At 70.0% G+C, this 57475-nt stretch carries 46 protein-coding genes and 2 pseudogenes (2 of these 48 only partly in view); 25 read left to right on the top strand and 23 right to left on the bottom strand.

What is annotated here, in order from left to right:
* On the top strand, nt 1-483 hold the 3' portion of the coding sequence (locus ACSDQ9_RS09060; RefSeq protein ID WP_435146205.1) for an NAD(P)-dependent oxidoreductase. The gene continues 141 nt to the left of window position 1, outside the view; only the last 483 of its 624 coding nucleotides appear in the window; its start codon lies off the left edge, out of view; its stop codon occupies nt 481-483.
* 112 nt (nt 484-595) lie between these two features.
* On the opposite strand, the gene ACSDQ9_RS09055 is transcribed toward ACSDQ9_RS09060, so the two are convergent.
* Nucleotides 596-2119, bottom strand: coding sequence for an alpha-L-fucosidase (locus ACSDQ9_RS09055; RefSeq protein ID WP_435146203.1), 1524 nt, complete (start codon nt 2117-2119; stop codon nt 596-598).
* A gap of 237 nt (nt 2120-2356) precedes the next feature.
* On the bottom strand, nt 2357-2929 hold the full coding sequence (locus ACSDQ9_RS09050) for a DinB family protein (RefSeq protein WP_435146201.1): 573 nt from the start codon (nt 2927-2929) through the stop codon (nt 2357-2359).
* A gap of 240 nt (nt 2930-3169) precedes the next feature.
* Here ACSDQ9_RS09050 and ACSDQ9_RS09045 point away from each other — a divergent pair, with 240 nt between their 5' ends.
* The 5 genes from ACSDQ9_RS09045 to ACSDQ9_RS09025 are packed head-to-tail and all read left to right on the top strand — an operon-like array spanning nt 3170 to nt 9605.
* Nucleotides 3170-3589, top strand: coding sequence for a DUF5318 family protein (locus tag ACSDQ9_RS09045; protein WP_435146199.1), 420 nt, complete (start codon nt 3170-3172; stop codon nt 3587-3589).
* Nucleotides 3582-5867, top strand: coding sequence for a transglycosylase domain-containing protein (locus tag ACSDQ9_RS09040; protein WP_435146197.1), 2286 nt, complete (start codon nt 3582-3584; stop codon nt 5865-5867). The genes ACSDQ9_RS09045 and ACSDQ9_RS09040 overlap by 8 nt, the downstream gene beginning before the upstream one ends.
* Nucleotides 5864-7213: a hypothetical protein gene (locus ACSDQ9_RS09035; protein WP_435146196.1), complete on the top strand. Its 1350-nt coding sequence runs from the start codon at nt 5864-5866 to the stop codon at nt 7211-7213. Before ACSDQ9_RS09040 ends, ACSDQ9_RS09035 begins: the two co-directional genes overlap by 4 nt.
* A complete protein-coding gene (locus tag ACSDQ9_RS09030) occupies nt 7213-8502 on the top strand; it encodes a mannosyltransferase family protein (protein WP_435146194.1) in 1290 nt (429 codons plus the stop codon). Before ACSDQ9_RS09035 ends, ACSDQ9_RS09030 begins: the two co-directional genes overlap by 1 nt.
* A 2-nt stretch (nt 8503-8504) precedes the next feature.
* A complete protein-coding gene (locus ACSDQ9_RS09025; protein ID WP_435146192.1) occupies nt 8505-9605 on the top strand; it encodes an SLC13 family permease in 1101 nt (366 codons plus the stop codon).
* 16 nt (nt 9606-9621) lie between these two features.
* Here the strand turns inward: ACSDQ9_RS09025 and ACSDQ9_RS09020 are convergent, their stop codons facing one another.
* Nucleotides 9622-11604: an acyltransferase family protein gene (locus ACSDQ9_RS09020; RefSeq protein ID WP_435146190.1), complete on the bottom strand. Its 1983-nt coding sequence runs from the start codon at nt 11602-11604 to the stop codon at nt 9622-9624.
* A gap of 141 nt (nt 11605-11745) precedes the next feature.
* Between ACSDQ9_RS09020 and ACSDQ9_RS09015 the strand changes: the two genes are divergently transcribed.
* Nucleotides 11746-12801, top strand: a complete 1056-nt coding sequence (locus ACSDQ9_RS09015) for a glycosyltransferase (RefSeq protein WP_435146188.1) — start codon at nt 11746-11748, stop codon at nt 12799-12801.
* Nucleotides 12802-12851: 50 nt separating this feature from the next.
* Here the strand turns inward: ACSDQ9_RS09015 and ACSDQ9_RS09010 are convergent, their stop codons facing one another.
* Nucleotides 12852-14006, bottom strand: coding sequence for a glycosyltransferase family 4 protein (locus ACSDQ9_RS09010; protein WP_435146186.1), 1155 nt, complete (start codon nt 14004-14006; stop codon nt 12852-12854).
* Nucleotides 14007-14050: 44 nt separating this feature from the next.
* Between ACSDQ9_RS09010 and ACSDQ9_RS09005 the strand changes: the two genes are divergently transcribed.
* A complete protein-coding gene (locus ACSDQ9_RS09005) occupies nt 14051-15445 on the top strand; it encodes an O-antigen ligase family protein (RefSeq protein ID WP_435146184.1) in 1395 nt (464 codons plus the stop codon).
* A gap of 269 nt (nt 15446-15714) precedes the next feature.
* Here ACSDQ9_RS09005 and ACSDQ9_RS09000 read toward each other — a convergent pair.
* Nucleotides 15715-16593 (bottom strand): annotated as a pseudogene (locus ACSDQ9_RS09000) (lipopolysaccharide biosynthesis protein); the annotation flags it as partial.
* Nucleotides 16594-16820: 227 nt separating this feature from the next.
* Between ACSDQ9_RS09000 and ACSDQ9_RS08995 the strand changes: the two are divergent.
* On the top strand, nt 16821-18083 hold the full coding sequence (locus ACSDQ9_RS08995) for a glycosyltransferase (RefSeq protein ID WP_435146183.1): 1263 nt from the start codon (nt 16821-16823) through the stop codon (nt 18081-18083).
* Nucleotides 18080-19462, top strand: a complete 1383-nt coding sequence (locus ACSDQ9_RS08990) for an O-antigen ligase family protein (protein ID WP_435146182.1) — start codon at nt 18080-18082, stop codon at nt 19460-19462. The genes ACSDQ9_RS08995 and ACSDQ9_RS08990 overlap by 4 nt, the downstream gene beginning before the upstream one ends.
* Here the strand turns inward: ACSDQ9_RS08990 and ACSDQ9_RS08985 are convergent.
* Complete coding sequence (locus ACSDQ9_RS08985) at nt 19428-20198, bottom strand: Wzz/FepE/Etk N-terminal domain-containing protein (RefSeq protein ID WP_435146180.1); 771 nt, start codon at nt 20196-20198, stop codon at nt 19428-19430. The genes ACSDQ9_RS08990 and ACSDQ9_RS08985 overlap by 35 nt on opposite strands.
* 102 nt (nt 20199-20300) lie before the next feature.
* On the opposite strand from ACSDQ9_RS08985, the gene ACSDQ9_RS08980 reads away from it, so the two are divergent.
* The 5 genes from ACSDQ9_RS08980 to ACSDQ9_RS08960 all read left to right on the top strand — a co-directional run bounded on the left by ACSDQ9_RS08980 (nt 20301) and on the right by ACSDQ9_RS08960 (nt 26924).
* On the top strand, nt 20301-21719 hold the full coding sequence (locus ACSDQ9_RS08980) for an O-antigen ligase family protein (RefSeq protein WP_435146179.1): 1419 nt from the start codon (nt 20301-20303) through the stop codon (nt 21717-21719).
* A gap of 63 nt (nt 21720-21782) precedes the next feature.
* A complete protein-coding gene (locus tag ACSDQ9_RS08975; protein ID WP_435146177.1) occupies nt 21783-22388 on the top strand; it encodes an acyltransferase in 606 nt (201 codons plus the stop codon).
* Entirely contained in the window at nt 22388-23479 is a 1092-nt protein-coding gene (locus ACSDQ9_RS08970) for a DegT/DnrJ/EryC1/StrS family aminotransferase (RefSeq protein ID WP_435146175.1), read from the top strand. The genes ACSDQ9_RS08975 and ACSDQ9_RS08970 overlap by 1 nt, the downstream gene beginning before the upstream one ends.
* A 1-nt stretch (nt 23480) precedes the next feature.
* Entirely contained in the window at nt 23481-24482 is a 1002-nt protein-coding gene (locus ACSDQ9_RS08965) for a Gfo/Idh/MocA family oxidoreductase (RefSeq protein WP_435146354.1), read from the top strand.
* A 657-nt stretch (nt 24483-25139) separates the two neighbouring features.
* Complete coding sequence (locus ACSDQ9_RS08960) at nt 25140-26924, top strand: glycoside hydrolase family 2 protein (protein WP_435146173.1); 1785 nt, start codon at nt 25140-25142, stop codon at nt 26922-26924.
* Here the strand turns inward: ACSDQ9_RS08960 and ACSDQ9_RS08955 are convergent.
* A complete protein-coding gene (locus ACSDQ9_RS08955; RefSeq protein ID WP_435146171.1) occupies nt 26921-28084 on the bottom strand; it encodes a cation:proton antiporter in 1164 nt (387 codons plus the stop codon). The two genes, ACSDQ9_RS08960 and ACSDQ9_RS08955, sit on opposite strands and share 4 nt — an antisense overlap.
* An 85-nt stretch (nt 28085-28169) precedes the next feature.
* Between ACSDQ9_RS08955 and ACSDQ9_RS08950 the strand changes: the two genes are divergently transcribed.
* On the top strand, nt 28170-29477 hold the full coding sequence (locus ACSDQ9_RS08950) for a nucleotide sugar dehydrogenase (RefSeq protein ID WP_435146169.1): 1308 nt from the start codon (nt 28170-28172) through the stop codon (nt 29475-29477).
* A gap of 66 nt (nt 29478-29543) precedes the next feature.
* Here ACSDQ9_RS08950 and ACSDQ9_RS08945 read toward each other — a convergent pair whose 3' ends face one another.
* From ACSDQ9_RS08945 to ACSDQ9_RS08935, 3 genes are all read right to left on the bottom strand, one after another.
* Nucleotides 29544-30476, bottom strand: a complete 933-nt coding sequence (locus tag ACSDQ9_RS08945; RefSeq protein ID WP_435146167.1) for a hypothetical protein — start codon at nt 30474-30476, stop codon at nt 29544-29546.
* Between the two features lie 408 nt (nt 30477-30884).
* On the bottom strand, nt 30885-31739 hold the full coding sequence (locus tag ACSDQ9_RS08940; protein ID WP_435146165.1) for a fumarylacetoacetate hydrolase family protein: 855 nt from the start codon (nt 31737-31739) through the stop codon (nt 30885-30887).
* Nucleotides 31740-31875: 136 nt separating this feature from the next.
* The gene (locus ACSDQ9_RS08935; RefSeq protein ID WP_435146163.1) at nt 31876-33132 is read right to left on the bottom strand and encodes a GNAT family N-acetyltransferase; all 1257 of its coding nucleotides are present in this window, start codon (nt 33130-33132) and stop codon (nt 31876-31878) included.
* A gap of 146 nt (nt 33133-33278) precedes the next feature.
* Here ACSDQ9_RS08935 and ACSDQ9_RS08930 point away from each other — a divergent pair, with 146 nt between their 5' ends.
* The 4 genes from ACSDQ9_RS08930 (at nt 33279) to ACSDQ9_RS08915 (ending at nt 38664) form a co-directional block, all read left to right on the top strand.
* Complete coding sequence (locus tag ACSDQ9_RS08930; RefSeq protein ID WP_435146161.1) at nt 33279-35513, top strand: outer membrane protein assembly factor BamB family protein; 2235 nt, start codon at nt 33279-33281, stop codon at nt 35511-35513.
* Nucleotides 35514-35573: 60 nt separating this feature from the next.
* Nucleotides 35574-36419, top strand: coding sequence for a glycosyl hydrolase family 18 protein (locus ACSDQ9_RS08925; RefSeq protein WP_435146160.1), 846 nt, complete (start codon nt 35574-35576; stop codon nt 36417-36419).
* 63 nt (nt 36420-36482) lie between these two features.
* On the top strand, nt 36483-37541 hold the full coding sequence (wecB, locus tag ACSDQ9_RS08920; protein ID WP_435146158.1) for a non-hydrolyzing UDP-N-acetylglucosamine 2-epimerase: 1059 nt from the start codon (nt 36483-36485) through the stop codon (nt 37539-37541).
* A 22-nt stretch (nt 37542-37563) separates the two neighbouring features.
* Entirely contained in the window at nt 37564-38664 is a 1101-nt protein-coding gene (locus ACSDQ9_RS08915) for a glycosyltransferase family 4 protein (RefSeq protein WP_435146157.1), read from the top strand.
* 51 nt (nt 38665-38715) lie between these two features.
* Here ACSDQ9_RS08915 and ACSDQ9_RS08910 read toward each other — a convergent pair whose 3' ends face one another.
* The 5 genes from ACSDQ9_RS08910 to ACSDQ9_RS08890 all read right to left on the bottom strand — a co-directional run bounded on the left by ACSDQ9_RS08910 (nt 38716) and on the right by ACSDQ9_RS08890 (nt 44412).
* Entirely contained in the window at nt 38716-40065 is a 1350-nt protein-coding gene (locus tag ACSDQ9_RS08910; protein WP_435146352.1) for a sugar transferase, read from the bottom strand.
* Nucleotides 40066-40400: 335 nt separating this feature from the next.
* Nucleotides 40401-40892: a hypothetical protein gene (locus ACSDQ9_RS08905; RefSeq protein ID WP_435146155.1), complete on the bottom strand. Its 492-nt coding sequence runs from the start codon at nt 40890-40892 to the stop codon at nt 40401-40403.
* Between the two features lie 108 nt (nt 40893-41000).
* Entirely contained in the window at nt 41001-42188 is a 1188-nt protein-coding gene (locus ACSDQ9_RS08900; protein WP_435146153.1) for a glycosyltransferase family 4 protein, read from the bottom strand.
* Nucleotides 42185-43261 (bottom strand): alanine racemase, encoded by a 1077-nt coding sequence (locus tag ACSDQ9_RS08895; RefSeq protein WP_435146151.1) that lies wholly within the window; start codon nt 43259-43261, stop codon nt 42185-42187. The genes ACSDQ9_RS08900 and ACSDQ9_RS08895 overlap by 4 nt, the downstream gene beginning before the upstream one ends.
* Nucleotides 43258-44412, bottom strand: a complete 1155-nt coding sequence (locus ACSDQ9_RS08890) for a lipid II:glycine glycyltransferase FemX (RefSeq protein WP_435146350.1) — start codon at nt 44410-44412, stop codon at nt 43258-43260. The genes ACSDQ9_RS08895 and ACSDQ9_RS08890 overlap by 4 nt, the downstream gene beginning before the upstream one ends.
* A gap of 142 nt (nt 44413-44554) precedes the next feature.
* Between ACSDQ9_RS08890 and ACSDQ9_RS08885 the strand changes: the two genes are divergently transcribed.
* From ACSDQ9_RS08885 to ACSDQ9_RS08875, 3 genes and pseudogenes are all read left to right on the top strand, one after another.
* On the top strand, nt 44555-45349 hold the full coding sequence (locus ACSDQ9_RS08885; protein WP_435146150.1) for an endonuclease/exonuclease/phosphatase family protein: 795 nt from the start codon (nt 44555-44557) through the stop codon (nt 45347-45349).
* 115 nt (nt 45350-45464) lie between these two features.
* Nucleotides 45465-45734: pseudogene (locus ACSDQ9_RS08880) on the top strand (hypothetical protein); the annotation flags it as partial.
* Nucleotides 45735-45782: 48 nt separating this feature from the next.
* Complete coding sequence (locus ACSDQ9_RS08875; RefSeq protein ID WP_435146358.1) at nt 45783-46547, top strand: hypothetical protein; 765 nt, start codon at nt 45783-45785, stop codon at nt 46545-46547.
* Between the two features lie 190 nt (nt 46548-46737).
* Here the strand turns inward: ACSDQ9_RS08875 and ACSDQ9_RS08870 are convergent, their stop codons facing one another.
* From ACSDQ9_RS08870 to pta, 8 genes are all read right to left on the bottom strand, one after another.
* Nucleotides 46738-47202 carry a GyrI-like domain-containing protein gene (locus ACSDQ9_RS08870; protein ID WP_435146148.1) on the bottom strand — a complete coding sequence of 155 codons (465 nt, stop codon included), beginning with the start codon at nt 47200-47202 and terminating at the stop codon, nt 46738-46740.
* 62 nt (nt 47203-47264) lie between these two features.
* Nucleotides 47265-49028: an FAD-binding oxidoreductase gene (locus ACSDQ9_RS08865; RefSeq protein WP_435146146.1), complete on the bottom strand. Its 1764-nt coding sequence runs from the start codon at nt 49026-49028 to the stop codon at nt 47265-47267.
* A gap of 9 nt (nt 49029-49037) precedes the next feature.
* The gene (locus tag ACSDQ9_RS08860; RefSeq protein WP_435146348.1) at nt 49038-49820 is read right to left on the bottom strand and encodes a lysophospholipid acyltransferase family protein; all 783 of its coding nucleotides are present in this window, start codon (nt 49818-49820) and stop codon (nt 49038-49040) included.
* A 47-nt stretch (nt 49821-49867) separates the two neighbouring features.
* Nucleotides 49868-50647 carry an SDR family NAD(P)-dependent oxidoreductase gene (locus tag ACSDQ9_RS08855; RefSeq protein ID WP_435146144.1) on the bottom strand — a complete coding sequence of 260 codons (780 nt, stop codon included), beginning with the start codon at nt 50645-50647 and terminating at the stop codon, nt 49868-49870.
* Between the two features lie 173 nt (nt 50648-50820).
* Nucleotides 50821-52077, bottom strand: a complete 1257-nt coding sequence (locus tag ACSDQ9_RS08850) for an RNA polymerase sigma factor (RefSeq protein WP_435146142.1) — start codon at nt 52075-52077, stop codon at nt 50821-50823.
* Nucleotides 52078-52133: 56 nt separating this feature from the next.
* On the bottom strand, nt 52134-52487 hold the full coding sequence (locus tag ACSDQ9_RS08845) for a YciI family protein (protein ID WP_435146141.1): 354 nt from the start codon (nt 52485-52487) through the stop codon (nt 52134-52136).
* 121 nt (nt 52488-52608) lie between these two features.
* On the bottom strand, nt 52609-53808 hold the full coding sequence (locus tag ACSDQ9_RS08840) for an acetate/propionate family kinase (protein WP_435146139.1): 1200 nt from the start codon (nt 53806-53808) through the stop codon (nt 52609-52611).
* A 54-nt stretch (nt 53809-53862) separates the two neighbouring features.
* Complete coding sequence (gene pta / locus ACSDQ9_RS08835; protein WP_435146137.1) at nt 53863-55941, bottom strand: phosphate acetyltransferase; 2079 nt, start codon at nt 55939-55941, stop codon at nt 53863-53865.
* A gap of 77 nt (nt 55942-56018) precedes the next feature.
* On the opposite strand from pta, the gene ACSDQ9_RS08830 reads away from it, so the two are divergent.
* On the top strand, nt 56019-56819 hold the full coding sequence (locus ACSDQ9_RS08830; RefSeq protein WP_435146135.1) for a deoxyribonuclease IV: 801 nt from the start codon (nt 56019-56021) through the stop codon (nt 56817-56819).
* A 99-nt stretch (nt 56820-56918) separates the two neighbouring features.
* Nucleotides 56919-57475, top strand: partial view of an AMP-dependent synthetase/ligase gene (locus ACSDQ9_RS08825; protein WP_435146133.1) — the beginning only. It continues 1273 nt past the right edge of the window; 557 of the gene's 1830 nt are visible here — the first part of the coding sequence; the start codon lies at nt 56919-56921; the stop codon falls past the right edge of the window.

Raw genomic sequence — 57475 nt, 5'->3', positions numbered from 1 at the left:
ACCGCCGAGAAGGTGGTCGACGACCACGACGTCGTGCTGGTGAGCCTGTCGCCGCGCGGTGACATGGAGGGGCGTGTGCGTCCCGCCGTCGCCCAGCTGGCCGAGCTTGCCGCCGACGGTGAGACCCGCCTGGGCGTGGTCGGAGGAGCCGGATCGCTCTACGTCGCCGAGGGTGGCCCGCGTCTGGTCGACACCCCCGAGTTCCCCGACGCCTACAAGGCCGAGTCGCTCGAGATGGCCGACGTGCTCGATGACCTGCGCGCCAACGACACCAAGCTCGACTGGTTCTACATCAGCCCCGCAGCCGGCTTCGGCGGCTTCGCTCCCGGCGAGAAGACCGGCCAGTTCCGCCTCGGTGGCGACGTGCTGCTCTCGGACGAGAAGGGTGAGTCCTTCATCTCCGGCGCCGACCTGGCGATCGCCATCCTCGACGAGGTCGAGAACCGCAAGCACGTGAACCAGCGCTTCACCGCCGCCTACTGATCCTTCAGGCCCGCCGCCACCTGGGGACGCACCTGCGCTGGGCTTTCACCGGCCCAGCGCAGCACCCGGTGACGCGCGGCACGGCACGCTCTCGGCCGTGGACGTGCGTGCCTCAGTGCAGGAAGTCGGTCCGGGGCGGGGTCTCGCGGGCCCGCAGGAACAGCTTTACCACGGCTCGTCCCTTGGTGTGGACGACCAACTCGTCCGCGGTCTGCTCCCAGCGAGGCGCCTCGTCCTCACCGAGCAACGTCACCTCGGCGATCGGATCGGTCAGCAGACCAGCCCTCTTGCCGAAGGACCGGATGCGCACCAGCCCGTCGGTGGGGTCGCCCAGCGGAATGGCGTAGACGTAGCGTCCGGTCACGTGGCTGCGGGAGGTGAACCGCAGGTCGGACCCGGTGAAGACGCGATCGTGGCCGTCGACGAACGATCCGGCCACGACCTCGGTGGGCCCCTCACCCGAGATCACCCACGGACGAGTGCCGTAGATGGCCTCACCGTTGCGCGAGAGCCACGCCCCGATCTCGCGGAGCAGCCGCTGCTCCTGGTCGGCGATGGTGCCGTCGGGCTTGGGGCCGATGTTCAGCAGCAGCACCCCATTCTTCGACACCACGTCGGCCAGCTCGCAGACGAGGTCGTCGGCGCTCTTGTACTCGTGCCCCTCGACCCACCCCCACGCGGTCTTGGACACCGACGTGTCGTTCTGCCACACCACCGGCTGGATCTCGCCCATCGCGCCGCGCTCGATGTCGTAGACCGCGGTGCCGGGCTCGAAGGCCCCCCACTTGAAGTTGATGACCACCTCGCGACCCCACTCGGCCGCCCGGTTGTAGTAGTAGGCGGCCAGCTTCGCCAGGCTCGGCTTGAACGCGGGCTGCTCGATCCACCAGTCGAACCACAGCACCTGCGGCCGGTACCGGTCGATGATCTCCACCGTGCGCAACAGCCAGTCCTCCAGAAACCGCGCCGAGGGCACCGTCTCCTCCCGCTGCGCCGGCCCGTAGAAGTCATGGGTCGCGGGGTCGAGCACGTCCGACGGCGTCTTGGTGCCGCCGTTCATGAAGAACCAGTGCTCCGCACGGTGGGACGAGGCGCCCGGCACCATCCAGGCCTGGTCGACGGCCGCCGTCAGCTCGCCGAAGACGTCGCGCTCGGGACCCATCCGCGCGGCGCTCCACCGCGAACGGGCCGTGTCGTACATCGCGAACCCGTCGTGGTGCTCGGCCACCGGCACCACGAACTGCGCACCCGCCTCGCGGAACAGGGTCGCCCACTGCTGCGGGTCGAAGTCGTGCATGGTGAACGAGGGGATGAAGTCCTTGTAGCCGAACTCGGCCGGCGACCCATACGTCTCGATGTGGTGTTGGTGCTCGCGACTGCCCTCGCAGTACATGCTGCGCGAGTACCACTCGCTTCCGAAGGCGGGCACCGAGTACAGGCCCCAGTGGATGAAGATGCCGAACTTCGCGTCCTCGTACCAGGTGGGCGGCTGGTAGCTCTTCAGGGACTCCCAGCTGTCGGTGTACGGGCCGGCATCGATCACCCGGCGCACCCCGGCCAGGGCTTCGGTGTTGTCGGAGACGTCCACCGGGTCGGGCAGGTCGTCGACGCGCAGGGGCGGCAGGGAGGAGGTCATGGAGGGCCTTCCGGAGGGGTCTGCACCAGCCAACACCATGGCGGACGAGTGAGTGGTGCCACCCGAGCGCTGAGATGTGGCCGGCGGCGGGTGCGTGCGAGATCGGTCGCCGAGGGGCGTTCGTGGCCGTGGGAGGGGAACAACGTGGGCTGGGCGACCGATCCTGCACGGCGCGGGTGGGTGATCAGGGGGGTGGTGGGCGTCGAGCAGTCACATTTGCGTCATCCCATGGCTGGCTTACTCGCCGGTCTCACCGTCCACGGCCTCGCGCAGCAGGTCGGCGTGCCCGTTGTGGCGGGCGTACTCCTCGATCATGTGCGTGAGGATCCACCGCAGCGACACCTGCGCCTGACCACCCCACGCCGGATGAGTGTCGGCCAGCGGCCCGCCCGACTCACCGGACCCCTCACCCGCCAGCAACCCCGCCACCAGCTTCCGCGACCGCACCACCGACTGCTGCCAGATGCCACGCACCTCGTCGGGCTCGTCGGTCAGGGCCGAGGTCCACTCCCAGTTCTCGTCGGACGACCAGTCCACCCCCGCCCACGGCTCCGGCATCGGCTGATGCCCGGCGGTGTGGACGAACCAGAAGTCCTCGACCCACGCCAGGTGCTTGAGCAGCCCGGCCAGCGTCATCGAGGTCGGGTGCAGGGTCGCGCGCAGGCCCGACGCCTGCACACCCTTGGTCTTCCACTCCAGCGTCGCTCGCTGGAAGTCGAGGAACCCGAGCAGGGTCTCGGCCTCTCCCGCGGAGAGCGGCGGTTCGGGTCGACCCTGCTCATCGGTGGTCAGGGGGTCATCGGAGATCATGGCACCCACGGTAAGAGATCCGAAGCACCGCCACCGGGGTCGTGACCTCCCCGCTCCAAAAGTGTTCTGTGACGACCGATGTTGCAAAAATCTTCAACATTGGTCGCCAGCCGACACGTTTGGAGCGGTCGAGCTGGGCAACCGCCCCATCCGGCGCCCGACCACTGCTCCCGACACTAGTGACACTGGAGCGACCCGAGTGGATGCCCGCCCTACCCCAACCGTCCTACTCTTGATCGCATGTGGTCGCGTCGGAACGTCATCTCCCACGCCCTGCAGCGCCGGGCCAGCCTCGAGGCGCTGCGGCGGCCTGCGCGCACCCTGAACGCGCCCGAGGCCTGCGACGCCGAGCCGATCCTGGTGACCAGTGCCCTGCACCACGGCGAAATCAGCGAGACCCCCTGCCCCATCTGCGAGCGCGAGCACCTGCTGAATCTGAACTACACCTTCGGCGACCAGCTGGGCATGTACTCCGGGCGCATCAAGTCGACGGCGGAACTCGACGAGATGCAGAACAATGTGGGCGAGTTCACCGTGCGCGTGGTCGAGGTCTGCCCCGACTGCCGCTGGAACCACCTGATCGAGACCTACACCCTGGGCGACGGCCGCAAGCGTCGTCGCCCCCGCCGCGAGGAAACCGTCGAGGACATCTATGGCTGACCCGAAGTCCCACCGCCGAGCCTCCGGCTCCTCGCGTCGAGCCTCCGGCTCCTCGCGCCGAGCCTCCGGCTCCAAGGCCACCCGCAAGCGCAAGCTCACCTGGAAGCGGGTCGTCGGACGCATCGCCATGGCCACCACCATCGTGGCCTTGGTGCTGGCGATCGTCGCCGTCGTCGGAGCGCTGCTCTTCTACCAGCGCACCACGCTGCCCGACCCCAACAAGGACTTCAACACCAACACGACCTTCGTCAATTACCGCGACGGCAGGACCCGCATCGGCAGTTTCGCCGTGCAGAACCGCACCACGATTCCGTACGACCAGATGAGTCCCCACATCAAGGACGCCGTGGTGGCCGCCGAGAACCGCACCTTCTGGACCGACCGCGGCATCAGCCCCTCGGGCATCGCCCGCAGCGTCGTGCAGATCGTCCGCGGCGGCGAGATCCAGGGCGGCGGGTCGACCATCACCCAGCAGTACATCAAGATCTACTACCTCACCAGCGACCGCACCATGACCCGCAAGTTCCGCGAGCTCGCGCTCGCCGTGAAGATGGGCAAGGAGAAGTCGAAGGAAGAGATCCTGCGCGACTACCTCAACACCATCTACTTCGGACGAGGCGCCTACGGCATCCAGGCCGCCAGTCGGGCCTACTTCAATGTCGACGCGAAAGACCTGACGGTCGAGCAGTCCGCGGTGCTCGCCTCGGTGCTGAACAACCCCAGCCTGTTCGACCCCAGCGAGGGCCCGAACAACTCCAAGCGTCTGCTCGACCGCTACCGCTACGTGCTCGACGGCATGCAGGAGATGGGCAAGATCTCCAAGGCCGAGCACTCCAAGGCCTACGGGCAGCTGCCGGCCTTCCCCGAGATCCCGCTCAATTCCCGCTACGGCGGCACCAAGGGCTACCTGCTCACTGCGGTGCGCGACGAGCTGCTCAACAACGGCTTCACCGACGCCCAGATCTCGGGCGGCGGCCTGAACATCACCACCACCTTCGACGCCACCATGCAGGCCGAGGCCGTCAAGGTCGGTCAGGCCTACCGCGCCAAGGTGGCCGCCGACGCCAGCCCCAAGCAAGACCCGAACAACCTGCACATCGCCATCGCGTCGGTGCAGGTCGGCACCGGCGAGGTGCTGGCCATGTACGGCGGCGACGACTACGTGAAGAACTCCCGCAACTGGGCCACCACCGATCGTCCGGCGGCCTCGACGTTCAAGCCGTACGCGGCGGTCGCGGGCCTGCGCAACGGCTTCTCGCTGCGCTCCCGGCTCAACGGCAACACCTTCACCCCGGCCGGCGACAACTCCACGGTGCGCAACGAGTTCAACGAGCAGTACGGCCAGGTGAGCCTGCTGAAGGCCACCGAGGACTCGATCAACACCGCCTTCGTCGACCTCACCGAGCAGATCCCCAACGGTCCGGTCGCCGTCATCAAGGCCGCCAATGATGCGGGCGTCGCCAAGGGCGCCGGCTGGGATGCCAACAACCGCATCTCGCTGGGCACCGCCGAGGTCAGCCCGCTCGAGCAGGCCGGTGGCTACGCCACCTTCGCCAACGACGGCAAGCAGGTCGCCAACCACGTCGTCGCCAAGGTCACCGACATCGACGGCAAGACCCTCTACGAGAACAAGCCGAAGGCCAAGCAGACCATCGAGCCCGACATCTCCCGCGACATCACCTACGCGTTGCAGTCGGTCGTCAAGCAGGGCACGGGCGGACGAGTGGCCGACCTCGGCTACGACATTGCCGGCAAGACGGGCACCTCGGGCGTCGGCGACGCCATCACCAGCGCCTGGTTCGTGGCTTACACCAAGCAGATCTCGACGTCGGTGATGTTCGTGGCCGGCGACGGCGGCAACGGCGACCTCGACCCCTACAAGCGTCCCGGTGACGGCACCTTCTTCGGCGGCACCTACCCGGCGATGGTCTGGGCCGACTACATGAAGGTGGCGATGAAGGGGCAGAAGAACATCCCGTTCGCCGAGCCTGCCTGGGTGAACAGCGGGTCGTCCAAGGATTCGACGGTGAACCCGTCGAGCGACTCGCCGACCCCCACCCCGACCTCGGACTCCCCGACGCCCACCCCGACCACGGAGTCGCCCAGCCCCACCCCGGAGCAGTCGAGCGCGCCGCCGTCGCAGGCGCCGAGCGAGCCGGCGTCGTCCGCCCCGCCGCAACCCAGTGATCCGACCACCAGCAGCGGTGCGACCACGACCCAGTCGCCGCCCAACCAACCCACCCAGCAGGCGACCTCGAGCGCGACCGCCTCACGATGACGCCCCTGCGTGACTCCCCGTGGGGAGGCGCAGGACGCCACGGTCGTGGCGGCGCCGCCCTGTTCAGCCCGACCCTGGGATGGCTGACCGTCGGCATCGTGGTGTGGTGTGCGGCGATGCTGCACCAGCGCACCTGCGAGACCACGGTCGCCGGTCAGCCGGTGAACGCGATGTTGCGGTTGTGCTACTCCGATCTGCCGATCACCTACCAGAACCAGTTGGCGTCGGGGCACTCGCCGTGGTTCACCGGTGACGGGGGAGCGGCCATCGACCAGCCTCCGCTGACGGGTGCCCTGATGGCTTTGCTGCGCAGCCTGGTGGCGGTCACCCATCCGGTGCGCGAAGGGCTCACCGCCCAGCAGGCGCTCGACGCCGGCAACGACTTCCTGGTGCTGGCCTCGGTGGTGTTCGGGGTCTGCTTCCTGGTGCTGCTGCGCACCCAGCTGGCCACCAGTCGCCTGCTGGGTCGGCCCACCCGCGTGGGCATGGAGGGCCGCGGGCAGGGGTGGACCCTGGCCGCGCTCTGCCTGACCGGCTTCACGGCGGGCATGGTCAGCTGGGAACTGCTCGGCGCCGCCGCGATGATGATCGCCCTGTGGGCGTGGCACGCGCGCCGGTGGTGGCTGTGTGGGATCGCGGCCGGTGCGGCGGTCGGGGCCAGCGGCTTCCTGCTGCCGCTCGTGCTCGTGCTCGCCACCCTGGCGGTCGCCTCCCCGGGAAGGGGCACCCGGCCAGCCGACAGCGGGCGAGCCCACCCCCGCCACGGCCCCGCCCTCGCCGCCGGGGTCGCCGCCGCCATCGTCGTTCTGGTGAACCTGCCCGTTGCCCTGCTGTGGCCAGCCGGCTGGCGCCGCTGGATCATGGCCCAACTGGTGCCCGACCTCGGGCTCGGCGCGATCTGGCAGCAATTGCTCGGTGAGAACAACCCCGCGTCGACGCTGGTGGCCCGCGTGTTGGTGCTGGTCACTGCGCTGCTGGTGGTGGCCGTGCTGCTCGCGGTGGTGCTGGGGGTCGTGGAGGCCCGACCCGAGCAGCTGATGCTGGTGGTGCTGGGCATCACCGTCGTGCTGGCCCCCACCTATGCTCCGCAGCAGGCCCTGCTGCTGGTGCCGCTGGCGGCCCTGTGTCGTCCGCAGGGCTGGGTGGCCGTGCTGGCCGCCGCCGAGGCCCTGTACTGGGGGGCGGTCTGGGCCTACCTCAACGGATCGCTGCGGTTCGGCCCGCGCGGCGGCGAGACGCCCTACGCGCTGACCATCATCGTCCGCGTGACGGTGGTGCTGATCACGGTGCTGTCGGTGGCCCTGGAATGCTGGCGGTCCCGTCGTCCGCGTGGGGTGACGACCTGATGACTGCCGCGACCAATCATGGCGCCGATCGTGCCGCCACGCGGGGCCGGGGCGCCGCCCGCTCTCTGGCCGAACGGCGACTGCTGGCCCAGGTGTGGGCCGCCTCGCGGCTGTTCCTGCTGGTGGTGCTGCTGGTGGTGATCACCCAGGAGCCCCGCCGGTTCCGCGATGCGCTCGGCAACTGGGACGTGCAGCACTACCTCACCGTCGCCCGCGACGGCTACGCCGACCCGAAAGAGATGGCCTTCTTCCCCGGCCTGCCCGCCGTGCTGCGGTTGTTCGAGGCGGTGCACGTGCCCATGTGGCTCACCGGCGCGGTGCTCGCCATCGTCTGCTCGGCGCTGGCGGCCGGGGCCCTGTACCGCATCGCCGGCCCCGCGTCGTCGTCGAGCACGGGCCCGGGCGGGCTGGTCGCCGCCGGACTGTGGCTGGTCGCCCCCACGGCGGTCTTCACGACCGTGGCCTACACCGAGGCGCCGTTCTGCGCCGCCGCGTTCTGGGCCTGGGAACGGGCCAGACGGGGGCGCTGGGCCGAGGCTGCCCTGCTGGCCACCGTGGCCTGCAGTTTCCGGGTGTCGGGCCTGTTCCTGGTGGGCGCGCTGCTGGTGCTGGCCCTGGTCGGCGATGGCCCCCACTCCGCTCCGCACGCCGGCCGATCGTCAGGCCGTCGGGGCGGGCGCGGTCGGGTCGGCACCGGTCTGCCGCCGCTGACCGTCAGGCTGCGCCACGCGGCCTGGCTGCTCGTGCCGGCGGCCGCCCTGCTCGCCTGGACCTGGTACCTGCACGGTCTCACCGGCTCGTGGACAGCCTGGTTCGATGCCCAGAAGGAGGGCTGGGGACGAGGCCTGCACACGCCGCGGGAGTCGTGGGAGGCCACCTGGCGGGCGGCCCAGCCGTCGTCGTGGCCGGATCGTCCGCGGGTGGCGTGGGTGTTCACGGCCGAGATCGTGTCGATGGCGGTCGGCCTGGCCACCACGGTGATCTGCCTGCTGAGGCGTCGGTGGGCGTCGGCCAGTTGGGTGGCCGTGATGCTGGTCGCCTTCGGCACCTCGGTGTGGTGGATGTCGATCAGCCGCGCCGCCCTGCTGTGGTTCCCGACCTTCGTGCTGGTCGGTGAGTTCGCCGCCTGGGCCACCCGCGGACGAGCCACCTCCGGACGCTCCGCCTCCTCACGATCGAGCTGGTTCCGCGCCGCCGGGCAGGTACTCGTGGCGCTGCTGTTTGCCGCGTGTCTGGTCGCGAATGCCGTCTGGGCGTGGTTGTTCTTCCGCGGCGACTGGGCTGGCTGACCGTGACCGACCTGCTGATCCGGATCGCCCCCGTGGTCGGATTCCTGCTGGCCCTGACCATCGTCGCCGAGGTCGCCGATCGGGCCGGGGTCTTCGACGTCGCGGGCCACTGGGCCGCCCGAGCGGCCCGGGGGAGTGTGCTGCGACTGTGGCTGTTGGTGGTGCTGCTGGCCACCTGCTCGACCATCGTGCTCAGTCTCGACACCACCGCTGTGCTGCTCACCCCGGTGGTGCTCGCCATCACCCGGGCCGCCGGTCTCGACCGCCGCCTGTTCGCCCTGACCACGGTGTGGTTGGCCAACACCGCCTCGCTGCTGCTGCCGGTGTCGAACCTCACCAATCTGCTGGCCCTGCACCACGTGCAGCGGCTGCCCGGCGCCCCCCACTACGTGGCCCTGATGTGGCGCCCCGCGCTCGCCTGCGTGCTCGCGACGGTCGTGGTGGCCGGGCTGCTGCACGCCCGTGACCTCACCGGACGATTCACCACCACCGAGCCGTCGCTGCCCCACGACCGGGTGCTGCTGGTGATCGCGTCGTCCGTCTGCGTGGCGCTGGCGCCGCTGTTCGTGGTGGGCATCGCGCCGGTCATTCCCGCCGGGGTGGCCGCCGTCGTGCTGGTGGCGACGCTGGCGTGGCGCGATCGCGCGTCGGTGCGCACGCTGACGATTCCCTGGCTGACGATCGCCGGCGTGGTCGTGCTGTTCGTGCTGGTCGACCTCGCCGGCCGCCACGGGTTGACCGGGGTGCTCGCCCACCTGACCGGACGAGGCGCTCACCCTTCCGATCTGGTGGGACTGGGCGGTCTGGTGCCATCAGGCGACCTGCTGCGCTTCGCGGGTGTGGCGGCGCTGATCGCCAACCTCGGCAACAACCTGCCCGGCTACCTCGCCCTGGAACGGCTGGCGGGATCGTCCGAGCGTTTCGCCTCGCTGCTGGTGGGCGTCAATGCCGGCTCGATCGTCACGCTGTGGGGGTCGGTCGCCACCCTGCTGTGGCGCGACCGCTGTCGCCGCGCCGGTGCGGTCGTGCCCTGGCGCACCCACCTGTGGCAGAGCGCCCTGGTGGCGATCGCCTGTGTGGTGGCCGGCGTGCTGGCCATCTGACCAGCCCCCCTCACACTCAGCGATTCAGCTCGGCCTGCAACCGGCCGATCACCGCCTCGGCGACCGTCGACCCGGCCGTCGGCAGGTTGACGTGCGACCCGTCGGGGCGAATCAGCTCACCACCGGGCAGGTGGTCGTCGCACAGGCTTGAGCCGTAGGCGTCGCCACCGGGCGCCGGGGTCGTGCAGAGCACGTCGTCGACGGTGATGGTGCGCAGCCGCGGGTTCGAGGCCGCCTCGCGTTTGACCAGGTCATTCCAGGTGACGCGGTAGTCGTCGTGCACCACCATGCGCTGCAGGAACGGGTGGCAGGTCTTGGCCGAACAGCGGCTGCTCATGCCCACGCCCGGTGGTTCGGTGAGCACCACCACCAGGGTGGCGCCGTTGGCGGTCAGCCGCTGGACCGCCTGGCGGAAGTCGTCCAACTGCGCCGACCAGAAGGCCTGACTCGGGGGAGCCAGCAGGGTGTCGCCCACGTATCGGTCGGCGATCTCGTAGCGCGACCACCACAGCACGACGCCGGCGTTGCTCTCCTTGAGGCGCTGCGACTGGGTGTCACGCACCTTCAGGCAAGTGGGGCCGGTCTCGTCGTAGGGGCTGATCTTCTGCAGCACGCCCAGCGGTGAGCAGCCGCCGGCCGTGGCCGTCACCAGGTCGAGTCCGGCGGCCTTGCCCGCAGGGGCGAGCGCCGGCATCAGGCGCTGTGGCACCGAGTCGCCGACCACCATGACCACATTCGCCTTCGACTCGTTCGAGCGCAGCGGGTCGAACAGCGGGCTCAGCGGGGTGCCGCCGATCGCGCTGGCCGCCAGCACGGGCACGAGAATGGTGGCCAACCCGGCCGCGAAGGTGCGCCGGGTGCCGAGCATCCGGCTGATCCGGCCCTCGCGGATCGGCACCTCCACCAGGTGGTACGAGACCACGGCGGCGGCCACGCTGAGGGCGACGACCGCGAGGGCGCGCAGCGGACGAAACGTTCCCAGGTGAGTCGAGAACCAGACGGCGAACGGCCAGTGCCACAGGTACAGCCCGTACGAGATGCGGCCCAGGTAGGCCATCGGCGACCAGGCCAGCGCGCGCGCCACCAGACCTCCGGGGGCCTCGGCCAGACCCATCACCACGGCGGCGACGGCCAGCGAGAACAGCAGCGCCCCACCCCGGAAGTAGAAGGGTGCCGGGCCGTCCATCACCGCGAACAGCGGCAGCAGCGCGACCAGCGCGACGGTGGCCACCACGGCACCGCGGCGAGCCGCGAACCGCTTCACGGCCGGCACCGTGAGGGCGAGCGCCAGGCCGGCGCCGAGCAGGGGTTCGAAGATCTTGCTGTCGGTGCCCATGTAGGCCCGGTCACTGGCGGTCGGCTGGTAGAGCACCCACAGCAGCACCGCCGAGACCACCGTCAACACGGCGATGGCAACGCCGATCACCACCCGGTGCAGCCGCTCGGACCGTCGCCGCAGAGGCCACCACAGCGCGACCATCAGCAGCGGCCAGGCCAGGTAGAACTGCTCCTCGACCGCCAGCGACCACATGTGCAGCAGCGGTGAGGTGGTGCCGTCGTGCGAGAAGTACGAGGCGCTCCCGATGAAATGCCAGTTGGCGACGTAGAGCGAGGTGAAGAAGACGTCGGCGCCCAACCCGGGATGGCGGTAGGTGTCGGCGCCGAACACGGTCCACACCAGCACCACCGCGAGCACGAGCATGGCCGCGGGCATCAGCCGCCGAATGCGCCGCGACCAGAACCGCGCCAGGTCGATGCGGCCGCTGCGGTCGAGCTCACGCAGCAACCCTGCGGTGATCAGGAAGCCCGACAGCACGAAGAACATGTCGACCCCGATGTAGCCCGCCGCCATCCACGGCGTGCCCACGTGGAACAGGATGACCAGGAAGACCGCGATGGTGCGCAGTCCGTCGAGGGCGTCGAGTCGGGTTCGCGACGAGGGGGGGCTGGCGGGGGTGGTGGGGGGCACTGGGCTGTGGTCGGTACCCGGCTCAGTCATGGCGGCTACTGTAGTGGCACCCGCCACGATGGTCGTCGTCAGCGTGGTCTCGTCCGGGCCGCCGGGGTCGTCCCCTCCGCGAGCGCCACGGTGATCGTCACGGGGGGTCGTCCGACGCCCCACGCCACGCAAGGAGAACCGATGGTCGACACGCCCAGCCTGGCCATCGGCCCAGCCAACTACGCGGGTCAGGGGCACGCGTGGGCGAAGGCCGTCGAGCGCACCCTGCACGTGCACGCCGACTCGTTCGCGCGCGGGCCCGTGCGCCGCGGCGAGTTCGCCTTCGACGTCGATCGCCGCATTCCCGCGCCGATCTTCTTCGCGCCCCTGCTGCGCCACCTGCGCATGCGGCGCTTCCTGCGGCCCTACACCCACGTCGCCCTCGACGGCTACCAGACCTTCTTCCAGACCCCGGCCCGCCGTGACCTGGTCGCCGACGCCACCTTCCTGCAGGAGGCCGGTTTCCGGGTGGCGCTGATCGCGCACGGCTCCGACATCCGGCGACCCGACGAGCACCTCGCCAGGCTCGAGAACTCCTACTTCGCCGAGGGGGACGAGGCCTACGTCGAGCACCATCGGCAGTTGTCGGCCCGCAACCATGCCGCCGCCGACGCGCTCGGGCTGCCGCTGTTCGTCTCGACCCCCGACCTACTGGCCGACCAGCCCTCAGCCACCTGGCTGCCCATCTGCCTCGACCCGCGCGAGGTGAGCGCCGAGCATCCCGTGCTCGAGCGCCCCCGCCCCCGCGTGCTGCACCTGCCCAGCCGGCGCACCCCGCCCATCAAGGGCACCCAGTACGTCGACCCGGTACTGCGGCGGCTGCACGACGAGGGTGTGGTCGAGTACCTGTCACCCGAGGGTGGCATTCCGCACGCCGAGGTGATCGCGATGGTCGAGCAGGCCGACATCGTGATCGACCAACTCCTGGCCGCCAGCTACGGGGTCGCCGCGCTCGAGGCCCTGGCCGCCGGGCGTGTCGTGATCGGGCACCTCGGTGACGTCACCCGCGCCGGCATGGAGGAGGCGCCCCCGATCATCGACGCCACTCCCTCGACGCTCGACGAGGTGGTGCGCCGGGTGGTCGCCGACCGCGACTGGGCCCGGGAACGGGCGGGGGCCGGTCGTCCGTTCGTCGAACAGTGGCATGACGGACGACGGTCAGCCGCCCAGCTGGCCGGCTTCCTGGGCCTCGACTGACGCGCCCCAGGCCCACATCGGTCAGGAGCCCATCCCTCAGGACGAATCCCTCAGGACAGCGTGCGGCCCGTGAGTTCCTCGACGACCTGACGAGCCCGCGCCCGCCAGCTGTGGCTCTCCCGCAGCGCGGCCGAGCGGGCACTGGCCTCGGCGACCTCGTCCGGATGATCGTGCAGGCGACGCAACAGCTCGACGCAGGCGTCCACCTCGTCGGGCACCACCCAGCCCGCCCCCGTGGAGCGCACCAACTCGGCGGTGAGGGTGCCCTCGGTGGCGAGCAGCGGCTTGCCCATGCCGATCGCCTCGTACTGCTTCACCGGAGCGGCGAAGCTGCGGTAGAGGTTGGGCTCCAACGCCAGGGTGGCGATGTTGGTCTCGGCGTAGCGCTGCCGCAACTGCTCACCCGACTCGTGCACCACCGTCACCGCGGGCGACAGCAGGGGTTCGTAGGTGGCCTTCTCGGCCTGCCACAGCTTCTCGGGCGTGCACAGCACCAGGTGCACGTCGAGGCCCTCGTCGTGGCAACGCTTCAGGGCGGTGACCACGGTGGTCAGGTTGTAGTACTCGCCCAGGCCACCGACGTACAGCAGGCGCGGCGGCGACGGGTCGACCGGGGTCAACGGCGGATCGTCGTGACCGGGGGGCAGCGCCACCGGGTGGGGGTGACCGGGGCTGACGTGGTCGGCCATCGGCAGCGAGGGCAGGTAGAGCACGTCAACGGCGCGCCGGTAGGCCAGCAGGTCGGCGGTGTAGAACGCCTTCGCGACCCAGCGCTGGGGCGCCTTGGTGGTCTCGGCGTAGCTGGGGAAGCGCCAGTACACGTCTCGGTAGAACAGCCCGACCTTGGTGCCCCGGCGGCGCAGCCGGGCGAGGAAGGCGAGGTCCATGGCCGGGTGCAGCGGCAGGTGGTTCGGCTCGGTGAGGGCGGTCGGCATCGTCGACGACTCGGAGTAACAGAAGTCGTAGTGCTCACCGGCCGCGAGGGCGCGCGACACGTCGGCGATCTGCCGCTTGCGCTCGGCCGCCGAGCCGGCCACCACGGTGACGTCGAGCCCGAGGTCGCGGAAGGCGGCCAGCATGCGGCCCGGACGAATGCCACTGCCCGAGGCACCCGCCCCCTGCAGGGGGTAGGGCACGTGGAAGATCATCCGCGGGGGAACGGACGAGCCGGGGCCCGCGGGAGCTGCGTCGCGTGATGGGAGCACGCGCCAGAGTCTAGCGATCGGGTGTCGCGGGATAGTCTGCCCCCATGGTGCGCCCGATGAGTCAGCTGACGGCCCTGCTCGGGTGGCTCTTGTTCCCGGTGCTCGCCCTCACCCAGTTCGTCGACGTGCGCCGCGGCGTCATCGGCCCCGCCTGGCTGTGGGGATTCCAGCTGTTCATGTTCGCCGGACTGGTGGTGGTCACCGCCGCTTGGCTGTGGACCCGCCGCCGCGACCTGCCCGCGGTGGCCTGGGTGGTCGGCGGACTCTTCCTGACCATCCTCGTCTGGGGCGCCATTCGGGTGCCCTACAACCTCAACCCGCACTCCTACGCCAAGGTGTCGCCCGAGTTCGCGCCGCCCGCCTACCAGTTCGTGCCCGACATCTACCGCGAGGTGCCGCTGCTGATCGCGGGCGTCACGCTGCTCGCGGCCTGGGGCTGCCTGCTGGTGATTCCCGCGGCCCGACGGTTCGACCGGGTCTGGGCCCTGGGCTGGTTGGTGCTGGTCACCTCGCTGCTGTCGTGGGGGCGCGCCCTGATCACCCGCGGCGAGGTGCGGCTGACCACAGGCATGGGCGGGGCCGCGACCGTGCACCTGGTCTTCCTGACCACGCTGGCCCTGTTCCTCGGGGCCTGGCGCGCCGGCCACCACCGTCGCTGGAGCCTGGCGGGCGCCGCCGTGAGCATCGCGTGCCTGCTGTGCACCCAGTCGCGGGCCGGACTGGTGTCGCTGGTCGTGCTCGCGGTGCTGGTCGTCGGCTGGTGGGGGCGCGGACGCATCGGCCGGCTCCCACTGCTGGTCGGGCTGGGTGCCGCCGTTGCGATCGGCGCGGTGGTCACCCTGGTGCCGTCGCTCAGCCGGTTGCTGCACTTCAGCGATGGCCCGCGCCTGACCAACCTGCGCACCGGCCTGCGCATCTGGAACCTTGACTGGACCTCACGGCTGGTGGGCGCCGGCCCCGGCAAGGTCTGGCCCTGGTACGGCTTCGACGCCAAGTTCTACCTGCCGCCGTGGCACAGCCAGATGATCACCCCGTACGGCACGGCCCTGTCGAACCCGCACTCGGTCTACCTGGGCACCCTCGTCGAGTACGGGGTGCTCGGCCTGGCCCTGATGCTGGTGGTGCTGGTCGCCCCGGTGGTCGCCACCCTGCGACGCCGCGGCGCCGACCCTCGGCGGACGATGGTGGCGCTCGCCCTCGCGGCCGGACTGACCTCGATGGCGTTCGACCACTACCTGTTCAAGAACTTCTCGGTGAGCCTGTGGTGGTGGCTGCTGGTCGGCCTGATGCTGTGCTCCTGGGGTGATGGCGAGAGGGCTCAGACCCCGCCCGGGGAGGACGAGGTGGACGATCCGGCCTCCTCCTCGGAGAGCTCACCGGCGGCCTCGGCCTCGGCCTCGCGCTCATCCTCGGCGTCGGCGGCACCCCCTCGTCCGTGATCGAAGGCGTGGGCCACCCACAGGGCCAGGCCGACGAATACGACCAACAGGGCGGCCATCGCCCACGCCATCACCGCGATCAGCGGCACCACCGCGAACGGCGCGAACCAGAGCAGGCCGAGCGGCACGGCGCAGTAGACGATCGCGAAGGCGAGCATCAGCCCCTGCCGACGCACGACCACGAACACCGTCGAGATCGGCGACGTGATGAAGTTCATGAACAGCCACGGGGTGAGGCCGCGCGCCAGGTCGCCGGCCTGACGCCACTGGTCGCCGCCCAGCACCCAGGGCAGCAGCCACGGTGACAGCAGGTAGAGCAGCCCGAACGGCACCACGCCCAGCAGTAGTGAGCGCACCAGGGTGGTGCGCACCAGTCGGAACATCGCCCCGCGGCGGGTGACGGCCAGCTTCTGGAAGAAGATCTGACTGACCGCGGAGTTGATCAGCCCCATCGGCGCCGACAGCATGCGCCACGCCATGCCGAACTGTCCGGCGATCGCCTGCCCGAAGCCCGAGGTGATCAGCAGCGTGATGCCGTTCTGGCGCAGCGAGTCGACGGCATTGTTGGGCAGGTTCAACAGCGGCATCTTGCGGTACTCGCGCATCAGGGCGCGGCGGCTGGGCGGGCGACCCTCGTAGGCGTACTGGCCGCGGGTGCGCCGCAGCAGGTTGGTCAGGGTCAGCGTCTGGGCGACCACGGTGGCGATCATCAGGCCGCTGGTGCCCAGCCCGGCGGCGCCGCCGCCGATCTGCAGACCCGACAGCGAGACCGCGTTCAGCACCTTGTTCTGGCTGATGGTGGCGTAGTTCTTGGTGCGGGTGAGGTAGTAGCCGAGAATGCTCACCTCGGCCATCAGCCAGGTGATCGGGCCGGCGGCGAACATCCAGCCCACCGACTCGGGCGCCTTCAACCAGCGGGCCAGCGGGCCCCCCAGCCAGATCATGGCCACCGTCATGATGCCGCAGACGATGGTGTTGAGCAGCGTGCACACCCGCACGAGGGCGCGGGCCTCGTCGTCGCGCTTGGGCAGCACGATCGCCATGTCGTAGCGCAGGGCAGCCAACGGCATCACGGTCGAGACGACGGCGATGATGGCGACGTAGACACCGAACTCGGCGGCCGTCACCAGTCGGGCCACCAGCAGCATCGCCGGGATCTGCACCAATTGCGCCAGCGCGGTGCCGCTGACCAGGGTCGTGAAGTGCCGCAGGAACTCGCGCCGGGCGAACTCGTGGCGGATGCGCGCGATCAGGCCCCGGGGCGGGGTGGTGTCGGCGGCAGCCTCGTCCGACGGGGGGGTGGGGGCCTGGTTCACGGCGGCAAGCATACGCACGCGCACCGGGCGGGCGTGGGCCCGCTGCTAGCATCGGCGAGGTGGAGGAGCCTCGCAGAACGCCTCGGACGATGGTCGTGCTGACCCGGTCGTTCCCCTTCCGTCCCGGCGAGGAGTTCGCCGAGCCCGAGGCCCCCCACTGGGCGGTGCCCGGCTGGCGCGTGGTGGTCATGCCCTGGCAGGTGGCGGGCGACCCGCGGCCGCTGCCCGAGGGCGTCGAGATCGACCGCACCCTGTCGCAGACCCGCCAACGCTGGCACCGGCTGGCCGTGCTGCCGGCGCTGGTCGGCCCCGAATTCGTGCCCGAACTGCTGCGCCGCCGTCGCGAGCTGGTCAGCCGGCCCGCGGCCACGGTGCGCGAGGTGCTGCGCGTGGCCCGCGGGGTGTGGGTGACCCGCCGGGCGCTGCGCCAGCGGATCGCCGCCGACGGGCCCATCGACCTGGCCTACAGCTACTGGTTCGACGTCTGGGGCCTGGGGGCCCTGACTCTGGCCGGCCGCGGCATCGGCACCGTCGCAAGCCGCGTGCACCGCTACGACCTCTACGAGACCCTCTCGCCGGCCGGCTTCCACGCCACCAAGCGCCACCTCGGCCCGCGGCTCGACTGGCTGTTGCCCATCGGACGATCCTCGGCCGAGACCGCCATGCGTGACTTCGGGGTGCGGCCCGCCAGCGTGCACCTGGCACCCCTGGGCGTCTCCCTGCCCGAGACCACCACCCCCGGCGGTGACGGCGACACCGTCACCCTGGTCTCCTGCTCGCACACGGTGCCCGTCAAGCGGGTCGACAAGATCATCGACGCGCTGGCCATCGCCAGCCGCGCCGAGCCCGGCCTGCGGTTCCACTGGACCCATCTGGGCGGCGGACCCGAACTGGACGACCTGCGGGCTCGCGCATCGTCCCTCGACCCGGCCCGCGTGACGGCCGACCTGGTGGGGGCCCGCAGCCACGACGAGGTGCTCGACTGGTTCGCCGGCCACCCGGCCGATCTGTTCGTCAACGTCTCCGACTCGGAGGGCTTGCCGGTGACGATCATGGAGGCGATGGCGGCGGGCATCCCGGTGCTCGCGCCGGCCGTCGGCGACATCGGCGACCTGGTGCCCGCCGACGGGCCCGGCGGCTGGCTGCTGCCGACCACCCCCACGCCGCAGCAGATCGCCGATGCCCTGCTCGCCCACTGGCGCGAGGCGCGCTCGCCGGAGCACCGCGCCGAGGCCAGACGCCTGGTCGCCGAGGGGTACGAGAGCGACCGCAATGCCGAGGCGCTGATGCGTTTCCTGACCACCGAGGCCGTGGCGCCGTGACCGCCCACCCGACCCCGGCCAGCGCGACTCTGGCCACACCGACCGTTCGCGCTCGCCGGCGACCCACCTGGTGGCGGGCACCGCGGCGCAGCGATCTCGACTTCGCCACCCGCGACGCCTCGCTGGCCCTGACCGTGGCGATTGCCGCGCTGATCCTGCGGCTGCCGTTGTCGGTGGTGCTGGTGGCCCTGCTGTCGGTGGTGGTGCTGGCCTGGAACGGCATTCGGGTGCCCCGCGCGACCGCCGCCCCCTTGTGGGCGTTCATGCTGCTGGGCCTGGGGTCGTCCCTCGTGGCGTGGAGCAGGCTTCCCGACCCGGGCGTGTGGGGGGCGGAGTTCAGCCCCATTCCGCTGGTCAACAACGCCACCGTGATGGTGGTGATGATGGCGCTCACCGCGGCCATCACCACCACCCAACGCCAGACCCAGGTGCTCAAGCGGGTGATGGACGGCATCGTGCTGGGGCTGTGGGCGGTGCTGGGGCTGGCCGCGTTCGAGGTGATCAGCGGCATCAAGCTGCTGCCGATCCTCTACCCCGAAGGAAACACCGTCGACCAGATCTCCCAGAACCGGTTGATCGTCGCCTCGATCTTTCCCAACTACAACGACTTCTCGGTGGCGATGGCCATCTTCGGCACCGTGCTCACCGCCCAGTTGCTGCTGGGGGCGGGCGTGTCACGCAAGGTGCGCGCCGCCCGCATCGGCGCGCTCGCCTTCCTGTCATTCCTGATCGTGGTGATCGGCTCCCGCGGCGCCCTGATGGCGTTGGTGATCGGCATCGTGATCGTGGTCGTGACCACGGCCCGGGTGCGGCACCGGGGGCTGGTGAGCGTGCCCATGCTGGTGCTCGGGCTGACCGGCGTCACACTGGCCGGGCTGCTGGCCAGCCAGATGCCCTTCTTCACCGATCCCTCGTCGCTGCGCCGCGTGGGAATCATTCGCGACACCCTGGCGATGATGCCGCCCGACCGCGGCTACTTCTGGCACGGCTTCGCCTCGCCGCAGTACTTCAGTGAGCTCGCGGCCGAGATCTACGGGCCCGTGCTGATGAACCCCCACAACATGCTGCTCGAGATTGCCAGCATGTACGGCATTCCGACGCTGATCGCCTTCGTGGTGCTCTGGATCTACGTGCTCAACCGCGGGCTGTGGCTGCTGCGCATCGCCACGGGGTGGCGCGAGGTCTCGGCGGTCACCGTCACGGCGCTCATGCCGATCATCGGTGTCGTGCCGTCGTCGACCATGCGTTACTACTGGGTCTACCCGTTCCTGGCCGCCTCGATCTCGGCCTTCCAGCTGTACGACACGACGAAGCGCCGCCGGAGCGACTCGCCGCCGGTCGTCGTCAGCGAGACCGCAGCTGGCGACGACGCCGACTGACCACGTCGAGCGCGACCGCGGTCAGCAGACCCACCACCAGGGCGCCGATCACCGAGGCTGCCGCGAGTTGGGGCTTCGTCGAGGCCAGCGGGGTCAACGGGGTCGCTGGCCGATCGATCACCTTGGCGCCCAGCGAGACGCTGTTGCCGACGGCCGGCCCGAAGTCGCCCACGTGGGTGACATAGCTGTCGGCCACCTGGTTGGCGAGTGCCGCCGTCTTGGTGGGGTCGGTGCCACTGACGCTGAAGCGCAGCAGCAGGGAGTTCGCGGGGTAGCCGACCGACACCCGGGCGGCCAGGGTCTCCACGGTCACCGCCGGATCGTTCGCGGCCTTCGCCACCGGTTCGAGCACGATGCGTGAGGTGCCCATCTGCGAGTAGCTGCGCGCCACCATCGGCAGCAGCGCGGCCTGCTGGGTCGCCTCGGCCTCGGTGGTGACCTTGCTGGGCACCAGCAGCACCACCACCTCGGCGGTGTAGGCGGCCGGACGAGTGAGCGTGTACACCGCGCCGAGCGCCAGCACCACCAGCGCCACGACGGCGGCGGGCAGCAGGAATCGGCGCAGGGTCATGACGTAGCCCAGCACGTCGAGCGCGCGGTCGTCGGAGTAGACGGGCGCGTCGGCGCTCGTCCGATCGACGATCGTGATCTCGGCCACCGGGGCGGTGGCCGCCGTGACGTCGTCGGGGGCCTGGCGCGCGTCGCCGGACGAGGTCTGGGGTGCGTCGTGGGTCACGCGGCCATGCTAGTCGCCCCGGCGGGAAGTTCTCGAGGTGCAACGTCGCGTGCGAGCACGGCCGCGCCCCGCGCGACCGGTGGCGAGGGCTAGGCTGGTCGGGTGCCCGAGACCCCCTCACCCGTGCCCGCGGAGCGGGTGACCGGCGACTGGCTGTCGCGGGTGCACGGGCTGCTGTTGGTGGCCGCCCTGGTGATGGTGAGCCTGTTGAACACCTCCGGGCCCGTGCCCGGCACCGGGTGGATGCCCCTGTTCGTGCCCGTCTGCGCCGTGCTGCTGGTGGCCACCCTGGTGGTCTGGGTGCGCCGGTGTCGGGCGGAAATGTCGGGTGCGTCTGATTCAGCGGGTGCGTCGGATTCAGCCGGTGCGTCGGGGTCGCTCGTCCGCGCCCTCGGGCAGTCCATGCCCGGGCCGGCGTGGTTCTGTCTGGCGGCGGCCACCGGGCTGTTCGGGTTCGCGCTGATCAGTTCGGGGCTGAGCCACCCGGTCGTGTGGATCGGCAAGGCCCTCAAGCCCGCCGACGTGCCCCGCATGCTGGTGGTCTTCCCGGCCATCGAGGCGCTGCTGATCACCTGGACCTCGTTCGCGATCATCGCCAGCGTGCCAGCCTCCCGCCGGTTCCGCCTGCTGTGGCGCATGTCGGTGCTGCTGGTGCCGCTCAGCCTGCTGGGCTGGCTGCGTGTCTGGCTCGAGGTCGGCGGCAGTCGGCTCTGGACCCAGATGGGCGGCGCCGCCGTCTACCCCGTGGTGTTGATGGCCGCCTTCGCGGTGGCCGTCGCGGGAGTGCTGCGGGGGCATCGTCCGCACGTCTCGCAGGTGGTGGCCCTGTGCCACCTGGCACTGCTGCTGCTCACCGGCTCCCGCGGGGCGATCCTGATGATCGTGTTCTTCGGCGTGGTCGCCTTCGTCCGACTGGCCCGCGAGCACACCGGGCTGGGGGAGCGGCTCGCCGTGCGCTCGAAGTGGGTCTACCTGCTGGGCGGCATCGGGGTGGTCGTCGCGGCGTTCCTCTCACCCATTCTCGACCGGCTCGACAACGGATCGGCCGGGCGCATGATGACCTGGCGGATCGGCTGGGCGGCGGTCACCCAGAACTGGCACACGGTGCTGGTCGGGGTCGGCTCGGGCGGCATCTGGCCCTGGTTCGCCTACGAATCCGGCTGGCAGCCGCTGCCGTGGCGCTCCCGCATGATCGGCCCCTACGGGCAGACGCTCTACCACTCGCACTCCCTCTACCTCGAGGTGATGGCCGAGCTGGGTCTGGTCGGGCTGGTGCTGCTCGCCCTGGTGGTGCTGCCGATCGCCGTGCAGTGGATTCGCGGCGGCACCATCGCCAACATGGTGCTCACCTCGGTCGCCTGCGCCGCGCTGGTCGGCTTCGCCTTCGACAGCTACCTGTTCAAGAACTTCAGCGTGAGCATGGTCTGGTGGCTCGTGGTGTTCGCCGTGCTCAGCACCGGCCACCGGGAAACGGAGACATCCCCGGCCCCGCCCCGCGTCGACGCCGAGGCGAGGCGCTAGGCTCGTCATGCACTGCCCGCGGGTGACCTCGTCCCACCGGGCGCCGGAACCCAGGAGGCTTCATTGTCCAATGCGCGCATCCAGCCCTCCGCCGATCTCGATGACGGCGTGACGATTGGCGACGGATCGTCCGTCTGGCATCTCGCCCAGGTGCGGGGTGGCGCCGAGATCGGCGAGAACGTGATCGTCGGACGAGGCGCCTACATCGGTTCGGGGGTGCACGTCGGTGACAACTGCAAGATCCAGAACTACGCCTTGGTCTACGAGCCGGCGCACCTCGAGAACGGGGTGTTCATCGGCCCGGCCGCGGTGCTGACCAACGACACCTTCCCGCGGGCCATCAACCCCGACGGCACCTCGAAGAGCGCCCACGACTGGGAGCCGGTGGGGGTGACCCTCAAGGAGGGCTGCTCGATCGGCGCCCGCGCCGTGTGCGTGGCGCCCGTGACCGTCGGCGCCTGGGCGACCGTGGCCGCCGGCTCGGTGGTCGTGAAGGACGTGCCCGACTACGCGCTCGTCGCCGGAGTGCCGGCCAAGCGCATCAAATGGGTGGGCCGATCCGGCTTCCCCCTCGAACCGGCCGGGGAGGGTCGCTTCGTCGACCCCAAGACCGGCGACCAGTTCGTCGAGAACGACGATGTCCTGACTCTTGTTGAGGAGAACAACTGATGTCCGAAGAGTTCATCCCGCCGGCCAAGCCGCTCATCGGTGACGAGGAGCGCGAGGCCGTCGACCGCGTGCTGCGCTCGGGCATGATCGCCCAGGGGCCCGAGGTCGCCGCCTTCGAGGCCGAGTTCTCCGAACACTTCAAGCTGGGACGCGCCTGCGTGGCCGTGAACTCGGGCACCTCGGGCCTGCATCTGGGTCTGCTGTCGTGCGGGATCGGCGCCGGTGACGAGGTCATCGTGCCGTCGTTCACCTTCGCAGCGACCGCCAACTCGGTGGCCCTGACCGGCGCCACCCCGGTCTTCGCCGACATCGAGCCCGACTCTTTCTGTCTCGACCCGGCCTCGGTCGAGGCCTCGATCACCGAGCGGACGAAGGCGATCATGCCGGTGCACCTCTACGGGCACCCGGCCAACATGACCGCCCTGCGCGCCATCGCCGACAAGCACGGCCTCAAGCTCTTCGAGGATGCCGCCCAGGCCCACGGCGCCTCGCTGGGTGGCACCCCGGTGGGTGCCTTCGGCGAGTTCGCGATGTTCTCGCTCTACCCGACCAAGAACATGACCTCGGGCGAGGGCGGCATGGTCTCGGCCGCCGACGAGACCATCGAGCGCAACCTGCGGCTCTACCGCAACCAAGGCATGCTGCAGCAGTACCACAACGAGGTCGTCGGCCTGAACAACCGCATGACCGACATCCACGCCGCCATCGGCCGCGTGCAGTTGACCAAGGTCGACGCGTGGACGAAGACCCGTCAGAGCAACGCGGCCTTCCTGTCGTCCAACCTCGAAGGGGTCACCCCGCCGCCGGTGGCCGACGGTGCGGTGCACGTGTACCACCAGTACACGATCCGCGTGGCCGGTGATCGTGACGGCCTCGCGAAGGCGCTGAAGGACGAGTACAACGTCGGCTCGGGCATGTTCTACCCCGTGCCCAACCACCGTCTGGCTCCCTTCCAGGCCGCCGTTGACCTGCCCGAGACCGAGCGTGCGGCACTGGAGTGCCTGTCGCTGCCGGTGCACCCGTCGGTCACCCAGGAGCACCTGGAGCGCATCGTCACGGCCGTGAACACCCTGGCGAAGGCGGGTGCCTGACATGGGAGGCCTGCGCGCCGGGCTCATCGGCATCGGCTCGATGGGCAAGAACCATGCCCGCAACCTGAAGGCCATCGACGGGGTCGACCTGGTGGCCGTCGCCGACGCCTCGGGCAAGGATCCGTTCGGCGTCGCCGGCGACCTGCCCGTGCTGGCCGACATCGACGCGCTGCTCGAGACCCCCGACCTCGACTACGTGGTGGTGGCAGCGCCCACGTTCACCCATGAGGAGATCGGGCTCAAGCTGGCCGAGGCCGGGGTGCACGCCCTGATCGAGAAGCCGCTGGCCGCGTCCACCGAGGCGGCCCGTCGGCTGGCCGAGGCCTTCTCGTCCAAGGGTCTGGTGGGCGCCGTCGGGCACATCGAGCGGTTCAACCCGGCGCTGCAGAGCTTGCGCAAGCGGCTCGAGAACGGCGACCTCGGCGACCTGTACCAGATCGCCACCCGTCGGCAGGGTCCCTTCCCGAACCGGATCGCCGACGTCGGTGTGATCAAGGACCTCGCCAGCCACGACGTCGACCTGACCGCCTGGGTCACCCAGCGCAAGTACGAATGGGTCGCGGCGCGCTCGATGTTCAAGTCGGGTCGGCAGTACGAAGACATGGTCTCGGCGACCTGCACCCTCGAGGGCGGGCTGATGTCGAACCACCTGGTCAACTGGCTGTCGCCCACCAAGGAGCGGCTGACCATGGTGACCGGTGAGAAGGGCATGTTCATCGCCGACACCCTGACGGCCGACCTCACCTTCTACGCCAACGGCACCGTCGCCACCACTTGGGACGACATCGCCAACTTCCGGGGCGTGGCCGAGGGTGACATGACCCGGTTCGCCATCCCGAAGCCCGAGCCGCTGCGCACCGAGCACGAGAACTTCCGTGACGCCGTGCTGGGCAAGGAGGGCGCGACCATCGTGACGCTCGAGGAGGGCGCGCGTGTGGTCGAGGTCTGCGAGGCCATGATCGAGAGCTCGAAGACCAACCAGTTCCTCAAGATCGAGGGCTGAGCGCAGGTTTCGTCTGCCTGAGGCGCTCAGGGCCCCGTCGGAGTGATCCGGCGGGGCCCTTGCCGTGGGTGGGGCCTGGGTCTGGGGGCGGCGCGGATCGTCTCCACGCCAATCGGGGCAGCCACGAGGCAGTTCTGTAGCTCAGAGCTACCGAACCCCCGCGTGGCTGCCCCAACTGGCAGACGGTAACAAAGGATGATTGCGTTATCATGGATCGATACAAACTTCTCTCGGCTGCCCACGCTGCTTGGGTGCCGCTTGACCCAAGGACACCTTCGAGGGGCCTCACCGGTCGAGGAAGCCGCGAGCGCGCCGCGGGTGGTGGCCAGGCAGGCGGGCCGCGCAGGCCGATGCAGCCACGAGAGCGCCAACTGGGGCAGCCACGAGCCGGTCTCGTAGCTCAGAGCTACCGAACCCCCGCGTGCGTGCCCCATTTCGCAGACCGCCCTCGCCGCCGGCGGCGTCATCGCCGGCGCCTCCGCACCAACTGGGGCATCCAGGAGGCCTTCCGGGATCTCTTGAGCCAGAAACCCCCGCCTGGCTGCCCCAACTGGTGCAGGTCGCGCCACGCCTGCGAGATGGCTCGCGGCGAGGGGTGCACACCAGTAGGCTCGTCCTCGAGTTACAACGTTGCAAAGACCTTCAGGAAGGCAGCTCATGACCCTCGAGATTGACCATCCCCGCCCGCGGCTCAGGCGAGACCGCTTCACCAGCCTCGACGGGGCTTGGGACTTCGTCCGTGACCCCGAGAACTCCGGGCTGGTCGCGGGCTGGCACCGTGACTTCGGTGCCGCTGGCCAGCCGCAGACCATCACCGTGCCGTTCGCCCCGGAATGGGAGGCCTCGGGCATCGAGGCCCACGAGCACACCCCCGTGGTCTGGTACCACCGCACCGTCAGCCGCCCCGCCGACGCCGACGAGGGTGACGAGGTGATGCTGCACTTCGGTGCCGTCGATCACGCTTGCGACGTCTGGGTCGACGGCGAGCACGTCGCCAGCCACCGCGGCGGCTACACCCCGTTCCGGGCCGCCATCGGGCACCTGCTCTCGTCCGGTGACCATCACCTCACGGTGCGGGTCGTCGACGACAACACGCGCATGGACCAGCCGCGCGGCAAGCAGCACTGGTACGGCATCAACGAGGCCATCTGGTACACCCCGACCACCGGCATCTGGCAGTCGGTCTGGCTCGAGCCGGTCGCGCCCGCGCACCTGGTCGACCTGATCGCCACTCCCGAGATCGGACGAGGGCTGCTCCACCTCGAGGCCGTGCTCCCGACACCGCTGACCACTGCCGCTGCCGAGGCCACGGTCGAGATCGCCGCCTCCTTCGAGGGGGCCGTCGTGGCCTGGGGTGCCACCTCGGTCGACCGCCGCGGCCATGCCACCCTCAGCCTGAGCCTGCGCGAGCAGCATGCCGGCCTGCGCGGCGATGATGTCATCGACGCCGCCGGGGTGCGACTGTGGAGCCCGGATCGTCCGCAGCTCTACCAGCTCGAGGTCACCGTCAAGGTCGGCGGCGAGGTCGTCGACACCGTGCACAGCCACGCCGGCATGCGCGAGATCGAGGTCATCGACGGACGCCTGTGCCTCAACAAGCGGCCCTACCCCCAGCGGCTGGTGCTCGACCAGGGCTACTGGCCCGAGACCGGGCTCACCCCGCCGAGCGCCGAGGCGCTCGTCCGCGACATCGAGCTCGCCAAGGAACTCGGCTTCAACGGCGCCCGCAAGCACCAGAAGATCGAGGACCCGCGGTTCATGTACGCCGCCGACGTGCTCGGCTTCCTGGTCTGGGACGAACTGCCCTCGGCCTACGCCTTCACCCCGAACTCGGTGGGCGAGCTGAGCACCATGCTCACCGAACTGATCGCCCGCGACCGCTCACACCCGAGCGTGGTCACGTGGGTGCCGATGAACGAGTCGTGGGGCATGAACGACCTCACCAACCCGCTGCAGCAGCACCTGCAGGCGACGCTCTACCACCTGGCCCACGCGATCGACGGCAGTCGTCCGGTGGTCGGCAACGACGGCTGGGAACAGGTGGCCACAGACATCCTGGCCGTGCACGACTACCGCACCCCCGACCAGGTCGCCACCGGTTTCGCCGAGGGTGACGCGTGGGCCGTGCGTCCGCCGGCGGGCCGCCGGTTGGTCGTCGGCGACGAGGTCTCGGACGAGGCACCGTGGCTGCTCACCGAGTTCGGTGGGCTGTCGCTGTCGGACGACGACGGCTGGGGCTACCACTCGGTGAGGAACGGCGACGAACTGCTCAGCGAGACCGAGGCGCTGATCGAGGCGCTGAAGCAGGGTCCGTGGCAGGGCTATTGCTGGACCCAGCTCACCGACGTGGGCACCGAGCTGAACGGCATGCTCACCTTCGACCGACGCCACAAGCTCGACGCGGCGGCGCTGAAGAAGGTGCAGGAGGGGTTCCGCCCCTAGTCAGTCACGGGTGAGGTGACCAGCCGGACGACCCTCCGGTTGGTCACCGCCACCCCGACCATCGTCACCAGAGCACCCAGCAACAGGGCGGCCGGCTCGCCGTCGGTCAGCACCCCCAACTGGGTGCCCAGGGCGGCGGCCGCGACCGGCACCCCCACCTGGGCCGCTCCGGTGACGGCCAACGGCCATGGCTGGCGGGTCAGTCGTCCGACGGCCGTGTGCACGGCGATGGCGGCCACCCCCAGGGCCAGTCCGAGGGCGATCCCACCGGGATGGTGGGCGAGGGTGCGCAGGTCGAGCGAGGCCCCGAGCCAGACGTAGAACAGCGGCCCGAAGAAGCCCTCGGTGAGGGCGAACATCTGGTTCTCGACGCGATGCGGCTCGCCGATGGCGGCCACCACCAGCCCCGCCGCGAACCCGGCCAGCATCACCGACACGTGGGTGGCCACCGCGACCGCCGCCAGCGAGAACAGCACGACCAGGGTGATCCGCAGTTCGATGGCGAGCCCGCGATTCTCGCTGAGCTCGTGCACGCGCTCGCGTCGTCCGTGGCCGGTCAACAGCCGCAGCAGACCGAAGGCGATGCTGGCGGCCGCCAGCACCGCGAGCGCTCCGAGGGCCGCGTGGCCGGCGCGGGCAGGCTGGATCACCAGAGGGAGCGCCACGATGCAGGCCGTGTCGGCGACCACCAGTTGGGCCACGAACTCGACCCCCGCCCTCGATGGCTGCCCGCCGCTCGAGGTGGCTCCGGTGGTGGCGATCGCGGGCAGCACCAGCGCCGCGGACGACGAGGCGATCAGCACCGCATAGAGAGCGGTGTGGCCCGTTCCGAACATCCTGGCCAGCAGCCACCCCGCCGGCACCGCGGCGAGGCCGACGGCCAGGGCGCGGAGGGCGCCTCGTCCAAAACCCCTGACCAGGCCGGGGTGCCGCAGGGGAACGTGGGTGCCGGCCACAAACATCACCAGCGCGAAACCGACTTCGGCCAGGAACGAGAAAGTGGGGTGGGCGGCGTCGAGCACGCGCAGCCCCGTGGTGCCGAGGGCGACCCCGACCACGAGTTCACCGATCACGACCGGCAACCGCAGGCGTCGGGTGAGCGCGAGCGCGGGGCCCAGCAGCGCGACCACGCAGATGAGGGCGAGGGTGGCGAACGTCATGGTTCCTCCCGAGACCCCCTTCCTACACCCGTCGGGCGGGGCCCCGCACGGTAGGATCACAGGCGACTTCCACGAAGGGACATCCATGAAGATTTCGGTCGTCGCGCTCGGCAAGATCGGCCTGCCGCTCGCCGTCCAGTTCGCCAGTTCGGGTCACGAGGTCGTCGGCATCGATGTGCAGCAGCGCGTCGTCGACCTGGTCAACGAGGGACGAGAGCCCTTCCCCGGCGAGGCCCATCTCGGCGAGAAGCTGGCCGAGTTGGTGCCGGCGGGCAAGCTGCGGGCCACCACCGACTACTCCGACGCGATCCCCGGGTCGGACGCGATCGTCATCGTGGTGCCGCTGTTCGTGAACGACGAGACCTGGCAGCCCGACTTCGGCTGGATGGAGGCGGCGACCCGCTCGTTCGCCGAGCAGCTGCAGCCGGGCGCCGGCACCCTGATCAGCTACGAAACGACCCTGCCGGTCGGCACCACCCGCAACCGCTGGAAGCCGCTCATCGAAGAGGTGTCGGGGCTGAAGGAGGGCGTCGACTTCCACCTGGTGTTCTCGCCCGAGCGCGTGCTCACCGGGCGCGTCTTCGAAGACCTGCGCAAGTACCCCAAGCTGGTCGGCGGACTGTCGGCCGAGGGCACCGCGAAGGCCATCGACTTCTACGAGCAGGTGCTGCAGTTCGACGAGCGCCCCGATCTGGCCCCGAAGACCAACGGTGTGTGGGACATGGGCACCGCCGAGGCAGCCGAGATGGCCAAGCTGGCCGAGACCACCTACCGCGACGTCAACATCGGTCTGGCGAACCAGTTCGCCAAGTTCGCCGAGAAGAACGGCATCGACGTCTTCAAGGTGATCGCCGCCTCGAACTCGCAGCCCTACTCGCACATCCACCTGCCCGGCATCGCCGTGGGCGGCCACTGCATTCCGGTCTACCCGCGCCTGTACCTCTACACCGACCCCGACGCGACCATCGTCCGGACGGCCCGTGAGGCCAACATGACGATGCCCGAGCACGCGGTGTCGGCGGCCGAGGGTGCGCTGGGTGGGCTCGAGGGCAAGACGGTGCTGATCTTGGGTGCCAGCTACCGCGGCAAGGTGAAGGAGACCGCCTTCTCGGGTGTCTTCCCGACCTTCGCGGCGCTGCAGGCCAAGGGGGCGACCGCGCTCGTGCACGACCCGATGTACACCGCGGACGAACTCCGCGACCACAAGCTGGAGCCCTATGAGAAGGGCACCCCGGTCGATGCGGTCATCATTCAGGCCGACCACCCCGAGTACGCCGGCGCCAAGGCGTCCGACTACCCGGGTGTGAAGGTGCTGGTCGACGGACGCCACTCGTCCAAGGCCGAGAACTGGGACGGCGTGACCCGCATCGTGATCGGCGACGGCGAGGCCTGAGCGCTGGGTGCTCGCTGGTCTGTCCGGCGAGCACCATCCGCACCGGTGGCCGGTGCAGCGTGCGGATCAGGGATGGTAGTCGACCAGTGTGGTCGCCGCCACCGGTGCGTTGCACTCACCGACCCTGCCCTTGAGTCCCTGTCCGCCCCAGAACCGCGACCCTGACAGGTCCCAGTGACTTTCGTCCCCGTCGTAGACAAGGCCCCAGGCGTCCAGGTCGTCCATGGTGGCTCCATGCACCTCACGCGCCAGCATCGCCGTGCCCAGGCATTCAGCCTGGCTCTCCAAGCGTCTGGTGAGGCGGGCTCCGTCGGGATCGGTCACCCCGGCCATCGGCAGTTCGCCGCCGCGGGGGTCGAGGCGGTACTGCAGGTAGTGGGCGATCTCGTGGTTGAGCACCTGCGTCACCTGCTCGTCGGCCCTGCCTGTGCTGACCCACTCAGCGGGCACGGTGATCTCCTCCGGCCATGACATGAACGCCGTGTCGCAGCGATCGTCGGGGTGCAGGGCGCACATGCGCACCGGGATGTCGGGCAGGGTCCGTCCGAACGATGAGTACAGCGGCCGCCACGCCTTCAGGACACAGGCCACATGGGCGGTGTAGGCGCGCTGCTGGGCGGTGGGATCCTCGATCTCGGAGCTCACCAACGGGCATCCGATGGCAGGCACGTCTGCATGCTGGAAGGCCAGGTAGACGGTCAGCTGGCTCTGGGGCAGCGCGTGGAAGTCGAGGTGGGCCGCATCGCCACCGGACCGATAGGGGAGTGTCGCGAAGCTCGGCTTCTGCAGGCCGGCGTCGACCTGCCCGGCCCGTCCCTGACCGCCCGTGCCGGTGCTGCCCGCGGTGGGCGTCGCGGACGAGGGGGTTGCGCGGGAGGGCGAACTGCTGCTGGACGACGTGGAGGCGGTCGGCGTGGTGACAGGCAGAGACCGGTCACTGGTGGTGGAGGTGGGGTCGGCGGACGCGCTCCCGGTCCTGCCCGTCGAGGGCGCCTTCACCGATGGGGAAGGAGTGGTGACCGCTCGGCTGCAGCCTGTGGTCGCCAGCGCGCACGCAAGCAGCACCATGAGTGCCGCTGCCACCGGCGTCCGCCGTCGTCGGGGCGTCACCCGTGCTTTCGTCATCCCTCGTTGCCCGATTCGATGCATCGCGCACCCTCCTCGTGTGTTCATGTCCGGCCGCGACCCTAGCGACGGACGGTGTCACGGTGGTTGCGCAAGCGAGCGCTTGCGCGAGCGACGGTCGAGACCTCCGCGTCCGGCGGTACTGGCTCACGGTGGTTGAGCCAGCGAACGCTTGAGCGGGCCATGGTCGAAACCTCCGCACTCGGTGAGAGGTGATCGGTTTCGACCGTCGGTCGCTTCGCTCCCTGGCTCAACCGAGGTTCATGAGGGGTCAACCGGTGTTCAGCGCGGGGGCAGCACCCGCTGGCGCTGCTCGCCGAGGCCTTCGATGCCCAGCGCCATCACCTCGCCGCCGTGCAGGTACTGCGGCGGCTTCATGCCCAACCCGACGCCCGGAGGGGTCCCGGTGTTGATCAGGTCGCCCGGCTCGAGCACCAGGAACTGGCTGAGGTAGTGCACCAGGAACAGCGGGTCGAAGATCATGGTCGCCGTCGACCCGGTCTGCCGGCGCACGTCGTCGATGTCGAGCCACATGTCGAGCTTCAGCACGTCATCGATCTCGTCCGGGGTGACGAGCCACGGCCCGGCCGGGTTGAAGGTCTCGCACGACTTGCCCTTCGACCACTGGCCGCCGCGCTCGGTCTGGAACTCGCGCTCCGAGACGTCGTTCACGACGCAGTACCCGGCGATGTGCTCGGCGGCCTGCTCGACCGAGTCGAGGTAGCTGGTTCGCTTGCCGATCACAATGCCGAGCTCGACCTCCCAGTCGGTCTTCACCGAGTTGCGGGGAATGCGCACGTCATCGTTCGGCCCGATCAGCGTGTTGGGCGACTTGGTGAACAGGATCGGCTCGTCGGGCACCTGCTGGCCGGTCTCGGCGGCGTGGTCGGAATAGTTGAGCCCGATGCACAGAATCTGGTGCGGACGCGCGATCGGCGCCCCCACCCGCTGGTCGCCGATCGGCTGGGCGGAATCCGCGCGCTCGGCGATGACGTCGGCCAACCCGGCCAACGCTCCCGAGCCGAGGAACTCCTCGTTGAAGTCGGTGACCACGTCGGACAGATCGACGTAGTGGTCGGTGCCGACCAGGGCGGCGGGCCGCTCCTGTCCGGCTGGGCCGATGCGCAGCAGTTTCATGGGTCTCCTTGGTGGGACGGACGAACTCCACTCTAGGGAGGACGAGCGCCAGCCTCACCCGTGCCCGGGAATCACGCGCCCAACCCGATCGATGCCCCGCCCGATTCCCCACAGGCCCGATCTCCCGCGCCCCGACTCACCGACCCCCGGCCTCCCGAATCAACACCGCGAGCTCGGGATGCCCCGTCGCCTCCGCCCACCCCAGCGGCGTCCCCCCGAACTGCGAGTCGGTGGCCGTCAGATCGGCACCCGCCTCGAGCAACAACCGGACGAGCCCCTCGTGACCGGCCTCGACCGCATGATGCAGCGGGCGCGCATCCCAGGGCTGGGTGATGAGTTCCCGCGCCGCCGGATCACCCACCGCCGCGGCCGCCTCGTCGCGCAGCCCGGCCCGCCACAGCGCGACCACGTCGGGCACCTGCCCCAGTTCGACCAGGCGCCCCACCACCGCGGGTTGGCCGAAGCGGGCCGCCAGTTGCTGGGCCGACAGCTCACACCAGAACCGTTCGGGAATCGGGTGGCCGATCGAGCCGACCTCGCCGGCGCCGATGGCCCGCACCAGCTCCCGTTGGGCGGCGGGGGGATCGTCCGCCCATCGGGGTGACGAGCGCATCCACGTCGCCCCCGTGCCGACCCGGACGAACCCGGCCCGCGCGTAGACCCCGGCCCCCATCGGGGTGCTGTTCAGGCCCATGGTGGTGGCTCCGGCCTCACGAGCGGCACGCATCGCGGCCCGGGTCAGGGCGAGTCCGATGCCTCGCCGGCGATGGTCGGGGCGCACGCCGACGTTGAACAGGCCCGCGGTCGCCGGTGACCCGGGCGGTGCCGCCCGGTCGCGCACCACGTTGGCGACGGCGTGCCCGACCAGGTGCCCGTCGAGCAGGGCGACGAACCACACCAGCTCGTCGCCCTGCTCGACGGGCACGTGGGCGGCCAGCGCCGCGAGCACCGGCACCTGCTCGACCTGCACGTAGGGAATCCCGGCCGCCACCAGCGCCTCCGCGTCGACCTCGGTGCCCGGACGAAGCACGATCCCGTCGGTCAACCGCTCCACCTCGGCCGGCGCGGTCGTCAGGTCGGCGACCATCCACCACGGCTCGAACCCGACCCGCCAGCCGTCGGCGAGCAGGGCCACGTCGAGGTCACGATCGGGGCGGCGGCCCCAGATCAGCGCGTCGGTGGCCCCCACGTCAAGCGCCCACCGCCGGCCCTCGTCGAGGTGGGCGGGGGACTCGTCCGTGGTGAGCATGAAGTGCGTGTACGTGCCGGCGACGCTGCCGCGCAGACCGTGCGACTCGAACAGCCGCGGGTTCGGCCACTGCGGGTGCAGGGAACCGGTGGCCAGCCGGTCCTGCCAGATGGCCTGGTTGCCGAAGAACAGGTCGACGTCCACGGGGTCAGTCGCGTGTTCAGTGGGGTGGTCTCGGGTCATGGGGCCTCCAGATTCTTCACCACCAAGGGTGGGGATTCACGCATGGTTCGCGAGGTGTTCACCCCCCATCCCAGCGCATCCCGCCCGGCGATGTTGGTATGGGTCGCATGAGTGAATCCCCCATCACCCAGGCCCCCCATGCGTTCACGCGCCGCGGTGTGCTCGCCGGCGGTGCCGGTGTCGCCGCCACCCTGGCCACCGCGACCACGCTCGCCACTGCCCCAGCCACCCCCGCGCACGCCGCGCCACCCGCCCCCGACGACGTCGTGCTCGCCACCATCGGCGTGGTCACCGACACGCACCTCAACGCCGAGGTCGACCGCGCCCCGATCATGAGGCGCGTCTACCAGTGGATGGCCGACCGCACCCCCGATGCCGTGCTGCACTGCGGCGACATCACCGACTACGGCGCCGACGACGAGTTCGCCGCCTACCGGGCCACCATTCCGACCGCCCTCGAGGGGCGCATCCACCACGTTCCCGGCAACCACGAGTGGCGCTGGGACCCGACGGTGCTCGAGACCTACGAGCGACTCTTCGGGCCGCGCAACTCGATGTTCGAGGTGGCCGGCGTGCGCTTCGTCGGGCTCAGTCCCTTCCAGGTGCTCGAGGAGCCGGGCGTCTACGACGACGACCTGCTCGGTTGGTTCGACCGCACCTGCTCGAAGGGTCGGACGATGCCCACGGTCTGCTTCCAGCACATGCCGATCGGCGCCGGCCGCTACTTCATCAACAACTCCGAGGAGTTCGTCGCCCTCGCCCAGCGCCACGACGTGCGGGCCCTGTTCGCCGGCCACACCCACGCCCAGCGCCTCGATGACACCAACGGATTCGTGCAGGTCACCGGCAATGCCGAACGCAACTCGTGGGCCTACTGGACCCGGATCGTGCGCCGCGGCTCGCAGCTGCTGCAGACGGTCGACTCTCTCGCCTTCGGGGCCGCCGACGAACCGGTGGTCGCGCGCGTCGTCGAGATCCCGCTGACCGGCGATCGTCCGGCCTTGGCGCTCGAACCGAGCGGGGTCACCACCCGACCGACGGACGACGGCCGTGCCGTCGTGGTCACGGTGCAGGCGCCGGCCGCCGAGTCCGTGGTGGGCAACGTGCTGCCGCAGCGCATCTTCGGCGGCACCCTCGAGCCCGCCTCGATGGCGTTCACCCGGGTGCGGCAGGGGCTGTTCGCGGCCACCGTGCCCGTCGACACCCCCGCCGCGGGCCAGCATCGCGTTGAGCTGACGCTCACGAACCGGGCGGCGCAGTACCACCACCGTTCGGCCTTCACCACGCCCGCGGGCGAGGTGCGGGTGACCGGCAGTCACCGGCTCGGTGGGCAGGTGCAGCCCGCGATCATGGATGCCGGCGACGGCTCCGTGCTCGCCGCCAGCACCAACGGCCGCCTCGCGCAGCTGCGGGTCGACGGCAGGGGCGGGCTTCGTCCGCAATGGCAGACCAGCGTGGCTCCCATGAGCCGGGCCGGCGAGGTGGTCGACGGCGTCGCCTACCTGCCGACGATCGACCACCAGGTGGTGGCAGTGCGGGTCGCGGACGGCCGCCAGCTGTGGCGCACCGACCTGGGTGCCCCCTCGCTCTCGCGCGTGGTGGCGACCACGGTGCAGGGTGATCCGGCGCTGTTCGCGACGGCGGGGCGGACGACCGTGCGCCTCGACCCGCGCACCGGATCGGTGGTGTGGCGGGCCGAGCAGGGCCAGCTGTTCGCCGGCCGACTCGGCGTCGACGACCAGCGGGTCTACGTCGGCTCGGGCACCGGTCATGCCGTCGCCTTCGACGTCGCCACCGGCGAGCAGCAATGGGCGGTGGAGATCTCGGGCCGGGCCGACCGCTACGGCCGCATGCTGTATTCGCCGTGGGACTGCACGGTGCAGTTCCCGACCGACGACACGGTCTTCCTGGCCACCGTCGGGGCGGGGTTCGCCCTCGACCGGGCCACCGGCGCCCAAGTGTGGCGGCTCGCGGGCAACCGCACCTATGCCCCCGGGCTGATGATCGAGCAGGGGCTGTTGCTCGCCCAGGAGAACCATCTGGTCGACCTGGTCGACCCGGCCACGGGCACGGTGCGCTGGTCGGCGAGTCTGGCGCCGTGGCGATTCTTCGGGTCGGGCCTGGTGCACGCCCCGGCGTCGGGCACGGGCCCGGACGAGGCCTTCCTGGTCTCGGCGATGGGACGACTCGGCCGCATCGACCTGTCCACGGGCACGGCGGAACAGCTGCTGCAGGTGAGCACGGCCAACACCTTCTCGACGCCGGTACTGGTTGGCGAGGGGTCGTCCCGTCATCTGGTGACCGGGTGGCAGGACGGGGTGGTGCGCGCCGTTCGCGTCTGAGTGCCCCGGCCCGTGCAGCCGGCGTGAGCGGTGGCCGCGACAACTGGTTGAGTGGGTCGCATGACCCCCCGCATCATCGCCTACCACCAGTCCCACGGCCACGGCGAGACCTTCGTTCCGCTCGAGACCATCGGCACCCCCGAGGCTCCGCTCACCCACCTGATCATCGCCGCCGTGCACCTGACCGACGACGGCCTGGTCACGCTCAACGACCACCCCCACGACGATCCGCACCACGACCAGCTGTGGCGGGCCGTCGCGGGGGTGCAATCGCGCGGGGTGCCCGTGATGGCGATGGTGGGCGGCTGGGCGCCGGGCACCACCGAGAAGCTCACGGGCGAGCAGTTCGACCGGTTCTACCCGCTGCTGCGAGACGCCCTGCGCGCCCACCGCCTCGACGGGGTCGACGTCGACGTGGAACAAGACATGGCCCTCGACGACGTCATCCGCATCATCGACGCCCTGCGCGCCGACTTCGGGCCCGACTTCATCATTGCCCTGGCGCCGGTGCAGACCGCGCTGGTCGGCGGCAAGAACCTGTCGGGCTTCGACTACGACGAACTCGAGCGCCGCCGCGGCGCCGTCATCGACTTCCACCTCGTGCAGTTCTATTCGGGGTTCGCCAGCGCGGACGATGCCAATGCCTACCGGGCGATCATCGAACGGGCCGCCACCGGGGCCGGGGCGTTCACCCCCGACCGGGTGCTGCTCGGCCAGATCGGCGAGCCCGCCGATGCCTCCTTCATTCCGCTGGAACCCGTCGCCGAGACGGTGCGCCGGTTGGTGACCGAGTTCCCCGACTTCGGCGGGGTCGACATCTGGGAGTTCCCGATCGTCGACGGACGACGCGACATCGGCGGCTGGGCACGACTGATGCGCGACGCCCTTCGTGGGGCCGACGCCTGAGGCACCGCGATCGCTAGAGTGGCCTCGTCCGTCGGCGACCGGCCGGCCGCGAGAGGAGACCTGATGCGCGTCGTCAGCATCGTCGGAGCCCGCCCCCAGTTCGTGAAGCTCGCCCCGATCGCCAAGGCGTTCACCGAGGCGGGGATCGATCACAAGATCGTGCACACCGGTCAGCACTACGACGTGAACATGTCTGACTCGTTCTTCGTCGAGCTGGGCATTCCCGATCCCGACGTGCACCTCGGGGTGGGCGGCGGCACCCACGGGGCCATGACCGGGCGCATGCTCGAGGGGCTCGACCCGATTCTCACCGACCTGGCCCCCGACTGGGTGCTGGTCTACGGCGACACCAACTCCACGATCGCCGGCACCCTGTCGGCGGTGAAGATGCACCTCAAGGTGGCACACCTCGAGGCCGGGCTGCGGTCGTTCAACCGGCGCATGCCCGAGGAGCACAACCGGGTGATGACCGACCATGCGGCCGACCTCTGCCTGGCGCCGACCAAGCTCGCGATGCGTCACCTGGCCGACGAGGGCCTCGAGAAGCGCGCCGTGCTGGTGGGTGACGTGATGACCGACGTCTGCCTGCAGGTGCGTGACAACGTGCTCGCCAACCCGCGCCCGATCCCGGGCATCGCCGGGGATCGTCCGTTCATCCTGGCCACTATTCACCGCGCCGACAACACCGATGACCCCGAGCGACTCAATGCCGTGATCAGCGCCCTGAGCGAGCTCGACCGCGACGTCTATCTGCCCGTGCACCCCCGCGTGAAGGCCCGGGCCGAGTCGCAGGGCATCAGCCTCGAGCGCGGCAATCTGCACGTGATCGAGCCGCTGGCCTACCCCGACATGGTCAATGCCGTCGTGCACGCCGACGGCGTCGTCACCGATTCGGGCGGCCTGCAGAAGGAGGCCTTCCTGCTCGGCACCGTCTGCACCACCGTGCGCACCGAGACCGAGTGGAGCGAGACCGTCGACAACGGGTGGAACGTGCTCGACCCCGACCTGGTGAATCTCGCCGAGAGCGCCGCCCGCCCCCAACCCGCCGACGATCCCTCGCAGCCCTATGGCGATGGTCGGGCCGCCGTCGAGGTCGCCCGCGTGCTGCTGGCGCAGAGCTGATCGCCGGCTCCGGGGACGCACCGTGCGCATCGTCCACCTCTCCACCGTTCACCACGACTGGGACAACCGGATCGTCAACAAGGAGTGCAGGGCGCTGGTCGAGGCCGGCTTCGACGTGCACCTGGTCATTTCGGCGGACGAGGACCGGGTCACCCACGGGGTCACGGTGCATGCCATCAAGCGGCGCTCCCGGGCGCGGCGACTGGTCGGGTCGCAGTGGGAGGGCTGGCGCAAACTCGTCGAGCTGAAGCCCGACCTGCTGCACATCCATGACCCCGAACTGCTGCCCCTGGCGGTGGCGTACGGGCGCAGGCGCCGCGTTCCGGTGATCTACGACGCGCACGAAGATCTGGTCAAGCAGTTGGGCACCAAGCCCTGGCTGAATCGCCACACCGAGCGGGTGGTGAACCCGCTGGCCCGCACCCTGCTGGGGCTGGCCGACCGGTCGTGCGCCGCCGTGGTGACCGCCACCGATGACATCGCCGCGAACTTCTCGACCCGGCGCGGGGGCCGGGCTCGTCCGGTGGTGACGGTGCGCAACCTGCCGTGGCGGCGCGACTTCACCGTCGCCGACGTGGCCGCCAACCCGCGGGTGGCGGTCTACACCGGCGACCTCACCGAGGAGCGCGGCCTCTCGCTGATGGTCGATTCGGTCGCCGCCGTGCCCGAGGCGCGGTTGCTGCTGGCCGGACGACGGCTCGTGCCGGCGGCCGACCTCGAGAATGACGTGGTCGACTACCGCGGGCTGGTGCCGCCGTCCGACCTGCCCGGCATCATCGCCTCGGCCCGGGTCGGGTTGATCTTCCTGAAGCGGCTGCCGAACTACGAGAACTCGATTCCCACCAAGGTGTTCGAGTACATGGCCTCGGGCGTGCCCTTCCTCGCCACCGACTTCCCCGCGTGGAAGCGCTTGTTCGGCGGCTGCGAGGGTGGCGTGTTCGTCGACACGGACGACCCCGAGGCCGTCGTGCAGGCCCTGACCGCGCTGCTGGACGACCCCGAGCGGTGCGCCGCCCTGGGTCGCAAGGGGCGCGAGGCGGTGGAGCGGGAGTTCAGCTTCGAGGCCGAGGCGCCGAAGTTGGTGGAGCTGGTGCGCTCACTGCTGGCGGCAGCGGCCGACTGAGAGTCGGCCCGGCCCTTCAGCGCGGCGGTCCTGGTCAACGGGGCGGCAGGGTCAGTGCAGCACCACGATGTCGTCGGGCAGCACCAGCGCGCCCTCGCCCTGTTCCTCGTCGGCCCCGGCCGACGACACCTTGTCGAACAGGATCTTCACGGTCTGCAGCATGATCTTCAGGTCGAGCACCGGTGAGTAGCGCTTGATGTAGAGCAGGTCGAAGTTCAGCTTCGACTCGAAGTCGCTGGCGTACTTGCCGTACACCTGCGCGTAGCCGGTCACGCCGGCGCGCACATTGTGGCGCAGGGGGTAGTGCCGGTTGAGTTCGGTGAACTGCTCGACGAAGAACGGGCGCTCCGGCCGCGGGCCCACCAGCGACATGTCGCCCTTGAGCACGTTGATCAGCTGCGGCAGTTCGTCGATGCGCATCGAGCGCAGGTACTTGCCGATGCCGGTGACGCGCGCGTCATTGCCGGTCGCGAGCACGGGGCCGGACTTCTTCTCGGCGTCCTGCGTCATGGAACGGAACTTGAGGATGTCGAACTCGCGATTGCCCTTGGTCACCCGCACCTGGCGGTAGAAGACCGGCCCGGGTGAGGTGGCCTTCACGAGCAGGGCGGTGATCAGCAGCACCGGTGAGAGCACGACCACCCCCACCAGCGCGACCAGGAAGTCGCCGCCGCGCTTGAGCAACTCGTACTCGCCGGGGATCTTGAACGGCGTCACCAGCACGATGCTCTCGTCCTCGATCGACATGATGTTCGGGTTGATCATCAGCAGTCGGTTGAAGTCCGCGGTGAAGAAGACCTCCTTCTGCTGACCCAGCAGGTGGTCGACGATGGCGGCGCGGGTGCTGCCGTCGATGAGGTCGGAGACGTGCACCGAGTCGTACTCGTCCACGTGGTTGGTCAGGTTCGCGAGGTAGTTGCCGTCGACCACGTGGGTGAGGCGGTGGCGGCTGGCCCGGTTCGAGGTCAGGTTGCGGACGGCCCGGGACTCGTGGTCGGGAATGGTGAGCACCATCACCCGCTTGTTGCCGCGCACCCGCCGGTAGATGGCATAGACCAGGGCGCGCCAGATCGAGAGCACCACGAACCCGAGCACCAGGTTGATGACGATGACACCGCGGGGGAAGGCGAAGAAGTTGCCGAAGAAGGTGGTGACACCGATCAACCCCGACACGATGATCTGGTTGATCAGGGTGATGATGACCACGTCGAGCGGGGTCTTGTTGTAGTAGACGTAGATGCCCGAGAACGCGCTCACCACTACGAAGGCCACCAGCGCGAAGCTGAACGTCGAGGTGATGGCGTCGAGGTTGCGGGCGGGCACGGGGTTGCGCAGGCCGAAGCGCAGCACGGCCGAGAAGAACAGCACGGCGGTGAAGATGGCCGCCTCCGCGAGCACCATCACGAGCTTCTGCGCCTTGGCGAAGTTGTCCTCGCGCGTCAAGGGGTCCTCCGCGGTCGGTGGTCAGTGTCGTCGGCCGATTCTACTCAGTCGGGGAACCTGCTCGCGGTGAGACTCCCCGAGGGGCGCTCTCGTCGGCCACCCTGCCCTTGCGCCCGCGGTCATGCGCCCCCGCGCCCGCGCCCGCGGTCATGCGCCCCCGCGCCCCGGTCATGCGCAAACTCTCACCAAAGAGTGCGACCCGTAGGAATCTTCCTGCGGGTCGAAGTGTTTGGTGCTGGTCTGTGGGCCCCAGAGGTGTTCGGGCCAGGGAGGTGTTCGGGCCAGGCAGGTGTTCAGGCCACGGCGCCGCAACCGGCGATCCGCACCCGCCAGAGCACGGCGGGCGCCTCGACGACGACCATGCGCTGGTCGTCCTTCTCGGAACATCCCGACGGGAGCGGCGCGTCCGGGATGAGGAAGGGGGTGGCCACGGGGGCATCGGCGAGCATGAACTCGTCCGAGACCTCCTGCACGGCGCCGTCGGTGCCGATCACGCACGCCCAGACGCGGGTGCCCGTCCACTGCCCGATCTTCTCGGCGGTGACCGGCGACGCGGAGGTGATCGCCGCGCTGTCGGCGCAGATGGCGCGAACCGAGGCGGCGTCCAGGGTGGTGGGCGCAGTGCTGGACGAGGGGGCAGTGCTGGACGAGGCAGTTCCGGACGAGGGGGAGTCCGGCAGCGGCATCGGTTCGGCCGGGCCACCGCATCCCGCCAACACGCACGCCGTCACCGCGCCCGCGAGCACGCCGACCACCGCCCGCCGCCAGCTCAGGCCTCGTCCCATCGGGCACACCCCCCTTGTCAGGCAGTCATGGCTTGTCAGGCGCCCATGGCCAGATGTGGCGACTGTACCCCCCCGCTCGATCTGACCAGACCCTGCGGCCCGCAGCACTCAGTGCCGGGCGAAGGCCTTGTCGAGCACGACCTCGAGCTTGTCCGCCGCCGCCTGCAGGCTGAACCGCTCCACCATCAGGTCACGAGCGCGGTCGCGCCAACGACGGTGGGTGGCCTCGTCGGCGTCGCGCACCCGGGTGATGCCCGCCACCAACTCGGTCGGCTCGACCACGGCACCCACCTCGTCGTCCGAGATGACATCGCGCAACGGCACCCGCGCATTCGAGACCACCGTCAGCCCGGCGGCCATGTAGTCGAACAGCTTGTTGGGGCTCATGCCCTTGTCGAACACCGATTGGGGGCTGACGGTGTGCAGACCGACGTCGCCGGCCTTGAGCACCCGCACCAGCTGGTCCTTCGGCATCTGGTCGAGGAAGCGCACGTTGGTGAGCCCCTTGGCGGTCACCTCGTCGATGGTCGGCTGCTTGCCCGAACCGGAGCCGATCAGCACGAAGTCGACGTCGGGCAACCGCTCGGCTGCGTCCACGATCAGGTCGAGGCCGACATAGGGGGAGTGTGAGCCCGAGAAGATGCAGGTGAACCGCTCGAAGCCGTACTCAGCCCGCAGTTGATCCTTCGATTCCGGCACCTCGAACTCGGCCAGGTCGGCACCGTTGGAGATGACGTTCACCTTGTCGACGTCGATGCCGAGCGCCGCGAAGTGGTCCTCCCAACCCTTGGTGACCACCACGATCTGGTCGGCGTGCTGGTACAACCGCCGCTCGACCTCCACGAGAATCTTGTGCACGGACGACCCCCGCTCCAGCGCGCCACCGGCCACCAGGGATTCCGGCCACAGGTCGCGCACCTCAAGCACGAACGGCACCCGCGAGAGCCACGACACCAGTCCGGCCGAGACGGCGGCCAACAGCTGCGGGGATGACCCGAACACCAGCTTCGGACGCTTGGCTAGGCCGACGGCGAAGGCCTCGGCGGCGAACACGCCCCACCCGATCAGCCGCGCCGAACCGTTGCCGGAGTAGGCGGGCACCGGCAGCAGCGTGAACCGGTCGTCGACGGCCGTCATGGTCTCACCGGTGAGGTGGTGACGGCTGGTGGCGACGATCGCCGGCGCCCACTTCTTGAGCCGGGTGAACATGTCGAAGTTGCGGGTGATGCCGCCGTACTCGCGGGGGAACGCGTACTGGTTGACCACCAGCACCGAGCGCTGGGAATCGTCGGTCACAGGGTCTCCTCGTGGTTGGGGGAATCGTCGGACGAGTCGATGACGCGGTCGACCACCGCCGTGGTCAGGCGCACCTCGACGGGCACCTCGTCGCCGATGGCCACGGCGCCGGCACCCGGCAGGAAGATCAGGGACGACTGCATGTGCGGCGGCTCGACGAAGAAGCGCTTGCGCCCGCCGATGGAATAGGGGGACAGGGCTCGTCCGGTGGCATCGATCCCGCCCAGCACGAGCGACTGGGCCCGCTGGCGCAGGCTCGAACCGGCCGACGGCGCCGTCATGGCGACCCCGTTGGCCGTGCCGCCCGAGACCACCACCACCCAGCCGTCGGCGAGGGCGCGGTGCTGCCAGTAGCCGATCTTCTCACCGGCGCTGACCGGGTGCAGGTCGAGCACCCGGGCCGTGACCCGGCGCGTCGCCGGGGCGCCGAGCCAGAGCTTGGTGCCCATCCGCAGCCGGGTCTCGACCCCGAGTTCGCCGTTGAGGGTGTCGTACTCGGCGGCGCTGAGGTGGGAGAGCCACACGGGGGCCTCCGCGGCGGCCAGGGCTCGGCGGGACAGGTCGCGGCCCATCGCCAGGGCATCGCCGGCCAGCGGCAGGTGGATCGTCCAGCCTTCGAAGGTGACGTCGCCCAGCAGATCGGCCGCGCGGGCGAGTTCGTCCGGTTCCAGTCCGAACCGCTGCATGGGGGTGCGCACCTCGACCAGCAGACGCGCACCGGGGTGCTCGCGGACGATCGTGCGCAGGTCGTCGAGGCGGCCGACGGTGGTGATCACGCCGGGGTCGTCGAGCAGGGCGGTGGCGACCGGGTCGTGGGCCGACCAGGGGGTGAGGACGACGATGCTGCCGCTCCATCCCTGCCGCACGCCGGCGACCTCGTCCGCGATGCCGACCGCCAGGGTGTCGAGGGCCGGAGTGTTGGCGCCGAGCCGGGTGGCCTCGTCCGCGAGTCTGGCGACCCCGAAGCCGTACCCGTTGCCCTTGGCCACCGGCACGAGCCCGGGAGTCGACACCGCGACCTCGGCCAGGTGCGCGCGCCAGGCGGCGGTGTCGAGGTGCAGGGTGAGGCTCATGCGCTCTCCTTCCGGCCGGCGCGGCGCTCCATGTAGACGGTGAAGGCCTTGTGCAGCGGCCAGATGAGCGGCTTGTCCCACTCTCCGACGTAGCTGACGGCCTGCCCACCGGTGCCCACCTTGAACTGGATGAGGCCGAGCTCGGGGTCGTCCGCACCCACACCCTCGGTGATGCCGCGCAGGTCGTAGACCTCGCCGCCGGCCTCGAGCGAGTCGGTGATCATGCGCCACTGGATGGCGTTCGAGCCGCGCACCTCGCGCTTGGCGTTCGTCGAGGCCCCGTAGGAGTACCAGCAGTGTCGTCCGACCGACACCCAGGTGGTCGCGGCCACCAGATCGCCCTCGTGGTGGGCGAGGTAGAGGCGCATGCGGTCGGGGTCCTCGGCGGTCAGGGCGTCCCACATCGTCTGGAAGTAGGCCAACGGACGACCGGTGAAGTGGTCGCGTTCGGCGGTCTCGAGGTAGACGGCGTGGAAGGCGGCCAGGTCGTCGCGGGTGCCGCGGGTGACCTCGACGCCGGACTTGTCGGCCTTCTTGATGTTGCGGCGCCAGAGCTGGTTCATGCCCTTGAGCACCTCGTCGGCCGTCTTCTGGCGGGTCTCGCCGGTGGCCTCGTCGGTGACGGTCAACGGCAGCTGGAAGTTGAACTTCGGCTGCCCGGCCGCGAACCCCTCACCGTCGGCGGGGGCCTGCCAGCCGAGCGATCGCAGCTGGTTGGCCAGCCGCGTGGCGGCGTGATCGGTGTGATCGGGGGTGGCCTGCGACAGTCGGACGATGGCGTCGTCGGCGATGGCGGCCTTGATGGTGTCGGGGCCCCAGCTCTGGTGCGGCAGGGTGGGGCCGATGCGCAGCCCGAAGGCACCCTGCTTGCGGGCGTGCTTGGCGAGGGCATCGAGCAGCTCGGGCACGTCGGGGCGGGTCCAGTCGAGCACGGGGCCCTCGGGCAGGTAGGCCAGCGAGCTCTTCAGCCCGACCTTGTGCACGCCGGGGAGCGCCCGGTAGAGCACCAGCCCGACGCCGATCAGGGCGGTGCCGTCGAAGAAGCCCAGAGACTCCGAGGTCCATTCGGGCTTGACCTTCGCCCACGCGGGGGTCTGGAGGAAGCTCACCGTGGTCGGGAACTCGGACCCGGGGCGCGAGACGTCGCGGATGAACGCGAGGTGCTCGTCGGGGGTGATCCGGCGCAGATGAATGCTCACGGGCCCAATCTATCGGGCAGGGCTGTCGCGGGGCTGCGGGCAAGAAGCCTGACCACTTCGGCCCCGGGCGACGGTCGCATGGAAGGGTGGAGGCATGGCCACCCTCGACGTGATGACCGTCAACCTGCGCACCCCCGTCCGCGGCGTCGAAGCCGACGACCCCGATCACTGGCCCACCCGCCTGCCGGCCGCGATCGAGGTGCTGCGCCAACGCCGTCCCGCGGTGGTCGGCACCCAGGAGGGCTGCGACCCGCAGTGGGAGTTGCTCCTGGCCGAGTTGCCCCACTACCAGCGCATCGGCACCGGGCGCGAGCGCGGCCAGCAGGGCGAGTACTCGGCGATCCTGGTCGACACCGACGTGCTCGACGTGGCCGACTGGAGCCAGTTCACGCTCTCGGAGACCCCGGACGAGCTCGGCTCCCGCAGCTGGGACTCCTCGTGCACGCGCATCGCCGTGATCGCGGATCTGGTGGTGCGTGCCACCGGCGAACGGTTCACGGTGGCGAACACCCACCTCGACCACGTCAGCGAGGAGGCACGCGTGCAGGGCTGCCGGTTGATCCGCTCGCGCCTGCCGCGCCGGGCCACCATCGTCACCGGCGACTTCAACTGCGCTGCCGGCGAGGCCCGGGCGTGGCACGAGTTCACCGAAGACGGGTTCGGCGACGCCTTTCTCGCGACGGTCGACGGTGATCTCGGTCGGGGTGTGGACACCTTCCACGGCTACAGCGAGCCTGGCGTCGAGAGCGATCTCCCGGTGTGGATCGACTGGATCCTGGCGAGTTCCGACGTGGGCGTCGGCTCGTCCGAGATCGTCACCGACCGGCCCGGGGGAGTCTGGCCGAGCGACCACTGGCCGGTGGTGGCGACCCTGACGATCCCGTCCTGAGCCGCCCGCCGCCCGCCCATCCCCCGCCGCCGTCTCATCGCGTTTGCCTGCTGAAGGTGCATGTGCCCTTGTTGCAGCAGGGGCAAACACACGCAGAGCAGGCAAACGCGACGGGATGGGGGGCAAACGCGACGGGATGGGGGAGGCAGACGCGCCCGGGATGGGGGGCAGACGCGCCCGGGATGGGGAGGCAAACGCACGTTCGGCAGGCAAACAGGGCGGGAGTTGTCCACAGGTTCGCGTTGGGGGGTTCCGGACGAGCCTCACGCGCGGTTGGCTGGCGCGCATGGAACCGATCACCACTGGGGAGCTTCTCCGTCGAGGTCTCACTGCTCAGGACATCCGACGGCAGCGCAGGGAGGGGTCACTCGTCCGGCTCACCCGAGGCTTGTGGGCCACCGACGAGCTGCCGCCGCTCGACCGTCATCGGGCCATGGCCTCGGTTCGTACCCATGCCCTCGCCCTCGAGTCGGCGGCCCTGGTGCACGGCCTGCCCGTGAAGTCCGTGCCGGCTCGCGTCATCACCGTGCGTCCCGGCGGCGGACGATCCCGACGCCACGGCGAGGAGCTGGCCCTCAGCGGCCCCCTGCCGGAGCACCACGTGATCACCGTCGATGGTCAGCTCGTCACCACCCGCGCCCGCACGGTCGTCGACCTCACGCGGGTGCGCGGGCTCGAGGCGGGGCTGATCGCCTGGGACGCTGCCCGGTGGAGCGCCCGCCGTGATCGGGCGCTCGCGATCTTCGATGACCAGACCGACGAGGTGCTCGAGCTGTTGGCCCGACGTCATGGCATCGGCCGGGCCCGAGAGGCGCGGTGGCTCTCGTCCGCCTTTTCGGAGAGCCCCATGGAGACCAGGAGCCTGTTCGCGATGCGCGCGCTGGGCATCCCCGAGCCCCAGCAGCAGTACGAGGTGCTGACCCCCGACGGACAGAGTCTCGGGTTCGCTGACTTCGGGTGGGAGGACGAGGGTGTGCTCGGCGAGTACGACGGTGACGGCAAGTACGGACACCTGGCCAGGCCCGGCGAGACTCCCTTCGAGGTCATGCGGCGCGAGAAGCGCAGGCAGGAGGCGATGGAGGCTCAAGGATGGGTGTTTGCCCGCTGGGGCAAGGAGGAACTCGCCCTCCCGTACCTGCTGCGTCAGCGCATCACCTCGGCATTCGAGATCGCCAGCGGACGGCGCAGGGCCGGCTGAGGCCGCCTCCGGTTTGCCTGCCGCGCCGCCCGTTTGCCTGCTGCGCCGCCCGTTTGCCTCTCGAACCTGCTCTTGCCTCTGCTGGAACAAGGGCAAACGCACGCTCGGCAGGCAAACGCGGGGCGGGGGCGGGCAAACGCACGCTCGGCAGGCAAACGCGGGAAGGGGGCGGGCGGGGGCGGCCGCACCCTCAGTGGTCGTCCAGCGACCCCTGGTAGCCCTCGATGGGGAAGGCGACGTCGCAGACCAACTCGTCGAGCCGGGCCGTGGCGAAGTCGGCGAAGTAGACCTCGCGCGGTGAGGCCGACACCTCGACGCGGCGGCGGTTGACCCACAGGTCGACCGCCCCGTAGGCGCCCATGATCTCGGGATAGTCCGTCTCGGCCTTGGTGATGGTCACGTAGGCCTCGACGTGCTCCGGCTCGACCCGGGCGACGACGTCGTCCGAGGCGGGCAGCCCGTCGAGTGAGGCCACCGGCTGACAGACCTCGACCGGGTTGGCCGTCACGTCGGAGACCTCACCGTGGTACAGCACGAACACCGGCCCGACCGGCTCCGCCAGAGCGGCCAGCACCCCCGAGGCGCGCTCGATGTGCTGGTCGATCTGCCCCACCCGCACCGTGCTGGTGACGCTGATCACCGGCTGTTCGGGCACGCGACGAACCTTGACCTCCACCGCTTCGACCCCTTTCGTGCTGACCCCTGTCGTCTGGGCGGTCATGCGTCCGTCGACGCGCCACCCGGACGACCCGCCAGCCACGCGTCGTACTCGGCGCGAGGCAGAGAGTTCGAGGTCCAGCCGGGCTCGCCGTCGTGCACGATCTTGCCCGGGTTGAGGAAGCCCGTCGGGTCGATGCCGTCGAACAGGGTGCGCTGGATGTGCACGCCGGCCTCGGAGATGTCCTGGTCCATCCACGGGCTGTGCTCCTCGCCCACGCCGTGGTGGTGCGAGACGGTGCCGCCGTGGTCCATGAACGACTGCTGCACCGCGCGCTTGACGGTGTCGTAGCTCTCCAGGTTCGACTCGGTGCCGTCGGCCACCGCGAACGTGAAGTACTGGCAGGCGCCGCCGCGGTAGCTGTGCGAGATGTGGCACATGATGTAGCCGCGGTGACCGGTGGCCGCGAAGGCCTCCTCGGCCCGCTTCACGGTCTCGGTGTGGATCTCCTCGGCCTTCGACCAGGGGGTCGCGGTCTCGCTGACGTCGGCGGGAATGCCCGCAGACAGCAGGAAGTCACGAATCTGGGGCACGTCGTACTTCTTCTGGTCGTACATCGCGCCCGGACCCTTGCCGACGCCCATGCCGTTGTGCTTGGCCACGATCTTGGTGACGATCGACTTGGTGTAGCGCACGTGCGTGGCCGAACCCTCGTAGCCGATGAAGCTGAGGCAGATCTTGCCCAGATCCCAGCCCTTGCGCTCCATCAGCTTCTGGATCACCTGGCTGCCCAGGCTGGAGATCTTGCCCGACGGCTTCGCGGTCGACATCGAGAACTGGGTCTCGTTGTTGTCGCTGACGCGCACCAGGAAGGGCGCCGCATCGGAATGGCAGATCTCCTCGGCGGCGCGCAGGCCGTCCTCGTAGGTGGCGAAGAAGTACGCCTGGATCTCGCGCACCTCGGGCTTGCGGTGCACGTTCATCCACGCCTCGGTGATGATGCCGAGTCGTCCCTCCGACCCGAGCACCATCTCGCGCACCGACGGGCCCGACGAGCTCGAGGGCAACGGACGAAGCTGCAGCACCCGGCCGCCGGGCATGACCATGCGCAGCCCGCGGGTGATCTCGGCGATGTCGCCGTACTTGTCGGACTGCATGCCCGAGCTGCGGGTGGCGATCCAGCCGCCGACGGTCGACCACATGAACGAGTCGGGGAAGTGGCCCATCGTCCAGCCCTTGGCGTTGAGCTGGGCCTCCATGTCGGGGCCGAGCGCGCCGGCCTGGATGCGGGCCAGACCCGACTGCTCATCGATCTCGAGCACCTTGTTCATGCGACCCATGTCGATGCTGAGCACCTGGCGGGTCTCCGAGGGCAGGGCCTCGAGCGCGGCCACGATGTTCGAGCCGCCACCGTAGGGGATCACCACGGCGTCGGCCGCCTCTGCCGCCGCCACCACGGCGATGACCTGGGCCTCGTCCGAGGGGTAGAGCACGGCATCGGGCACTCGTCCGAGATCACCGCGACGCACCCGCACCAGGTCGCGAATGCCCTTGCCATAGGCGTGGGCGACGCGACACTCGTCGTCGAGCACCACGAACTTCTCGGCGCCCAGGGCCGCGACGAGCGCACCCTTGAGGTCGTCGGTGAGCTGGCTCTTGGGCACGTCGAGGTCACGGAAGTCGGGGGTGACCGGGTTCATGGTGGTGATGTCGACGCCCAGCTTGTCCATCACGAAGCCCGGGAACTTGGGCTTGTTGTCGTACGTGAACCCCTTGCCCTCGTCGCCCCAGCCCCACCACTTCTGGTTCTTGACGCCCAGCATGTGAACCCCTCAGTTCTTGTCGTCAGTCTTGGTCGTGTTTTCGGTGGTCGGGCTTGGTTTGCCGGCCTCGACCTGTGCCTGCATCTTCTCGATGGCCACGGTACGTGCATACTCTGCCAGCGTCTTCATGCCGTACGCGCGCGCCGTCGTGTCGTGCAGTTCGATCACGCGCCGCCGCACCCGCTCGTTGAACTTGTGCGCGATCTCGCCGGGCACCGGGAACATCGGTTCGCCGAACACCACGTGCACGGGCGGACGGCCCTTCGGCAGGTGGTTCTGATGGTGGGGCCACGCGGCATAGGCGCCCACCAGGGCCACCGGCACCACCGGGACGTTGCGGCTGATCGCCAGGGCGGCGGCCCCCGGCTTGAAGGGACCCATGGCCCCCGTGCGCGAGCGGGTGCCCTCGGCGAAGAGCAGGATCGGCACCCCGTCGGCGAGCAGCGCGGCGGCCAGCCCCCGGCGCGAGTTCTTCTTCTTGTCGTCCGAGGTCGACTTCGAGCCCCGCTCGATCGGGAAGGCGTTGAACATCAGCGAGGTGTAGGCGGCCGTGTACCACTTGGTGAAGAAGTAGTCGGCGGCGGCGCCGGTCGACAGGTACTTCGACAGTCGCCCGGGCAGGCCGCCGAAGATCAGCGGGGCGTCGAGGTGGGAGGCGTGGTTGCCCACCACCACGAACGTGTCGGGGCAGTTGGCGAGCCGGTCGACCCCGTGCACGCGCACGTCGAGCAGCCGCCACACGAACGGCTTGAGCAGCAGGATGCGGGTGGCGGAGCGCGCGGCCCGCTGCATCGGCGAGGTGTAGCGGCGGCGGCCCTTCTGCTCGTCGGACTTGGGGCTCACTTCTTCTTCTGTCTGCTGGACGAGAGCATGCGCGAGACGGCGCGCATCGACCACCGGGGTGCGTGCTGGGCGATCTGGATCGCGACCTTCCACTTCAGGGTGGGGATCGAGATGATGCGGCCGGCCTCGGCATCGTCCAGCGACTGCTGCACGAGGGTGTCGACGTCGACCCAGACGATGTCGGGAAGGGTGCCGGCGTTGATGCCCGCGCGGTCGTGGAACTCGGTGTGCACCCACCCGGGGCACAGTGCCGAGACCTTCACGCCGGTGCCGTGCAGTTCGTTGGCCAGACCCTGGCTGAACGCGAGGCACCAGGACTTCACGGCCGAGTAGTTGCCCGACATGATCCAGGCACTCGTCGAGGCCACGTTGATGATGGTGCCGTGGCCGCGGGCCTTCATCGCCCGAGCGGCCGCCGTGGAGAGTTCGAGCACGGCCCAGCACATCACGTCCATGGCCCGGCGCTGCAGGCCGAGTTCGGCCTTGTCGAGCAGTTTGGCGTGCAGGCCGAAGCCGGCATTGTTCACCAGCAGCTCGACGGGGCGCTCGGCGTCTTCGAGGCGATCGGCCACGCGGGTGACGTCATCGGCCACGCTCAGGTCGGCGGGGAACACCTCGACCTCGGCGCCGTAGGCCTGGTGCAGCTCGGTGGCCAGGGTGGTCATGCGCTCGACATCGCGGGCGACGACCACCAGGTCGTAGCCCCGCGCTGCGAGGTGTCGGCAGAACGCGTTGCCGATGCCGGCTGTGCCGCCGGTCACGAGTGCTGTCGCCATGCGGCCCAACTTACCGTCACCGGTGGGTTCGGCGCAGATGAGGGCGCGGGCGTGGTCGCGGGGGTGGGTGCGTGGTGGCGGTGAAAAGTGTGCGAAAAGTGCACCCGAATCGGGGTTCGTTCCCCTCACGGGCTGCGAAGGCCCGTTCAGGTGCGCATGTCCCACACCAGCGCTCAGCCGAGCTCGGCTCGGCGCCGCGTCAGGTGGGCGATCTCGGCGGTGTTGGTCGCCAGTGCGAGGGCGCGGTCGTAGGCGGCACCGGCTTCATCGGGTCGCCCGAGCCGGCTCAGCAGGTCGGCGCGGGCCACGTGGAACGGGTGGTAGCCGTCGAGGGCGTCGCCCAGGCGATCCACGAGCGCCAACCCCACCTGTGGTCCGTCGACCTCGGCCACCGCGACCGCGCGGTTCAGGGCCACGATCGGCGACGGGTCAAGTCGCATCAACTGCCCGTAGAGCACCACGATCTGCGACCAGTCGGTGTCGGGGGCGCGGCGGGCATGCGTGTGCACCGCGTTGATCGCCGCCATCAGTTGATACCGGCCGGGCGCCACGCCGGTGGCTATCCGCGCCCGCACCAGCCCCTGCCCGCGCGCGATCAGGTCGCGGTCCCACCGGTCGCGGTCCTGCTCGTCCAGCCTGAGCAGCACCCCGGACGAGTCCACCCGCGCCTCCCGGCGGGCCTCGATGAGCAGCATCAGCGCCAGCAGGCCCGCCACCTCACCCTCGTCCGGCATCAGGGCGTGCAGCAGCCCCGTGAGTCGGATCGCCTCGCCCGTCAGGTCGACGCGGATCGGGGCGGCCGTCGGCGAGGACGAGAGGTAGCCCTCGTTGAAGACCAGGTAGAGCACGGCCAGCACTCCGTCGAGGCGCTCGGGCAGGTCGGTCGCGGACGGCACCCGGTAGGGGATTCCGGCGGCGGCGATCTTGCGCTTGGCGCGGGTGATCCGCTGCCCCATGGTGGTGTCGGGCACCAGAAAGGCCGACGCGATCTCGGGAACGGTCAGTCCGCCCAGCAGGCGCAGGGTGAGGGCGACGCGAGCCTCCATCGATAGGGCGGGGTGGGCACAGGTGAACACCAGGCGCAGGCGATCATCGGTGGCCAGGTCGAGAGTTCCCTCACCTGTCGGGTCGGGTGGGGGCTCGTCGGCGAGCTGCTCGTCGAGCATGGCTGCCTCCTGCAGCTTGCGGCGCCCGACCTGGTCGCGGCGCAGCCGGTCGAGCGCCTTGCGGCTGGCGGTGGTGCTCAGCCAGCCGCCAGGGTTGGGGGGCACACCGTGGGCGCGCCAGTGCTCGGCGGCCACCGCGAATGCCTCGGCGGTGGCCTCCTCGGCCACGTCGAGACTGCCGAAGCGGCGGGTGAGCGAGGCCACCAGCCGGGCCCACTCGTCGCGGTGGGCCCGGGTCAGGGCGGTGTCGGCGTCGGTGGTCACCCCTGTGAATCCATCACCGCGAAACCATCCGTCGGTCAACCATCACTGGCCAACCGTCACTGTTCCGGATCCCCTTGGGCGACCGCCCGCAGCTCGACCCGACGGTTGCAGGCCTTCGAGCCGCGCTTGGCCAGGTCGAGGGCCTCGTCCAGATCGGCGGCCTCGACGATCCAGAAGCCGGCCAGGTACTCCTTCGACTCGATGAAGGGTCCGTCGGTGAGCAGGGGTGCGTCGCCGCGGTTGTCGACCACGGTGGCGGTGTCGGGGTGGGTCAGGCCCTCGGCGAAGACGAACTGGCCGGCGGCCCGCATCTCGTCGTTGAAGGCGCCGGTGGCGTCCCACTCGCGCCGCTGCACGTCCGGGTCGTCGGTCTGGGTGCCGTCGTCAATGACGCTCATCAGGTACTTCATGGTTGTTCCCCTCGGCTGTGCTGATTTCAGTTCGGGTGGCGGCCGGATTGGCCGCGCTCACCTCGTCCACGAGCAGCATCCCCCGATTTCGACACCCTCCACCGAAGAAACGGACGATGGCTCAGTCGCCGCGGGCCTCGAGCAGCGCGAGCGTCTCGCGGGCCATCGCCAGCTCCTCGTTGGTCGGCACCACCAGCACCGGCACCCTCGAGGTGGGAGTGGTGATCGTCCGCGGTTCCTTCGAGCGCACCTGGTTGGCGGCCTCGTCGAGCACCACGCCGAACGGGGCGAGCCGCTCGACCACGGCGGCCCTGATCCAGGCGGCGTTCTCGCCGACGCCGGCGGTGAACACGAGCGCATCCAGACCACCGAGCAGGGCGGTGTACGAGCCGATGTAGCTGACCAGCCGGTGCACGTAGACGTCGCGGCCGAGCATGGCGTGGTGGTCACCGGCCTCGACCAGCGCCAGCACGTCGCGCATGTCGGTCTTGCCGGTCAGGCCGAGCATGCCCGACTGCTTGTTGAGAAAGGTGTCGGTCTCGTCGACGTCCCAGCCGTACTTGCGCTGCAGGTAGGCGAACAGACCGGCGTCGACGTCACCCGAGCGGGTGCCCATCACCAGCCCCTGCAGCGGAGTCAGACCCATCGATGTCTCGATCGGACGACCGCCGTCGACCGCCGAGACCGAGGCCCCGTTGCCCAGGTGCAGCACGATCTGCTTGAGCTCGCCCAGGTCTCGTCCGAGGTGTTCGGCGGCCTTCTTCGACACGTACGAGTGCGAGGTGCCGTGGAAGCCGTACTTGCGAATGTTCAGGGCGTCGGCGACCTCACGCTTGATGGCGTAGGTGGTGGCCTCCTCGGGCAGGTCGGCGAAGAAGGCGGTGTCGAAGACGGCCACGTGGGGCACGTCGGGCAGCGCGGCCCGGGCGGCCTCGATGCCGGCGACGGCCGGCGGGTTGTGCAGGGGCGCCAGGCCGTAGAGCTCCTTGAGCTTGGCCACCATGGCGTCGTTGATCAGCGTGGTCTGCTGGAACATCCGCCCGCCGTGCACGGTGCGGTGCGCGACGGCGATGACCGACTCGAGCGAGGGCCCGTGCTCGTCGAACGCCGCGACGACGGCCTCGAGCCCGGCGGTGTGATCGGCGAAGACCGCGTCGACGTGGAACTCCTGGCCGCCGACCTCGTGGTCGAGGGTGCCTCCGCCGGGGTCGCCGACCTTCTGCATCAGCCCGACCGCCAGCACCTCCTCGGTGTCGCCGTCGATCAGCTGGTACTTGATCGAGGAGGAGCCGCAGTTGAGCAGCAGAATGGGACGAGCCATGTCAGTCCTTGTCAGTAGCGGGTCGGGTCAGAGTCTTTTTCGGAGCGGACGGCTTCAGGCCCGCTCGGCCTGGGCCTGGATGGCGGTGATCGCCACGGTGTTGACGATGTCGTCGACCAACGCCCCTCGGCTGAGGTCGTTGACCGGCTTGTTCAGCCCCTGCAGCACCGGGCCGACCGCCACCGCACCCGAGGTGCGCTGCACGGCTTTGTAGGTGTTGTTGCCCGTGTTCAGGTCGGGGAAGATGAACACGGTCGCCTGGCCGGCCACTTCGGAACCGGGCATCTTCTTCAGCCCGACGGCCGGGTCGACGGCCGCGTCGAACTGGATCGGACCCTCGACCAGCAGGTCGGGGCGGCGCTGCCGCACCAGATCGGTGGCCTCGCGCACCTTGTCGACATCGGCACCCGACCCCGACGTGCCGGTCGAGTACGACAGCATCGCGACTCGTGGTTCGATGCCGAACGCCTCGGCAGTCTGGGCGGACGAGATGGCGATGTCGGCCAACTGCTCGGCCGACGGATCGGGGTTGACGGCGCAGTCGGCATACACCAGCACCCGGTCGGGCATGCACATCAGGAAGCTCGACGACACGATCTTCACCCCGGGCTTGGTCTTCACGAACTCCAGGCTCGGGCGAATGGTGTTGGCGGTGGTGTTGATGGCGCCCGACACCATGCCGTCGGCCATGCCCAGGTGCACCATCATCGTGCCGACGTACGACAGGTCGGTGAAGGTCTCGCGGGCCTTCTCGATGGTCATTCCCTTGTGGGCGCGCAGCGTCGTGTACTCGGCGGCGAACCGTTCGATGAGTTCGGGGTCGCGCGGGTTGACGACGGTGGCGCCGCTGACGTCGAAGCCCAGGTCGAAGGAGCGTTGCTTGATCTCGGTCTCGTCACCCAGCAGCACCAGGTCGGCCACGCCTCGCTGCAGCAGGATGCTGGCCGACTCGATGATCCGGTCGTCTGCCGCCTCGGGCAGCACGATCGTCCGCTTGTCGGAACGTGCCTGCTGCATCAGCTGGTACTCGAACATCAGCGGGGTGCGAATGTCGGGGCGCTGCAGGTCGAGGGCGGCGATCAGGGCCTCGTGGTCGACGTGTTCGTTGAAGAGGCGTCGGGCGACCTCGATCTTGCGGGGCGAACTCGTCATGGTGCCCCACAGGCCGAACAGTTTCTCGGCGGTGCTGAACGTGCCCGACTCGACGGTGGCGATCGGGATGTCGACCCTGGTGCCCTCGAGCAGGCGCTGGATCGTGGCCGGCACTGGGTAGCCGCCGACCAGGAAGATCGCGGCCAGGTTGGGGAACGTGCCCGAGGAGTGGGCCATCAACAGCCCGGGCAGCAGGTCGAGCCGGTCCGACGGGGCGACCAGGGTGAACTCGTTCTCGAGCCGGTCGAGCAGGTTGGGCAGGGTCATCGACCCCACCAGCACGCCCAGGGATTCGCGATCGAGCATACGCTCGTTGCCCATCCAGAGCTGGGCATGGGTGGCCTCGACCTGCTGGCGCACGGTGGGGGCGCCGAGGATCGGATCATCGGGGATGACGGCCGTCACCAGCGGGTCGTCCGCGCTCGAGAACTCGGCCAGATCGGTGCGCAGGCCGCCGGCGATGCCGGGCTGCACCCGGTTGGCGATCAGCCCGATGACGTCGTTGTGCACGGCGGTGAACTCGGCCATCGCCAGCCGCATCGACGCCTTGATCTCTTCGGCCTCGTGCTGTGGTCCGCCGCCGACGATCACCACGGGGGCGTTCAGGTTGGCGGCCACCAGCGCGTTGAACGTCATCTCGGTGGGCGCCTGCACATCGGCATAGTCGGAGCCGACGATCACGATGGCGTCGAAGCGGTCGCGGATCGCCCCGTACTTGTTGACGATGGTCGACATCGCCTCTTCTGGGTCGGCCAGCACCTCGTCGTAGCTGACGCCGTACGCCTCGTCGTAGGCCTGCTCGATGGTGGCCAGGCCGACCAGGGTGGTGGTGACCTCGTCGGGCTCGGTTCCGGTGCGCACCACGGGGCGGAACACTCCGACGCGCTTCACCTCGCGGGTGAACGATTCGATCAGCCCCAGGGCGATCGCCGACTTGCCGACCCGCCCCTCGGGGGAGGCGATGAAGATGCTCTTGGTCACGCTCGCAGCCTATCGGGGACGACCCCGGGCGTCCGCTGGCGGACGGTCTTGTCGGTGGGCTGAACTAGGCTGGCGCCATGTCCGCAGATCTTCGCATCGGTGCCCATGTCGACAACCTCGACCCCGTCTCCGAGGCGCTCGCGCGGGGGGCATCGGTCTCGCAGTTCTTCCTCGGCGACCCGCAGTCGTGGAAGGCCCCCAAGCTCGCCTTCCCGGGCGGTGCCGCGGCCCTGAAGGCGTCGGCGGACGAGGCCGGGGTGCAGCTGTTCGTGCATGCCCCCTACGTGATGAACGTCGCCTCGACCAACAATCGCATCCGCATTCCTTCGCGCAAGCTGCTGCAGCAGACGGTCACCGGTGCCGCCGAGGTGGGCGCGACCGGCGTGATCGTCCACGGTGGGCACGTGACGGCCAATGAGGAGCCCGAGGTGGGCTTCGAGAACTGGCGCAAGTGCATCGACGGGCTCGACCTGCCGATCCCGATCCTGATCGAGAACACCGCCGGTGGCGGCAATGCGATGGCCCGCAAGCTGGAGCGGATCGACCAGCTGTGGTCGGCGATCGAGGGGTCGCCGAACGCCGATCGGGTGGGTTTCTGTCTCGACACCTGCCACGCCCATGCCGGCGGCGAGGAGCTGGTCGGGCTGGTCGAACGGGTCAAGGCGATCACCGGACGCATCGATCTCGTGCACTGCAACGACTCCCGCGATGCGTTCGACTCCGGCGCCGACCGGCACGCCAACCTGGGTGCCGGCCAGGCCGATCCCGACGGCATCGCCGAGGTCGTCCGCCTGGCCGGCGCTCCGGTGGTCGTGGAGACCCCGGGAGGCGTGGACGAGCACACCGCCGACATCGCCTGGCTGCGCGACCGCCTCTGACGGGACTCGACCGACGGAACGTGGTTGCGCCCACCCCAGCAGGTGCTGACACCGCCTACCTACGCCACAGTAGGATTGCGCGAGACCCGAAGGAGAGTCATGCCCGCACCCCTCGACCTGATCGAGACGGATCACCTCTGGCAGCTGTTCGACCGCGCCGCCACCACCTACGCGTCGCGAATCGCCACCCGGGTCAAGCGGGACGACCGCTGGGTCGACCTCACCTATGCCGATCTGCGCCACCTCGCGACGCGGGTCGCCCGGGCCTTCGTCCGCGATGGTGTCGGTCGCGGTGATCGTGTCGCCCTGTTCGCCCCGAACCTGCCGGAGTGGACCGCCGTCGACCTCGGCGTGCAGTACTCCGGAGCGGTGTTGGTGCCGATCTACGCCACGTCGACGCCCGATCAGATCGCTCACATCGTGCGTGATTCGGGCGCCTCGACCATGATCATCGGCGGCGAGGCCGAATGCGATCGGGTGCTCGAGGCCCGCGAGCAGCTGGGGGCCGACTGGCCGGTGGTCAGCCTCGACGAGGGCCTGCAGCGAGACGGGGTCGTCCGGTTCTCGGACTGGTTGACGACGGACGACGAGGCCTCCGCCGATGCCGAACTGGCCGTCCGGTTGGCGGCGCAGTCCGCGGACGACCTGACCGCCCT

It is taken from the genome of Aestuariimicrobium soli (assembly GCF_051192575.1).
GTDB lineage: Bacteria > Actinomycetota > Actinomycetes > Propionibacteriales > Propionibacteriaceae > Aestuariimicrobium > Aestuariimicrobium soli.
Note: the sequence above shows the minus strand (reverse complement) of the source record. Positions and strands in the feature narration are given on the sequence as shown.

Excerpts from the sequence above, each read along its gene's own strand:
- ACSDQ9_RS08905 (WP_435146155.1), bottom strand. The coding sequence starts at position 40,892 with ATGGGACGAGGCCTGAGCTGGCGGCGGGCGGTGGTCGGCGTGCTCGCG.
- ACSDQ9_RS08840 (WP_435146139.1), bottom strand. The coding sequence starts at position 53,808 with ATGGCTCGTCCCATTCTGCTGCTCAACTGCGGCTCCTCCTCGATCAAG.
- ACSDQ9_RS09015 (WP_435146188.1), top strand. The coding sequence starts at position 11,746 with ATGGTCGACACGCCCAGCCTGGCCATCGGCCCAGCCAACTACGCGGGT.
- ACSDQ9_RS08875 (WP_435146358.1), top strand. The coding sequence starts at position 45,783 with ATGGCCTCGGTTCGTACCCATGCCCTCGCCCTCGAGTCGGCGGCCCTG.
- ACSDQ9_RS08960 (WP_435146173.1), top strand. The coding sequence starts at position 25,140 with ATGACCCTCGAGATTGACCATCCCCGCCCGCGGCTCAGGCGAGACCGC.
- ACSDQ9_RS09020 (WP_435146190.1), bottom strand. The coding sequence starts at position 11,604 with ATGACTGAGCCGGGTACCGACCACAGCCCAGTGCCCCCCACCACCCCC.
- ACSDQ9_RS08830 (WP_435146135.1), top strand. The coding sequence starts at position 56,019 with ATGTCCGCAGATCTTCGCATCGGTGCCCATGTCGACAACCTCGACCCC.
- ACSDQ9_RS09055 (WP_435146203.1), bottom strand. The coding sequence starts at position 2,119 with ATGACCTCCTCCCTGCCGCCCCTGCGCGTCGACGACCTGCCCGACCCG.
- ACSDQ9_RS09045 (WP_435146199.1), top strand. The coding sequence starts at position 3,170 with ATGTGGTCGCGTCGGAACGTCATCTCCCACGCCCTGCAGCGCCGGGCC.
- ACSDQ9_RS08965 (WP_435146354.1), top strand. The coding sequence starts at position 23,481 with ATGGGAGGCCTGCGCGCCGGGCTCATCGGCATCGGCTCGATGGGCAAG.
- wecB (WP_435146158.1), top strand. The coding sequence starts at position 36,483 with ATGCGCGTCGTCAGCATCGTCGGAGCCCGCCCCCAGTTCGTGAAGCTC.
- ACSDQ9_RS08970 (WP_435146175.1), top strand. The coding sequence starts at position 22,388 with ATGTCCGAAGAGTTCATCCCGCCGGCCAAGCCGCTCATCGGTGACGAG.
- ACSDQ9_RS09050 (WP_435146201.1), bottom strand. The coding sequence starts at position 2,929 with ATGATCTCCGATGACCCCCTGACCACCGATGAGCAGGGTCGACCCGAA.
- ACSDQ9_RS08955 (WP_435146171.1), bottom strand. The coding sequence starts at position 28,084 with ATGACGTTCGCCACCCTCGCCCTCATCTGCGTGGTCGCGCTGCTGGGC.
- ACSDQ9_RS09040 (WP_435146197.1), top strand. The coding sequence starts at position 3,582 with ATGGCTGACCCGAAGTCCCACCGCCGAGCCTCCGGCTCCTCGCGTCGA.
- ACSDQ9_RS08885 (WP_435146150.1), top strand. The coding sequence starts at position 44,555 with ATGGCCACCCTCGACGTGATGACCGTCAACCTGCGCACCCCCGTCCGC.
- ACSDQ9_RS09005 (WP_435146184.1), top strand. The coding sequence starts at position 14,051 with ATGGTGCGCCCGATGAGTCAGCTGACGGCCCTGCTCGGGTGGCTCTTG.
- ACSDQ9_RS08895 (WP_435146151.1), bottom strand. The coding sequence starts at position 43,261 with ATGAGCCTCACCCTGCACCTCGACACCGCCGCCTGGCGCGCGCACCTG.
- ACSDQ9_RS08845 (WP_435146141.1), bottom strand. The coding sequence starts at position 52,487 with ATGAAGTACCTGATGAGCGTCATTGACGACGGCACCCAGACCGACGAC.
- ACSDQ9_RS09035 (WP_435146196.1), top strand. The coding sequence starts at position 5,864 with ATGACGCCCCTGCGTGACTCCCCGTGGGGAGGCGCAGGACGCCACGGT.
- ACSDQ9_RS08925 (WP_435146160.1), top strand. The coding sequence starts at position 35,574 with ATGACCCCCCGCATCATCGCCTACCACCAGTCCCACGGCCACGGCGAG.
- ACSDQ9_RS08855 (WP_435146144.1), bottom strand. The coding sequence starts at position 50,647 with ATGGCGACAGCACTCGTGACCGGCGGCACAGCCGGCATCGGCAACGCG.
- ACSDQ9_RS08950 (WP_435146169.1), top strand. The coding sequence starts at position 28,170 with ATGAAGATTTCGGTCGTCGCGCTCGGCAAGATCGGCCTGCCGCTCGCC.
- ACSDQ9_RS08865 (WP_435146146.1), bottom strand. The coding sequence starts at position 49,028 with ATGCTGGGCGTCAAGAACCAGAAGTGGTGGGGCTGGGGCGACGAGGGC.
- ACSDQ9_RS08910 (WP_435146352.1), bottom strand. The coding sequence starts at position 40,065 with ATGGTGCTCGCGGAGGCGGCCATCTTCACCGCCGTGCTGTTCTTCTCG.
- ACSDQ9_RS08930 (WP_435146161.1), top strand. The coding sequence starts at position 33,279 with ATGAGTGAATCCCCCATCACCCAGGCCCCCCATGCGTTCACGCGCCGC.
- ACSDQ9_RS09030 (WP_435146194.1), top strand. The coding sequence starts at position 7,213 with ATGACTGCCGCGACCAATCATGGCGCCGATCGTGCCGCCACGCGGGGC.
- ACSDQ9_RS08860 (WP_435146348.1), bottom strand. The coding sequence starts at position 49,820 with ATGCAGCGGGCCGCGCGCTCCGCCACCCGCATCCTGCTGCTCAAGCCG.
- ACSDQ9_RS08940 (WP_435146165.1), bottom strand. The coding sequence starts at position 31,739 with ATGAAACTGCTGCGCATCGGCCCAGCCGGACAGGAGCGGCCCGCCGCC.